This is a genomic window from Bacillus sp. AFS098217, from assembly GCF_002551815.1.
In the GTDB taxonomy this organism is placed as follows: Bacteria; Bacillota; Bacilli; order Bacillales; family Bacillaceae_G; genus Bacillus_A.
Window position 1 is genome coordinate 1 of record NZ_NVPR01000167.1, and the last position, 57671, is coordinate 57671.

At 33.3% G+C, this 57671-nt stretch carries 56 protein-coding genes and 8 pseudogenes (1 of these 64 running past the window's edge); 60 read left to right on the top strand and 4 right to left on the bottom strand.

Going from position 1 to position 57671, the window contains the following annotated elements; all coding sequences use genetic code 11:
• The first annotated feature begins 531 nt into the window (after window positions 1–531).
• The 3 genes from COO03_RS27950 to COO03_RS25600 all read left to right on the top strand — a co-directional run bounded on the left by COO03_RS27950 (window position 532) and on the right by COO03_RS25600 (window position 4383).
• The gene (locus tag COO03_RS27950) at window positions 532–2469 is read left to right on the top strand and encodes an S-layer homology domain-containing protein (protein WP_097899766.1); all 1938 of its coding nucleotides are present in this window, start codon (window positions 532–534) and stop codon (window positions 2467–2469) included.
• 541 nt (window positions 2470–3010) lie between these two features.
• Entirely contained in the window at window positions 3011–3796 is a 786-nt protein-coding gene (locus tag COO03_RS25595; RefSeq protein ID WP_097899767.1) for an enoyl-CoA hydratase/isomerase family protein, read from the top strand.
• Between the two features lie 281 nt (window positions 3797–4077).
• Complete coding sequence (locus COO03_RS25600; RefSeq protein WP_141523124.1) at window positions 4078–4383, top strand: DUF3892 domain-containing protein; 306 nt, start codon at window positions 4078–4080, stop codon at window positions 4381–4383.
• Between the two features lie 1085 nt (window positions 4384–5468).
• Here the strand turns inward: COO03_RS25600 and COO03_RS25610 are convergent.
• The gene (locus COO03_RS25610; RefSeq protein ID WP_097899769.1) at window positions 5469–6422 is read right to left on the bottom strand and encodes an NAD(P)H-dependent flavin oxidoreductase; all 954 of its coding nucleotides are present in this window, start codon (window positions 6420–6422) and stop codon (window positions 5469–5471) included.
• 597 nt (window positions 6423–7019) lie between these two features.
• Between COO03_RS25610 and COO03_RS25615 the strand changes: the two genes are divergently transcribed.
• The 4 genes from COO03_RS25615 to rfbG all read left to right on the top strand — a co-directional run bounded on the left by COO03_RS25615 (window position 7020) and on the right by rfbG (window position 12054).
• Entirely contained in the window at window positions 7020–7769 is a 750-nt protein-coding gene (locus COO03_RS25615; RefSeq protein ID WP_097899770.1) for a sugar phosphate nucleotidyltransferase, read from the top strand.
• Between the two features lie 20 nt (window positions 7770–7789).
• Window positions 7790–9856: a glycosyl transferase gene (locus COO03_RS25620; RefSeq protein ID WP_097899771.1), complete on the top strand. Its 2067-nt coding sequence runs from the start codon at window positions 7790–7792 to the stop codon at window positions 9854–9856.
• 123 nt (window positions 9857–9979) lie between these two features.
• Complete coding sequence (locus COO03_RS25625; RefSeq protein ID WP_097899824.1) at window positions 9980–10939, top strand: NAD-dependent epimerase/dehydratase family protein; 960 nt, start codon at window positions 9980–9982, stop codon at window positions 10937–10939.
• A 26-nt stretch (window positions 10940–10965) separates the two neighbouring features.
• Window positions 10966–12054 carry a CDP-glucose 4,6-dehydratase gene (rfbG, locus tag COO03_RS25630; protein WP_097899772.1) on the top strand — a complete coding sequence of 363 codons (1089 nt, stop codon included), beginning with the start codon at window positions 10966–10968 and terminating at the stop codon, window positions 12052–12054.
• 181 nt (window positions 12055–12235) lie between these two features.
• On the opposite strand, the gene COO03_RS25635 is transcribed toward rfbG, so the two are convergent.
• The gene (locus tag COO03_RS25635) at window positions 12236–12892 is read right to left on the bottom strand and encodes a L,D-transpeptidase family protein (protein WP_097899773.1); all 657 of its coding nucleotides are present in this window, start codon (window positions 12890–12892) and stop codon (window positions 12236–12238) included.
• 150 nt (window positions 12893–13042) lie between these two features.
• Window positions 13043–13195 carry a hypothetical protein gene (locus COO03_RS27285; RefSeq protein ID WP_154724622.1) on the bottom strand — a complete coding sequence of 51 codons (153 nt, stop codon included), beginning with the start codon at window positions 13193–13195 and terminating at the stop codon, window positions 13043–13045.
• Between the two features lie 212 nt (window positions 13196–13407).
• Between COO03_RS27285 and COO03_RS25640 the strand changes: the two genes are divergently transcribed.
• From COO03_RS25640 to COO03_RS25795, 32 genes and pseudogenes are all read left to right on the top strand, one after another.
• Complete coding sequence (locus tag COO03_RS25640) at window positions 13408–14577, top strand: MFS transporter (protein ID WP_097899774.1); 1170 nt, start codon at window positions 13408–13410, stop codon at window positions 14575–14577.
• Between the two features lie 77 nt (window positions 14578–14654).
• Window positions 14655–14783, top strand: a pseudogene (locus COO03_RS25645) (phosphotransferase family protein); the annotation flags it as partial.
• A gap of 12 nt (window positions 14784–14795) precedes the next feature.
• The gene (locus tag COO03_RS27290) at window positions 14796–14933 is read left to right on the top strand and encodes a hypothetical protein (protein WP_154724621.1); all 138 of its coding nucleotides are present in this window, start codon (window positions 14796–14798) and stop codon (window positions 14931–14933) included.
• The gene (locus COO03_RS25650; RefSeq protein WP_097899775.1) at window positions 14918–15406 is read left to right on the top strand and encodes an Imm6 family immunity protein; all 489 of its coding nucleotides are present in this window, start codon (window positions 14918–14920) and stop codon (window positions 15404–15406) included. Before COO03_RS27290 ends, COO03_RS25650 begins: the two co-directional genes overlap by 16 nt.
• An 11-nt stretch (window positions 15407–15417) precedes the next feature.
• Window positions 15418–15765, top strand: a complete 348-nt coding sequence (locus COO03_RS25655; protein WP_230322477.1) for a hypothetical protein — start codon at window positions 15418–15420, stop codon at window positions 15763–15765.
• 543 nt (window positions 15766–16308) lie between these two features.
• Window positions 16309–16497, top strand: coding sequence for a hypothetical protein (locus COO03_RS28070; protein WP_097899777.1), 189 nt, complete (start codon window positions 16309–16311; stop codon window positions 16495–16497).
• 511 nt (window positions 16498–17008) lie between these two features.
• Window positions 17009–17872: a serine/threonine protein kinase gene (locus tag COO03_RS25670; protein WP_097899778.1), complete on the top strand. Its 864-nt coding sequence runs from the start codon at window positions 17009–17011 to the stop codon at window positions 17870–17872.
• Window positions 17873–18265: 393 nt separating this feature from the next.
• Window positions 18266–18895, top strand: coding sequence for a type 1 glutamine amidotransferase family protein (locus tag COO03_RS25675; protein ID WP_097899779.1), 630 nt, complete (start codon window positions 18266–18268; stop codon window positions 18893–18895).
• The gene (locus tag COO03_RS25680) at window positions 18892–19419 is read left to right on the top strand and encodes a DUF4352 domain-containing protein (RefSeq protein WP_097899780.1); all 528 of its coding nucleotides are present in this window, start codon (window positions 18892–18894) and stop codon (window positions 19417–19419) included. The genes COO03_RS25675 and COO03_RS25680 overlap by 4 nt, the downstream gene beginning before the upstream one ends.
• Before the next feature lie 212 nt (window positions 19420–19631).
• Window positions 19632–20183 (top strand): annotated as a pseudogene (locus tag COO03_RS25685) (siderophore biosynthesis protein); the annotation flags it as partial.
• A gap of 226 nt (window positions 20184–20409) precedes the next feature.
• Window positions 20410–20589, top strand: a complete 180-nt coding sequence (locus COO03_RS25690; RefSeq protein WP_097899781.1) for an antitoxin VbhA family protein — start codon at window positions 20410–20412, stop codon at window positions 20587–20589.
• Window positions 20590–21281: 692 nt separating this feature from the next.
• Entirely contained in the window at window positions 21282–22112 is an 831-nt protein-coding gene (locus tag COO03_RS25700; RefSeq protein WP_097899782.1) for a GNAT family N-acetyltransferase, read from the top strand.
• Window positions 22113–22391: 279 nt separating this feature from the next.
• Complete coding sequence (locus COO03_RS25705) at window positions 22392–23348, top strand: phosphotransferase enzyme family protein (protein ID WP_097899783.1); 957 nt, start codon at window positions 22392–22394, stop codon at window positions 23346–23348.
• Window positions 23349–23737: 389 nt separating this feature from the next.
• Window positions 23738–24080: pseudogene (locus COO03_RS25710) on the top strand (transposase); the annotation flags it as partial.
• Window positions 24081–24511: 431 nt separating this feature from the next.
• Entirely contained in the window at window positions 24512–26107 is a 1596-nt protein-coding gene (locus COO03_RS25715; protein WP_097899825.1) for an S-layer homology domain-containing protein, read from the top strand.
• A gap of 470 nt (window positions 26108–26577) precedes the next feature.
• Complete coding sequence (locus tag COO03_RS25720; RefSeq protein ID WP_097899784.1) at window positions 26578–27027, top strand: MarR family winged helix-turn-helix transcriptional regulator; 450 nt, start codon at window positions 26578–26580, stop codon at window positions 27025–27027.
• 78 nt (window positions 27028–27105) lie between these two features.
• Window positions 27106–28320 carry an MFS transporter gene (locus tag COO03_RS25725; RefSeq protein WP_097899785.1) on the top strand — a complete coding sequence of 405 codons (1215 nt, stop codon included), beginning with the start codon at window positions 27106–27108 and terminating at the stop codon, window positions 28318–28320.
• A 270-nt stretch (window positions 28321–28590) separates the two neighbouring features.
• On the top strand, window positions 28591–29379 hold the full coding sequence (locus COO03_RS25730; RefSeq protein ID WP_097899786.1) for an FAD-dependent oxidoreductase: 789 nt from the start codon (window positions 28591–28593) through the stop codon (window positions 29377–29379).
• Window positions 29380–29437: 58 nt separating this feature from the next.
• Window positions 29438–29640: pseudogene (locus tag COO03_RS25735) on the top strand (transposase); the annotation flags it as partial.
• Window positions 29607–30500, top strand: a pseudogene (locus COO03_RS25740) (DUF4026 domain-containing protein); the annotation flags it as partial. The pseudogenes COO03_RS25735 and COO03_RS25740, both read left to right, overlap by 34 nt.
• A gap of 110 nt (window positions 30501–30610) precedes the next feature.
• A complete protein-coding gene (locus tag COO03_RS25745; RefSeq protein ID WP_097899787.1) occupies window positions 30611–32068 on the top strand; it encodes an RNA-guided endonuclease InsQ/TnpB family protein in 1458 nt (485 codons plus the stop codon).
• Between the two features lie 539 nt (window positions 32069–32607).
• On the top strand, window positions 32608–33429 hold the full coding sequence (locus COO03_RS25750) for a YwqG family protein (protein WP_097899826.1): 822 nt from the start codon (window positions 32608–32610) through the stop codon (window positions 33427–33429).
• 332 nt (window positions 33430–33761) lie between these two features.
• A pseudogene (locus COO03_RS25755) lies at window positions 33762–33941 on the top strand (hypothetical protein); the annotation flags it as partial.
• Between the two features lie 78 nt (window positions 33942–34019).
• On the top strand, window positions 34020–34385 hold the full coding sequence (locus COO03_RS25760) for a hypothetical protein (protein WP_097899788.1): 366 nt from the start codon (window positions 34020–34022) through the stop codon (window positions 34383–34385).
• 182 nt (window positions 34386–34567) lie between these two features.
• Window positions 34568–35041: an Imm30 family immunity protein gene (locus COO03_RS25765; RefSeq protein ID WP_097899789.1), complete on the top strand. Its 474-nt coding sequence runs from the start codon at window positions 34568–34570 to the stop codon at window positions 35039–35041.
• Window positions 35028–35300, top strand: a complete 273-nt coding sequence (locus tag COO03_RS25770) for an SUKH-4 family immunity protein (protein WP_255257305.1) — start codon at window positions 35028–35030, stop codon at window positions 35298–35300. The genes COO03_RS25765 and COO03_RS25770 overlap by 14 nt, the downstream gene beginning before the upstream one ends.
• A 102-nt stretch (window positions 35301–35402) precedes the next feature.
• Window positions 35403–35909, top strand: a complete 507-nt coding sequence (locus COO03_RS25775) for a cytoplasmic protein (RefSeq protein ID WP_097899790.1) — start codon at window positions 35403–35405, stop codon at window positions 35907–35909.
• Between the two features lie 75 nt (window positions 35910–35984).
• On the top strand, window positions 35985–36119 hold the full coding sequence (locus COO03_RS27955; protein WP_255257303.1) for a hypothetical protein: 135 nt from the start codon (window positions 35985–35987) through the stop codon (window positions 36117–36119).
• Window positions 36120–36181: 62 nt separating this feature from the next.
• Window positions 36182–36361, top strand: a pseudogene (locus tag COO03_RS28220) (immunity 22 family protein); the annotation flags it as partial.
• 165 nt (window positions 36362–36526) lie between these two features.
• Window positions 36527–37978, top strand: a complete 1452-nt coding sequence (locus COO03_RS25785) for an RNA-guided endonuclease InsQ/TnpB family protein (RefSeq protein ID WP_097899791.1) — start codon at window positions 36527–36529, stop codon at window positions 37976–37978.
• A gap of 300 nt (window positions 37979–38278) precedes the next feature.
• The gene (locus COO03_RS25790; RefSeq protein ID WP_097899792.1) at window positions 38279–39121 is read left to right on the top strand and encodes an SDR family oxidoreductase; all 843 of its coding nucleotides are present in this window, start codon (window positions 38279–38281) and stop codon (window positions 39119–39121) included.
• Between the two features lie 368 nt (window positions 39122–39489).
• Window positions 39490–40248, top strand: coding sequence for a GNAT family N-acetyltransferase (locus COO03_RS25795; protein ID WP_097899793.1), 759 nt, complete (start codon window positions 39490–39492; stop codon window positions 40246–40248).
• 55 nt (window positions 40249–40303) lie between these two features.
• Here COO03_RS25795 and COO03_RS28225 read toward each other — a convergent pair.
• Window positions 40304–40417 (bottom strand): annotated as a pseudogene (locus COO03_RS28225) (IS3 family transposase); the annotation flags it as partial.
• A gap of 46 nt (window positions 40418–40463) precedes the next feature.
• Here COO03_RS28225 and COO03_RS25805 point away from each other — a divergent pair.
• From COO03_RS25805 to COO03_RS25905, 21 genes are all read left to right on the top strand, one after another.
• Window positions 40464–41264, top strand: coding sequence for an ABC transporter ATP-binding protein (locus COO03_RS25805; RefSeq protein WP_097899795.1), 801 nt, complete (start codon window positions 40464–40466; stop codon window positions 41262–41264).
• Window positions 41249–43132 carry a hypothetical protein gene (locus COO03_RS25810; protein ID WP_097899796.1) on the top strand — a complete coding sequence of 628 codons (1884 nt, stop codon included), beginning with the start codon at window positions 41249–41251 and terminating at the stop codon, window positions 43130–43132. Before COO03_RS25805 ends, COO03_RS25810 begins: the two co-directional genes overlap by 16 nt.
• Before the next feature lie 385 nt (window positions 43133–43517).
• Window positions 43518–44030, top strand: coding sequence for a DUF6609 family protein (locus COO03_RS25815; protein WP_097899797.1), 513 nt, complete (start codon window positions 43518–43520; stop codon window positions 44028–44030).
• Between the two features lie 328 nt (window positions 44031–44358).
• The gene (locus tag COO03_RS25820) at window positions 44359–44721 is read left to right on the top strand and encodes a VOC family protein (protein ID WP_097899798.1); all 363 of its coding nucleotides are present in this window, start codon (window positions 44359–44361) and stop codon (window positions 44719–44721) included.
• A gap of 141 nt (window positions 44722–44862) precedes the next feature.
• Window positions 44863–45333: a SecY-interacting protein Syd gene (locus COO03_RS25825; RefSeq protein ID WP_097899799.1), complete on the top strand. Its 471-nt coding sequence runs from the start codon at window positions 44863–44865 to the stop codon at window positions 45331–45333.
• 37 nt (window positions 45334–45370) lie between these two features.
• Complete coding sequence (locus COO03_RS27965; RefSeq protein ID WP_255257302.1) at window positions 45371–45514, top strand: hypothetical protein; 144 nt, start codon at window positions 45371–45373, stop codon at window positions 45512–45514.
• A 108-nt stretch (window positions 45515–45622) separates the two neighbouring features.
• Window positions 45623–46045 carry a hypothetical protein gene (locus tag COO03_RS27970; protein ID WP_230322475.1) on the top strand — a complete coding sequence of 141 codons (423 nt, stop codon included), beginning with the start codon at window positions 45623–45625 and terminating at the stop codon, window positions 46043–46045.
• A 333-nt stretch (window positions 46046–46378) separates the two neighbouring features.
• Window positions 46379–46942: a DUF1444 family protein gene (locus COO03_RS25835; protein ID WP_097899800.1), complete on the top strand. Its 564-nt coding sequence runs from the start codon at window positions 46379–46381 to the stop codon at window positions 46940–46942.
• A gap of 487 nt (window positions 46943–47429) precedes the next feature.
• Window positions 47430–47774: a hypothetical protein gene (locus COO03_RS27295; protein ID WP_230322473.1), complete on the top strand. Its 345-nt coding sequence runs from the start codon at window positions 47430–47432 to the stop codon at window positions 47772–47774.
• Window positions 47775–47808: 34 nt separating this feature from the next.
• The gene (locus COO03_RS27975; RefSeq protein ID WP_230322472.1) at window positions 47809–48066 is read left to right on the top strand and encodes a hypothetical protein; all 258 of its coding nucleotides are present in this window, start codon (window positions 47809–47811) and stop codon (window positions 48064–48066) included.
• Between the two features lie 131 nt (window positions 48067–48197).
• Complete coding sequence (locus COO03_RS27980) at window positions 48198–48626, top strand: hypothetical protein (protein ID WP_230322471.1); 429 nt, start codon at window positions 48198–48200, stop codon at window positions 48624–48626.
• Between the two features lie 112 nt (window positions 48627–48738).
• Window positions 48739–51639, top strand: a complete 2901-nt coding sequence (gene colA / locus COO03_RS25855; RefSeq protein WP_097899802.1) for a collagenase ColA — start codon at window positions 48739–48741, stop codon at window positions 51637–51639.
• A 738-nt stretch (window positions 51640–52377) separates the two neighbouring features.
• Window positions 52378–52821 (top strand): hypothetical protein, encoded by a 444-nt coding sequence (locus tag COO03_RS27985; protein WP_097899803.1) that lies wholly within the window; start codon window positions 52378–52380, stop codon window positions 52819–52821.
• 34 nt (window positions 52822–52855) lie between these two features.
• The gene (locus COO03_RS25865; RefSeq protein ID WP_097899804.1) at window positions 52856–53374 is read left to right on the top strand and encodes a SecY-interacting protein Syd; all 519 of its coding nucleotides are present in this window, start codon (window positions 52856–52858) and stop codon (window positions 53372–53374) included.
• A gap of 27 nt (window positions 53375–53401) precedes the next feature.
• Entirely contained in the window at window positions 53402–54091 is a 690-nt protein-coding gene (locus COO03_RS25870; RefSeq protein ID WP_097899805.1) for an SMI1/KNR4 family protein, read from the top strand.
• Between the two features lie 65 nt (window positions 54092–54156).
• Window positions 54157–54549: an immunity 22 family protein gene (locus COO03_RS25875; RefSeq protein WP_097899806.1), complete on the top strand. Its 393-nt coding sequence runs from the start codon at window positions 54157–54159 to the stop codon at window positions 54547–54549.
• A gap of 21 nt (window positions 54550–54570) precedes the next feature.
• Window positions 54571–55281, top strand: a complete 711-nt coding sequence (locus COO03_RS25880) for an endonuclease V (RefSeq protein WP_097899807.1) — start codon at window positions 54571–54573, stop codon at window positions 55279–55281.
• 328 nt (window positions 55282–55609) lie between these two features.
• Window positions 55610–55957 (top strand): hypothetical protein, encoded by a 348-nt coding sequence (locus COO03_RS25890; RefSeq protein WP_097899809.1) that lies wholly within the window; start codon window positions 55610–55612, stop codon window positions 55955–55957.
• Between the two features lie 176 nt (window positions 55958–56133).
• Window positions 56134–56325: a DUF378 domain-containing protein gene (locus COO03_RS25895; RefSeq protein ID WP_097899810.1), complete on the top strand. Its 192-nt coding sequence runs from the start codon at window positions 56134–56136 to the stop codon at window positions 56323–56325.
• A 205-nt stretch (window positions 56326–56530) separates the two neighbouring features.
• Window positions 56531–57613 carry a 3-phosphoserine/phosphohydroxythreonine transaminase gene (serC, locus tag COO03_RS25900; protein ID WP_097899811.1) on the top strand — a complete coding sequence of 361 codons (1083 nt, stop codon included), beginning with the start codon at window positions 56531–56533 and terminating at the stop codon, window positions 57611–57613.
• A 12-nt stretch (window positions 57614–57625) separates the two neighbouring features.
• Window positions 57626–57671 carry the beginning of a 3-phosphoglycerate dehydrogenase family protein gene (locus COO03_RS25905; RefSeq protein WP_097899812.1) on the top strand. Its footprint extends 1127 nt past the window's final position, so the window shows 46 of its 1173 coding nt (coding positions 1–46); its start codon is at window positions 57626–57628; the stop codon falls past the right edge of the window.

Sequence of the window (57671 nt, forward strand, 5' to 3'; positions counted from 1 at the left end):
TTATGAAATTGATTCAAATATATATATTTTATTCTTGACTGTATCTATCTTATAAACTAAAATTGCGGTGAAAAAATAATTAAGATTCAGTTAGAGGAAGGACATAAATTACCGATAGCTCGCTAAATTATATTCTTTTTTCTATTTTTACTATATAATATCCCTCAGCTTTCCGACATTCCAGATAGTTGAACATCTTTTAGCATATCGTTCAGTCGTCACCTCGACTCATTAGAAGATGAAAAAAGGTGAAGTTTTCATGCTGAATATTATATATTTAATATATAAAAACAAAACAGTATAAATAAGGGGCGGAACAGATATATGAACAATACTAAAATTACCGTAGCTGGTATTGTAGCATTTACCACATTAACACTACCTACATCATCATTCGCAGAACTTGAAAAACAAAAACTAGATACAATTGAAATATAACAATACTAACTCGTTTAAGGACTCTTCAGCTCAAAAGCCATCTAAATTACATATTTTTCAATAAAATGAAAATATAAGGGGAATATAAAGATTATGAAAAGCACTAAAATAACTATCGCAGGAATCGTAGCATTAACTTCATTAGTACTACCTACTAGTTCATTTGCTGAACTCGAAAACCAAACTCAAGAAAAAATTGCACAAAACGAAACTAAATATACTCCTAATTTTAACGATGTTCCAGAATGGGCAAAGGAGTCTGTTAACTATCTAGTAAATAAAAATGTACTTACGGGAATGCCGGATGGAACATTTTCACCAAATTTAGAAATAGATAGAGGTTCAGCTGTAACTATGATGGCTAAAATACTAAATCTAAATATTGAGCCATCAGCAAAACCTTCTTTTACAGACTCTCAAAATCATTGGGCGACTCCATATATTGCAGCCGCAGAAAAAGCCGGAGTTATTAAGGGAGACGGGAGTGGAAAGTTTAATCCTTCTGGAAAACTAACTAGAGCATCTATGGCATCAATGCTTGTACATGCGTATAAGTTAGAAGGGAAAATACATGGGAATGTACCTACTGTATTTGGTGATTTAAAAGGACACTGGGGAGAAAAACAAGTAAATATCTTGGTAGGCTTAGGTATATCAAAAGGTTATGGTGATAATAGTTGGAAACCTGACCAAACTGTAACTCGTGTAGAGGCATCAAGCTTAATTGCTCGAACAGATATGTCTAAAGACAAAGAAGTGCAGTTAAAACAAATAGAAATGCCTAAAAATTTCTTTACATATAATGAGTCATCGTTATCATCAGGAATTGCGTATGAATATGAACCACAACCAGTGACAGTATTTGAAGAAAGAGAAGACGGCTGGATTAAAATTCAAACAGGATTAGGCTTTAAATGGGTTTGCTTAAATGAAAAGAAAATTGACATAGATAAAAACTTCTTTACGTATAATGCACCATCGTTATCATCGGGAATTGCATACGGATACGAACCACAGCCAGTGACAGTAATTGAAGAAAGAGAAGGTGGTTGGATTAGAATTAGTACAGGTTTGGGTCTTAAATGGGTTTGTTTAAATGAAAAGAAAATAGATATAAATAGAAGTTTTATCACATATAACGAACCATCGTTATCATCAGGAATTGCGTATGAGTATGAACCACAACCAGTAACAGTAATTGAAGAAAGAGAAGGTGGTTGGATTAGAATCCCTACAGGATTAGGATATAAATGGGTATTGTTAAACGAGAAAAGAGTAGATATTGATAGAGATTTTACAACGTATGATGATGCATCATTTTCAGCTAATGTATTAGGAGGGTATTCTCCTCAAACTGTAACGGTTGTAGAGGAAAGAGGGACTTGGCTACGTATTCGTACACAGGGAGGATTCCAATGGATGAATACACAAGAGCCTAGAACCGTAGTTGATAATTTTAAAACTATTCAAAACAACCAACAAGTGATTCTTGTGACAACAAACGGATACGGTACTAATAATGCTCAAATTAGAACATTTGACAAAAATTATGGTAAATGGAAAGAGATTAAAAACATCAATGGTAAAATTGGTAGAGACGGTTTTGCTAATCAAATGAGCGAAACGGTAACACAATCACCACGTGGAAAATATGGTATTGGTATGGCATTTGGTCGTCAAGGAAACCCTGGAACGAAATTACCCTGGCATGATATTCAGTCTAATGACGTTTGGGTAGACGATTCAAACTCTGAACTCTATAATACATTACAGAAAAAACCTGCTTATGGTCGTTGGAACTCCGCTGAAAATATGAACGTATCCGCATATGATTATGGATTTGTAATTAATTATAATACTGAACGAACACCGGGGAACGGAAGTGCAATCTTCTTCCACGTATCGAATACTTGGACTGCCGGATGCACTGGCGCATCTAAACAAGATGTTATCGACATTTTACGTTGGATTGACCCAGACAAAAACCCTGTTATTATCCAAGCGCCTGAAAGTGAATTAAGTAATTATTGATTTAATATTTGTAACTACTGGGGCATAAAGGTTATACACTTCACCAAGTGAAACATCTAGGTCTACCTCATCTCGAACTTAAAAAGGTGAGGTAGTGCTTCGTAGCGATTATCTCTATTTGTCTTGTGCTTTTAACTATGGGTTGAGTAATTAAAAGTATCAATTCCAATCAAACATACACTCTGTACAAATATCGTTAGCAACAACGCCTCCACATATTTTGCATCTATAGGACTGACTGTAAGAAGGGATTTCAGTTTTTCTTCTTGTATTAACGGTCAGTTTAATTCAAGAAGGAGATATCCGAAAATTAAGGCTGAATAGAGGACATGAACAAAAAAGAGATTATAAGAATTTCATAAAAACGAATAATGGTGGTTCTCCAGAAAAGAACTCTTTTATTTGTAATCTATGGATGAATAAAAAACATTGTTTTTGTATTAGTTGTTATATTCTCAATATATATGCTTATGAGTGAGTAATTAGCGGGAACAAGATTGGTAGGCTTTTGTTGGTACACTGAACTATAGGAGGGAATAAGATGTTAAATAAAGATGTCGTTCTCTACACTGAAGAAAATGGAATCGCAAGAATTACTCTAAACAGACCAGAAGCACTAAATGCATTAAACAAAGATGTACTTGAACAACTTTCATCCATTTTGGACAGGGTTAAAACTGATTCAAGTGTAAAGGCAGTGATAATTACTGGTGCCGGGAAAAAGGCATTTTCCGCAGGAGCGGACATTCAGTTTCTCAATAAAGTCACTCCTCTGGAAGTAAGAGATTTAGCTCAGCTGGCTGTTACGGTTACTAATAAAGTCGAGTCATTGGGAAAAGTGGTTGTTGCTGCTATTAACGGCTTCGCACTAGGAGGCGGGCTAGAATTAGCTGAATCCTGTGCGCTCCGTGTTGTTGCTAATCATGCTAGATTAGGACATCCTGAAGTCCGTATTGGAGCTGTTGCCGGTTTTGGGGGAACTACAAGACTCCCCAGACTTATTGGTAAAGGACGTGCTGCAGAACTGTTGCTCACTGGAAACGCGATAAGCGCAGATGAAGCTTATAGAATAGGACTGGTTAATAGAATTGTTGAACCTGATAAGTTACTATCAGAAGCAGAAACTCTTATCCTAGAAATTCTGTCTCAGGCTCCTATCGCAGTAAAAATGACTTGGGAGGCAATTCATCGGGGGTGTAATCTAACTTTAGAAGAGTCCGCGCTTCTCGGTGCAGATTATTTCGGTTTGATAGCGTCCACAGAGGACTTCAGGGAAGGAACTAAATCATTTTTAGAAAAGACTCAACCATCATTTAGAGGAAGATAGTTAATCGAACCCATCGTTTGTACCAACCTAGAGGGTGCTTATCTCGAATAAGATTTAGTCAATGATCTTCAACAATAGGGCGCAATTCTGTCGCAAGAATTGTGCTCGATCTTTATGTATTGAGCAACTATGTTGAATAAGAGCTGAAAAGCTGGATTAGGTTCGCATTTATGAAATGGAAGTATGAAAAACTGTAAAGACAATACATTTTGTTAAGGATCATGGTACATAAAACTAATAGCTTCCGAACATACTAATAAAATATTTTGGAGGTGGGTTTTATGGATAAAAAGGACTTTCAAAAAATTTATAATGAATACTTACAGCATGGGGAAGACCAAGCTCAATTGAAAGTAGTTGAGGAAGTCGATTCAGGAGTAGAACAAATTGTTGCAGTTCGTAAAAATGATGAGGATGATATCATTGCTTTTAAAACAAGTAGTGGAAGAGAATTGGATTATATTACTGCTCTTGATGAAGTAAAATCAGGGAAGTTAGCTCATGTGGACGTATTTCATAAGTATGGCAGGGATAGGGGCATACATAACAGTGCAGAAACAGTTGCCTTCATCACTTTGAGTTTATAACTCTAGAAAAATAGAGCAAATAAAAAGCCCTAGAGGGGGACTCTAGAGCTAATAACAGGGTAATAATAAAGACAAATGGTAGGGAATGACTTCCTTAGATATAAAAAGTTTAACATATAACTCGTAAAAATTTTATATACAGATGTTACGAAAATATGAACATATGATAGGCTGATGTGCTTATCATTTAAGGACAAAAAGAGCCCTGAGGGAGTCGGGGTTCAGGGCTCTAAAGTAAGGGTATTGTCGAATTGTCGAATCGACATCGTAATAATATCATGAATTTATTGGTAAAGGACCTGGTAAATGTGTCCAAATAAAAAGCTCTAGAGCTGGACGGGCTCTAGAGCAACTAACAAGGTGTTGCAAAAAGACAAACTATAATGAATGACTTCTTGGAATGTAATCAGTTTAACATAAAAATTAATAAAATTCTATATTTAGATTTAATGAAATTATACATATATGACAAGCTACTGTGCCTGTCATCATGATCGGGAGCATACATATACACCCACTCCACCGCGTTCTCATATCATCAAAACAAAATAAAAAGAGCTGATTATCCCTAATCAGCTCTGGGAGAAACAAATTTTACGCAGTGTTGTGAAAAGAGGAAGAAGTAAAAAATTAAATCATTTTAGAAATTATGTGTGAGTTTCTACCACCAAAAGAACTTTTAATTCGTTTCTTTGAAACATCTTTTAAAACCATAGAACAAAATCCATTTTTACAAAGTCTTTATCGAAGAGGTGAATATGATCGAATATTTATCAGAGGGTCTAACAAAACATAAAGGGTAAATTTCATTTATTATAAAATTGCTGCTTCAGTTTTCACTTACATAAAAATTATGATTCAGAGATGAGGTTCCGCCACATCGCTATCAAGTTAAGAAATACATTCTTCCCCAAAACGAAAAAACGAACTAAATTCCTATGGACAACGATGAAAGGATGAAATTTTCGTTTTAGGGATACTTCAAAATCTTAGGTTGATGGGTATAAGGTGGAACCTCAACATAGAATCATTCAGTATCCATATCTTCTTCAGATGAATATAAGAGGATCGACATTAATTCTTGCTTAAATACAGGCTTTATATTCTGTCATGATATTGTTGATGATTGTTTTGACTGGTAGAATTTCCTTGATTTCATGCACTCTTGCGCCAGCAAAAACAAGACCATTCTCACAATCACCATTCATTGATGTTATCAAAGAATCTAGCGTACAAAAACGATAAGAACAATTTTTTAGGCAATTCATGCACTTCTTTATTTTTATCTTTTTATCATCAGCTATCAGTTCAGTGAAGTTATTCTTAATTGCACGACCTTGGAGACCTACAGTTGTTTTGAGCAGCATAGTATCTTTCGTTCGAGCATTTACATATTTTTCTTTAAATGATAAGGGTGCGTCACACTCATCACTTGCAACAAATCTCGTCCCCATCTGTACTCCAGAGGCCCCCATACTTAAGGCACGAGCAAGATCTTTTCCGGTCATAATTCCTCCAGCAGCAATTACGGGAATTTTAACCGCTGCAACTACTTCAGGTAATATATCGAATAAAGGTCTTTCGGTTCCGAGGTGTCCCCCGGCTTCATGACCTTCTACAACAACTGCAGCTGCACCCAGGCGTTCAGATAATTTAGCAAGCTTCGCTGAAGAAACAATTGAAATAACTGGTATGCCGGCCTTTTTGCCCCAAGTATACATATCTCTTGAAATCCCAGCACCTGATATGATGAAATCAACTTTTTCTTCAATGGCCGCTTTCATTTTTTCAGCAAAATCATTCATCGCAAAAAGAACGTTTACTCCAATATAGCCGGCATTCTGTACCTTTTCTTTCGCCGCCCTTATATGTAGTCTCATTTCGTCGATGGAAATTCCAGTTCCTGATATAATTCCAATTCCTCCAGCATTTGCAACAGCAGATGCAAGTTTGCTTAATGAAATACCTACGCCCATGCCTCCCTGCATAATTGGAACCTTTGGCATCATATGACCGATTTTTAACTGTGGAAAGTTCAATTAAATACCCCATTTCATTACTGTTTTTAGAATGGACCGTTAAAGCTCCCTTAGTGTAACATAGCGTTTTGAATGGAAACCAGGAAATTAATACCTACTCCTAATAGTTTGTGGTGTTTTTTTGTTGTTTTTCACAAAATGTTCGAATAATATTCTATAAATCTTGAATTTTAAAAAGACACCCGTACGAGTTCCTTTCACCTGGTTATGGTGCGAAAATTTCAAAACAATGCAAGTAGGGGGAAAAGGAGCATCTGTGGGGGTCTGTATAGTGACCACTATCAGCATAACAAGGATATTTATTAGTTGATGAAGCTATTTGGCCATATGACCCAACAACAAACATTACGATACATTTGGATTGAGGTTGAAGAAGTTTTCGAAACTATGGAAGACTTTGTACTGTAAAAATTCGAGAGTGTTTTGGAGAGGCGATAGATAATTGATTTATAATATATGCCTATGAAGCAATAATAACGATTTAAATTTCACATTACTCTCTTATAACTGACTTTATGGTACATGCGTGTATACCAATTACATAATAACTACATAAACTACATTAGTTGAATATACTAAGGGATAGGAGAGTAGACTGTGAAAGTCATAATTTTATGTGGTGGAAAAGGACTCAGGATGCAAGGGGTTTTGGAAAATATACCCAAACCTTTAGTTCGTGTTCAGGGAAAACCTCTTATTTTGCATATAATGAACTGGTATAGGAAATATGGGCATTATGAATTTATTCTCCCATTAGGATATAAAGGTGATCAAATTAAAGAATATTTTATGAATTATAACTGGAGAGAACATGATTTTAGTTTAGATTTTAAAAATAATCAGTATCAATTACTTCAGGAACCAGAAGAGTGGAATATAAAGTTTATAGATACAGGAATTGAGACGTTGACCGGAGCAAGATTGAAAAAAATCGAAAAGTATATACAAGATGAAACATTTTTACTAACTTATAGTGACGGTTTAGCAAATATAGATATTAATGACCTTATAAAATTCCATAAAGAAAAAGGAAAAATCGCAACATTAACAGGTATTAAAAAGAATAGTCAATATGGTCTATTACAGGTCGAAAATGGGATAGCTGTAGATTTTAAGGAAAAGCCCTTGCTTGATGCGTTAATAAATGGAGGCTTTTTTGTATTTAACAGGGGGATATTTGATTATTTGAATTCCGAGAATGATTGCATTCTTGAAGAAGAACCACTACGTAATTTAATACAGAATCATGAACTTGCAGTTTATGAGTACAATGATTTTTGGATTAGTGTAGATACCCCAAAAGACCTAAAAGATGCAAATGAAACTTGGAATCCAAACAAAAAATAGTTGAGAGGAATGAATAAACATTGAACTTTAATGATGAAAAGAAAAATTTACCCCGCCTATATATTTCAACTAAAGTAGAAGAAGATGTTCAGATACCCCCAGATATAAATTCACCTCAAAAAACTACTATTAAGAAAATGAATCCTCTTTTCTATAATAAACAGACTGCTGAATCTAGAAACCACTTTTGTACCATAGTAGGGACAGAATATGTAGTCAAAATAATTGCATTACAAAAGTCTTTATTAAAGAGTGCCCAAAAATTCACACTGTGGATTTGCTGCATAGATTCAGTTGCGTATTCGATATTAAAAGGAATGAATTTGATTAATGTAAACCTTTTACCAGTAGATGATGTAGAAGATGAAAATCTAAAAGAAATAAAGAAAAAAAGGAAAGTTAACGAGTATTGTTGGACGTTAAAGTCCATATTAATTGAATATTTATTGGTAAATTATGATTTACCATCTGTTCTTTATTGTGATGGTGATTTATGTTTCTTCTCTGATCCTAACACTATATTTGAAGAGTGGGGGGAGAATTCTATCTTTCTTTGTCCACAGAGAGATCGTGATTGGGTAGAAGAAAAATATGGGAAGTATCAGGCAGGACTAATTGGATTTAAAAATGATTTGTACGGATTAAAAGGTGTGAGATGGTGGAAGGAAAAATGCTTAAATTGGTGTAGTGCTGAACCTGATAATGGAAGGTTTGGTGATCAAAAATATTTAGATTTCATTCCTATTTATTTTCCAAAAGTAAAAATATCACAGAATTTAGGTATAAATGCCGCACCTTGGAATTGTATTTATAATAATGATTATAAAATTTATAAAAATCAAGGTGATGTATATATTGAAACAGATAAACTGATTGTATATCATTTTGCCTGCATAACTATTTTCAGTGAGAAGGATTTCGATTTATGGTCGTTAGGTGAAATTTCGATACCAAATAATATATTAAATCATATTTATACCCCTTATTTAGAATTAATTCAGTTTATACTCAAAGGATTAAAAGAAAAATTCGGTGGAAATATAAAGCAACTATTAAGTGCTAAAGATATAAATAAAGCGCAAACTTTATATAAAGATTCACAATTAAGAAGAAAAATGAACCAATCAAATTATTCTATGAATTATGCAATGATTATAAGTCGAGAACGTTTAATTCAAGGACTAACTTGCTATTATTCATTGGAAAGTCATAGCGAAAATTTTACAATATGGATCTGCTGTATGGATGATGTAACTTATCGAATGCTAACAAACTTAAAATTGAAACATGCAATACTAATTCATGTGAAAGACATTGAAAATCAAGAACTTTTAAGCATGAAAAATGAAAGAAGTTTGCAGGAGTATTGTTGGACATTAAAAGCTCCTCTTTGCCTCCATATTCTTAATTATTATTCTGAAGTTGATCATATTGTATATTGTGATGCAGATATGTACTTCTTTACAAAACCTAATATAATTCTAGATGAATGGTGGAAGTATTCCGTATTTCTTTGTCCACAGAGAGGCACCACGGAGCTTGAAAATGTACATGGCATATATCAGGCAGGGCTAATTGGATTTAAAAATGATTCAAACAGTAAAGATATTTTAAGATGGTGGAAAGATAAGTGCCTAGAATATTGTAAAAATGTATATGATATTGAGATGAATAGATGGGGAGATCAAAAATATTTAGATTACATCCCTAATATATTTTCTAATATCAAAGTTATGACTCATAAGGGTATTGACGCAGCACCTTGGAATGTAATTTTAAACAACAGCCCTTCTATAACAAAAGTAGAAGATAAGATTTTTATAGATCAAGATGAATTAATTGCTTTCCATTTTGGAAGTATGCAAATTATTAATACAAATAAATTTGATTTATGGAAACAAGAAAGTATAGAAATGGATCAATCCATTTTAAAGTATATATATATTCCTTATATTGAAAAGATAAGAAAAACATGTCTTTTACTTTATAATGCTTTTGGAGACTCTCTTACGCCTTTATTTACTAGACCGGTAGATGAATCTTCAATAAAAAATTATTTACAATACTCCTCTTTGCAGCTCAGATGAAATCCATTTCCACTTTTCATGTAAGTGACATTATCCCTTGAAGTATATATAAACTAATAAATGTAACTATTTATCTCCTTTAATTGAAAATTACTTGAAAGGAGAGGTTGAGATTCAATGTATATGATTAATGATTTTAAAAATAAAACTTTTCTTATAACTGGTGGATTTGGATTTATTGGCTCTCATTTAGTAAGAAGGTTGTTAAACTTACAAGCAAACGTTGTTGTTTTCGCAAGAAAATCATCGAGTTCTTGGCGTCTTAAAGATGTACTAAGAAATATCAAAGTTTATGAGATAGATATACGAGATAAAATGCAAGTTCAAGATATGATAAAACAGATTCACCCAGATTATATTTTTCATCTTGCTGCTTATGGAGTAAATTCAGCCAATACAGATTACATGAGTGCTATTGAAACGAATGTTTTAGGTACAATTAATATTATTCAAGCAACAAAATTTATAGAGTGTCGTAAAATTATTAATATTGGAAGCAGTTCTGAATATGGGAATAAGACAGAACCTATTCAGGAAGACATGGTACTCACACCAGTAGACATTTATGGAAGTAGCAAAGCCGCAGCTACCATACTTGCTCATCAAATTGCTACTGATCAAAATATAAATCTTATAACTTTAAGGCCCTTTGGAATATTCGGAGAAGGTGAAGAATCACATAAAATTTTTAGTTATATTATTTTACAAGTATTGCAGGGTAAAAATGTAGACTTAACTTTATGTAACCAACTAAGAGATTACTGTTATATAGATAATATTATAGATGCATGTATATTAGCAATTGAACATAATTCTATACAAAATGAAATTTTTAATATTGGAAGTGGTGAAATCCATCCTTTAAAACATTATGTAGAATTACTCTTTAAACACTTACAGACAAATAAAAGCCCTAATTATGGTGCATTACCCTATAGAACTAATGAACGATGGATTCCTGAACCAAACATTAACAAAATTAAAACCATGCTTTCCTGGGAGCCAAGAATAAGTATTGAAGAGGGTATTATTAAGACTGTTAATTGGTATAAGCATAATGCACATTTATATCTGAATGCATGAAAATATATTGGTAGGGTGTGAATGAATTGTTAAGGGATGGCTTTAATAATGTATTTCGTGGAAAGAAAGTATTAATTACGGGACACACAGGTTTTAAAGGTTCTTGGCTGTCCATTTGGTTAAAAGAGTTAGGTGCGACTGTAATTGGATATTCTTTAGATCCTAAAAATAAAAAAGATAATTTTATAGTAACAAATCTTCAAAACGACATAATTGATATTCGTGGGGATATTAGAGACTTTAATAAATTAAATAAGGTCTTTGAAGAACATAAGCCTGAAATTGTATTTCATTTAGCCGCACAGCCACTTGTGAAATATTCTTATGATTTTCCTAAAGAAACGTATGATATAAATGTTATGGGAACAATGAATATATTGGAAGCAATTCGTTTACACGAATCAACTAAGGTAGGAATTATAGTGACGAGTGACAAGTGTTATGAAAATAGTGAATGGGTTTGGGGATATCGTGAAAATGATCCAATGGGGGGATATGATCTATATAGCTCTAGTAAGGGATGCTGCGAGCTTTTAATTTCATCTTATCGTAACTCATACTTTCCAGAAAAAAATTATGACCAGCATAAAAAAATAATTGTAAGTGTTCGAGCCGGAAATGTAATTGGTGGGGGAGATTGGTCTGTAGACAGGATTATACCGGATTGTATACGAGCATTGGAATCAAATCGTGAAATCGTTATAAGAAACCCTAATGCAATAAGACCTTGGCAACATGTTTTAGAACCTTTAAGTGGATACTTACTTTTAACTGAAAAAATTTTAACGGAGGGTGTTCGTTTTTCCGGTGCTTGGAACTTTGGTCCACCCCTAAATAATATGGTTTCAGTAAAACAACTTGTTACCGGTATTATAAAAATTTGGGGATATGGAGATTGGGTGTTATCAAATGAAAAGCAAGACGAATTTCATGAAGCAACATTCTTAAATCTTGATATAAGTAAAGCGAAATTTAAATTAAATTGGGAACCAAAATGGTCTCTCCAACAGACTTTAAAACATACAGTAGACTGGTATAAAAGTTATCATACTTATTCCCATACAAGGCTACGAAATTTATGTATTAGCCAAATTAAGCAATATTGTCAGTCTTAAGAAAAAAGACTTATAGTTTGCAGAAGACTGCTGGAAAAATGTCTACTTAGAATAAATAACAGGACTTTTATTAATATGCAGAAACCTAAAAGAGGATAAACTCTATATACAGTAGGTAGTTATCTTCCCAAAAATGTATTGAAATTGGTTTTATATCGTGTTGTTGGCGATATCACATAAACTATTCTAATAACCCAAGAAAAATGTACTCTTTATGAGTTATTAAACCTGTTATTTTAAGGTTCTGTTCCTTCTGAAATTGTTTCACTGCTAACTCCGTATATATGTCATAAATTCCGTGACATTTTCCTTTATAATATCCTGCTGTTTTTAATCTGCATTGAACAATTTGCACTAAATTCCCTCGTGAATTACTAGATAAAGTTTTAAATTCATGTTTTCCTATACCAGTGATGGGCCCATCAACATAAACTTCAGTACCAACTGGGATTTTATCAAATAGTTTTTCAACATCTCTATTGTGCATACGAATACATCCACTACTAACCCTTTCGCCAATTAACCAAGCTTTATTGGTCCCATGTATGCCATATTTTCCCCATGGGACATCTAATCCAAGCCAACATGATCCAAATCCACTTCCCCATCCCTTTGATTTATTTGTAATATGAAATTTACCAATTGGAGTAGGGGACTGGTCTTTTCCAGGAGAAATAGGATATTCCTCAATTACTTTATTGTTTTGAATGAAATACAATTTGCTAGTCCATAAATTAATGTAGATTTTGTATTCGTTGGTTTTCGCACAAACAATATTTGTTGCAAAACAAAGAAAAGCAAGGAGCAAAATTAAAATTTTACAATACCATTTCTTCATACACTACTCACCTAGTTAACGTTTTAAAATTGGGGTCATGAATCCCTTAATGATGGAGGCTTTATCTGGTTTAGTATGCGAAGTTTAGGAGAGAATAGTCATGGATTTTCATTTGAGGGGGAATTTTGTTTTGTTAGCTTGATAGTGATGTTATGCTGTCCCTTCTTCATCAGTTAGTAACGAAGTAAACAGTTGATTTTTAATCCACGCCTGGGCTTTCGGTGTAACGATAGGACGTGATACTTTCACCTTCTCTTCCATTATGTTTCTTATACCGACGAATTTATCCGGTATACTTGCCATTTGTTATCAAAACCTAAATTGTAAAAAGTCATAAAAAATTAAGGATATTACATATTAGCCACTTATAATATGTAATATCCTTTTATTTTGATTGAGATATTAAATCATTACCTTATAAGAATAAATTATAAATATAGATAATTAAGTTGTAATTTACTCTGTTGAAGTGATGCACCTAAAATGAAAGTAACTATTATATAAGGGGTAATTTTATGAGTAATAAATTGAAATATTTATTAGGGATTAGCATTACCGGATTTGGGGATGGAATTCAACAAATTGCTTTGTTATGGTATATTTTTCATTTAACAGGACAATCAACTTCCATCGGATTAATGATTGCTATTTATTATATACCAAGTGTCATTTTAACACCTTTTGTGTCTGTTTATGTAGATCATCATGATTCTAAAAATATTGTTGTTCTAACAGATAGTATTCGATTTGTACTTGTTTTAATCATGGCAATTCTTGTTTTCATAAAATGTGAATCAGTAGTTGTTTTCTACATTATGCAATTCTTATTAGCAGTTTGCTATACCGTTTACAAACCCGCATCTTCTGCATTTATTAAGGAAGCATTCTGTAATCAGGATATACCATTTGTCATATCAAAAGCATCTTCATTAAATGAAGCAGCATTAATAGTGGGAACTGGTATTTCTGGGTTACTTCTAGTCAAATTTTCTTTAGCTACTAGTTTCTTTATTAATTCTGTAACATTTTTAGTTGCGGCTATTTTCTTTTCTTCTTTAAAAAGAATGAACCCTAAAAAAATAAAGAATACAAGAATATCCTACCTTGCAGAATTAATATCGGGATGGCATTTTATTAATCAAACAGAAGGAATGAAATACTTACTGTTTTTATCCATTTTGAATAGCATTAGTATACAAATGACAACAACTTTATTATTACCTCTTGCAGAACAGTTTGAAGGAGGTAGCGGACTCTACTCAATATTTGAGATAGCATTTTCAGTAGGAGGAATTATAGCAGGTTTTATTGCTATCTATTTTTTAAAAAGGTTTAAACATAAAGTTATTTTTATTACGATGGTGGGTATGGCAACATCTTCTTTTTTATTATATTTGAATGACTATAAAACAACGGCCGTTATTTGTATATTTATAATGGGGTTATTTACCATGTCGCACTTGATTATTGTGCAAACGTTAATACAGTTGAATACTACAACAGAATATATTGGCAGGGTAATAGGCTTAAGAACAATTCTAGCATCATTTGTTAAGATATCATCGGCTCTATTAACTGGTATTTTAATAACTCATATGGGAGTAAATAATATTTTGCTTTTATTTTCTATCTTAATATTGGCTAGCTTTACTACGATTGGAAATATGAAAAAGCAAATGTATTAAAGTGAAGGGAAATACACATGGAAGATTAGCCATAGATGCTATTACGATTGTAAATAACTTGCGAATCGGGGGATAAAATGGTTAATATACGTTCGAAAACAGAAGAACTAAGGGCAAAATTAAAAACTATATTGAGTCGAGAATATAAAGAATTGGCTGTTCAAGAGTTAAAAGTAGTAGGAAATGGAGTACAAAATATTGTGTTTTGAGGGGATTAGATGAGTTGTGTGAAATGGAGATCAGTAGATGAACCTGTTTCTACAAAAGATGTATATGAAGCTGCAAAAGAAATAGGTGTAAAGTTTCCACGAATAAATAGTTGTTACATCAGAGGTGACATATGGACTGTAATTTAATCTATCCTTTAGAGGATGATGTAAAGGTTGCATTTATTTTGACTATTGCTGAAAAAATCTTTCAAACTATAAAAAAAGACGATGAGAGATATCTAGCAGGAAGAGATGCTTTAGATAAATGTTGGATTTGGGTTGAAAGTAAAGGAGTATCTGGTGATGATTTGTATGAGTTGATAGATAATGCAGATTGTACAAGTATATTTGAGTTTGCTGAAGATGAAGAAGATTTAAGAATTGCGAGATTATGGTCTTCATTAGTTGATATAGTTGCTTATACGGCATGGAAAGCGTATATAAGGGAAAAAACAAAATATTTACCACAAACATTAGAGGGCATCAAAGAAGAGCATTTAGAAATTGTAATAGAAAGTGCTATCGAGACTACCTTTATTACGAAGGAAGAAATCCAATCTATGCAACAAAGTCTTTTGTCTACTTTTCAAGTAACAAGTGATGGAATAATAGAATTTTAATTAGGGGAGGGATGATAGCTGTGGTTACTGTGAATTTAGTGGTGCTTAATGATTCGAATTCTAATAAGTATCTTCCTTTGATTAGAAAGAAAACATCTAAATCGATAAGTGAGGTAAAACAAAATATGAAAACAGAAAAACCTGTAATGGAATGCAATTATGATGATGCAGATCAATTGAAATCTTTAGTGAAATCTGCTGAGGAATTAATTGCAATGGGAGCAAGTATAAAAATGTATGAAGATGAAGCATTGATTACACTTGAAATGGTAAGAAATTCAATTGAGACAATAGAAGGGATTGCAAAATACAGGGAAGAAATCGATAATCTAATGTTTGGGGAGGATTATATAAATTAAGTGGGATTATAAAATGGGTATTTCCATCTACTACATGTACACGCTGCGAGATCGTGTCAGTATCTAGATTGGTACGGTTTTCCGAGTCGTTGATAGCTATTTTCCATTTTTCTAATCCAGATTGAAAGTTGTCTTCTAACATAATAGGATCGTTTGTTTCCTTAAACATAGACTTCTTTTCTTTTTTGGAGACATCCGATTGAGGAACTGTCTTTTTTATATCAATCAATACGATACCACCTACAAGTAAACTGACAGATAGGACAAATATAGCAAGAATTTTTTTCATCGTTCATCGCACTCCATCTAGTTTGTTTTTCTTTAGTAACTCCACCTTATAACGCTGTAAATGTCGCATCCCATTTGGTTGGAATTTGATAGTCTCGTATTTAAAAGCCTAATGCTGATAAACTGGAGTTTTTTCTATAAGAGGTCACTGCATCGATTTTAAAGGATTATTAGAAAGTATAACGCTTTTTTACACTTGGAGGTAGTTAATATTTTTAAGTTGATGGATGTGTAGCGAGACCCAAAAATACAAATATGAATTATTGCATATTAAAATGTGTTGATGAATTTGCAAGTGCTTACTATAATAGGGGTATAAAGATTTATTACATCTTACTACTCAAGAAAAAAGGAGGACATAATATGGAAATCGCAATGGCAATTTTAAAATTTGTAGGTGGAGTACTTCCATTAGTTCAAGAACTTTTAAAAGCATTTATGTAAGTTTATCATTCAGCAATTATTTATAAGAATTATCATACAAATGATCTGTATATCAACAATGAATTGATATGCAGATCATTTGCGTGAACAATGCACAAAAAATCCCCAGACAAAGTGCAGGGATCAAAAGTAAACCTTTCATTTAGATGAACAACTTCATAGTAATACATTCATTCTCCACCAATTTGATCTGTCTGTAGGGATTAACCGAGACACATGTAAAATTAGGTCACAGGAATACATAATTTATTTCAGTTACTAAGATAGAAAATTTTAATATAGTTGTTTAAAAAAGATGGTGTGATTTGGAATTTTACACCATCTTTTTTTTGTTATCCTGTATAATAAAAAAAGAATATTTCGATAGTTTTCGAGTGTGAATAAGGACGGTTATTTGAAAGGAGTGATGTTTGATGAAAAAACAGAAGAAAATAAAATATGAGGTAAAAACAATTTGAGTATGCGTATCATGCCTCTATAAACTACGTTCGCTCAAAGTTAGGAGCAGCGCGTGATAAATATCGCAATAGGAAAAAATCAATACCCTATAACAATAGCTGAGTATCATAATTTTAATTGGTTAAAGGATGTAGAAGTGTTTACTGTTTTTGATCAGCACGATTCAGGTAATATTAACTTTGGTATTATTGAAAATGGGCAGCGTTACTTTTTGAAGTATGCTGGTGCACGCAATTTAGAATACAAGGGCAATGTAGAGGATGCAATCCAACGATTAATGAAGGCAAAAGAAGTGTATGAACAAATTCAACATCCTTTGCTAGTCCCATATATTAATTCCATTCAAATGGAAAATGGATTTTGCTTAAGGTTTCATTGGGTTGATGGGGAATGCATGCACAATCATTGGGATTTTACACCGTATGAAAAGTACCATGCACTACATTCACCGTTTGTGAAGCTAAGACAACTATGTGTGACTAAACGACTCAGCATATTGACACAAATTTTTGAATTTGCAGCGTATGTCGAGTCATTAGGATACGTCATGGTTGATTTTTATGACGGTAGCATTTTATATAATTTTGAGCAATCAAAGCTTACGATTTGTGATATTGATTTCTTTCAAAAAGCACCTGTATTCAATAAAATCGGGGAGGATTTTTGGGGATCAAGTCGCTTCAAAGCACCTGAGGAATACGAACTACATGCACAAATTACAAGTGAAACGAATGTGTATGTATTAGCAGGAATTGCTTTTGCCTTTATAGGTGGAAAAAGTGATAAAGGCTATGAAAAATGGGAAAGTACACAAGACTTATATAATGTATGTCAAAAAGCTCTACATAAAGAAAAAGCTAAAAGATATCCTACTATTCAAGCATTTTATGAAGCGTGGCTTGCATATATAGAATAAATAATCAGAGGCTAGTTTTCATTAATACCCTTTAAAATTATAGAACTTTATTATTCTTCAAAATAACAAGTTGCTGCACTATTATTCAAATTTCAAATAATTTTAATGGCCTACTGTTATCCAAGTTGATAGTAGGCTGTTGCATTTTAGAGGATAAAATTAAATGTAGTGTAGTGCTTTGTACATTCAATAGTAATCTTTAAATATAGAAAAATACTTGTTTTCGACCAAAAGACAGGTATTTTTGACATTTACAATAAAAATGTTTAAAAATGCCGGTCATGTTATTCCATTAAAGGAGCAGATTGTGGAATAACGCAGTCTTCCTGACGTTAGCTGTCAGGGAAGTTATATTATAATAGGTTATATCAATTGTGATTGGAGTGTTATTGGATGCAAACAAAAAAAGTTTATCTTTATGTATTTAATACAATGTCAGACTGGGAATATGGATATTTAATTGCTGAATTAAACTCAGGAAGATATTTCAAAAAAGATGTAGCACCTTTAAAAGTAGTTACAGTAGGAGCTAATAAAGAAATTATTACTACGATGGGAGGACTGAGCATAAAACCAGATATTTCCCTTGATGAATGTACTCTTGAGAGTAAAGATCTTTTAGTTTTACCTGGAGGGAATACTTGGAGAGAAGATATTCATCAACCTATCTTGAAAAAAATTAGCGAAGCTTTAAAGCTTGGCACTATTGTTGCTGCAATTTGTGGCGCAACTGAGGCCCTCGCGAATATGGGATACTTAGATTCTAGAAAGCACACAAGCAATGACTTAGAGTATATTAAAATGGTCTGTCCTAATTATAAAGGAGAAAAATTTTATGAGATGGAACCTGCGGTATCTGGTGAGGATTTGGTTACTGCATCAGGAGTAGCACCTCTGGAATTTACGATGGAAGTACTGAAAAAATTAGATGTATTTGCACCAGACACATTACATGCATGGTATAACCTAAATAAGACTCATAAACCTGAATACTTCTTCCAGTTAATGAATTCAATAAAATGAAGAAGTTTTTTAAATTTGGGTGTTTAGGTATTATTGCCCTTGTAGTGATCGGTATCGTAGTAGCTGTTGCCGGTGGAGGAGATTCTGAAGAAACTAAAACAGAAAAAGCCAAAACTTATAAGGTCAATGAAGTTGTAAAAGCTAAAAAGGTTGATGTAACAGTTACAAAAGTAGAAGAAAAAGCATCTGTTGGACCTGGAATTGTTAAAAAAGATGCTAGTAATGGTGGTACTATTGTAGCAGTTCAATACAATATGAAAAACACTTCTGATAAACCAGTAAATTCTTTCTCATTGCCAACTATTCAATTAGTAGATGAGAAGGGAACTAAATATGATGCTGATGTTGAAGCAAGTGCAAGTTACGCAACTGAAACAAATATCGATAACTCAAAAGTTTTAAGTGACCTAAACCCAGATATCCAAGTAACAGGTACTAAAGCGTTTGAAGTAAGTAAAGAAAAATATGGTGCAGGTAAATGGTACTTGCTAATTGATGGAGACTACAAGGTTGAAATCAAGTAAGCATAAACAGACTGTAGACAAACTTGATGAAAATCGAGTTTGCCTACAGTCTGTTTTGTTTTAGAAATAGAAGTAATACAATGCTTGAGGTGATTAGACGTAAATTAACTTCAAAATATACAATAAAAGTGAATTTTAGGGTTATTTTTTGTTTGCGTTTCAGATAAAATGATAAAATTAAACAAAAACCTTGTATAAAGATGGGGGAAAAGATGAACATTTCCAAACAATTTATTAAACCGTTTCCTGCATATGAAGAAGTATTTTATGATAATTTGGAACAGCATAAAAAACACTTTTTACCCATTTGCTCTATAAATTTACAATGCATTGAACCTGAATGGAACGAATGGGTACATATTGTGTCAGCAAAGGAAATTCACGACGGGTGCGTTGGCGATTTTACCCAACCGTTTCACACGAATTTTACAAAAGAAGATACGTTAGGCTTTGATGTCGTTGACGGAAAGTATAAATTTGAAGTAGATTGGAATTACTTTGAAATTGAGCAAAACCCTTCCGACATTATAGAGAAAACCTATGTACGTAATGAAAAAGACTATCAAATCCGTAAAGAATTTTTCCAACGTAATCAGAAAATTTATCCTTATTCTAGCTTTGGAAAAGAATTTACATCCGTAGAAGCATTGGAGCAAGAGTTTGTCGAAAAGCAAACAAATGGCTGGGGATTAGATTATCCCGAGGTAAATGGAATTCTGGATGATATACGTTTTATGACAGAAGAAGGGCAAGAATTAAAGGAAAGTTTGAACAGGGGGATGAAAAATGTCCGATATGGAGTTAATTAGTATACTTATTTCATTGTCTAGTATATTAGGTTTTGGTTTACTCATGAATCATGTTGTAACCACAATAAAAAAGAACATCAAAACTAATGTGTAGCTATTTTCTCAAAATATCTAAATGTAAAATCAATTTTCAGAAATATCAAATTATAATAAAATCTATTTGAAAGGGGTTTACCTAATTATGAAATTTAAAAACGAAAAAGAGCTAAATGAGGCTTTTGAGGCAGCTAAGGCAACTTTAGAAATTGAAGGAATGACCGTTACAAAAGAAATGGAAAGAGTTATTAAAGCAAAGTTAGGAGGGAAGATAACACGGGAACAACTTATTTCATTAGCCGATGTTATCGTAAAACGTGAATGAACAATCCAAATACTGTTAGCCTGGAACCGATGTATTAAAAAATAAAATGAATTATCCAGATCAGGAACAACTTAAAAAAAATTGAAACTAAAAAGAAAAAAACAAAACAAAAAAGTCATGATATGGAGCTATAAGGGGGCGACTATCTATGGATATTTTAAGGTTTATTATTAGGGCAATTTTAAAGATATTGATGTTTACAATTACAATCTCATTCGCAGTTATTAAGTTTGTGGTTGTTATTATTTTATTGATTTTTACACTCGGAGCTTTTGCATCAAAGACTTCAAAATATTAAATACATTTAATTTCTATCCTCATGATTCTATTGGCGACAATTACGAAATTGTTAGTTATACAAAAGATGTAGGGATAGGATTCGCAGAATCTCACACCATTAGTAAAAAAGAATTTGTCGAGATTATCGAAAAATACGCACATTTATTTGCTACAGATAAATCTTTACAAAATTGTTCATACTCTACTTATGAAGTAGTAGGATAAAAAGGAATGTGGGTGGAACCCCACATTCATCAAGCTAAGATTTTAAAGTATCCCCAAAACAAAAATTTTCTCTCTCTACAGTTATTTATGAGAGTAATTACCCTTCTCTACTTCTGAATTTAATAAAGAATATTCTGTTAAATGTGATAAAGTTAGAATAGAAATGTTTAAGGAAGGCGGTATAACGTATGATTTCTGAATTAAATAAGAGTGATTTTTATAAGTGTAAAGGTTTAGTAAATGAAAAAGGACAATTAGAAGTAAAAGCTGTAATTGAAGGAGTTAATCCTGGTCGTATATTTGTAGATAATATTTTTTCTCCTAATTCTGGACTTATTTGGTTAGGTAATAATGATGGATTTTTATTTATTGGAAATGAAGAGAATGAAGAATTTAATAACGAAATTAATGATTTTATTGATAAAGTAATAGAACCTGAAGCAAAGAAGGTCGGGCTAAATTGTTTTGAAGGAATTGGTAATCATCAAAAATGGAATAAGACAATTGAAAGAATGTTTAAACATCGTAAATTAAGTAGCTGGAATCAAAGAGTATATACGCTAAAAAAAGGGGACTATAAAGATAAGCATGAACCTAAAATTGAACAAGGATATACTGTTCTAAAGATCAGTAAAACTCTCTATGAAAATAATAAAAATTCATTTAAGAACATTGAATTTTTACAATCTAAAATTTTAGAGTTTTGGTCTTCACCTGATAGTTTTTTTAATGAGGGAATTGGTTATTGTATTGTTTACGACAATACAATTGTAAGTGTTTGTTTTTTAGGCTTTGTCGTTAAAAATATACACTGTATAGATATTGAAACATTAGAAAATCATCGAGGGGGAAATTTAGCTCAAAAGACAACTCATAGTTTTGTAAAAGATTGTTTGGGGAATGACATAATTCCATATTGGGATTGTATGGAATTGAACAAGCCTTCTATCGCAGTTGCAGAAAATATAGGGTTCACAAATGCATTTAACTATGTAGGCTATTATTTTCCATTTGAATAATTTGTTGTTCACTTATAGGGTGCTAATTTAACAAGACATTATAAATGATCAAACTTTATTTAAATCAATATTACATCGAAGTTAGAATAATCGCGTATTTCGTACGTTAAGAAAGTTCCTTAAACGACCGTTTTCGGTATTTTTTAAGGATACTAGATTGGATATATATGGTAGTATGGGGAGGGGGATGAAGAAATATACTTAAGCTAACTGGCAGGTTAGTGGGAGAAAGAATTTAAGTTAGACAAGTCGAAATTTAGGGTAGGAAAGGAGTTTGAAATGATTAATCTAGAAAAGAAGATACTTAAATTAATGAATGAAATATATCCAGTGGATTTTATTAAGGTTAAATCAGTAACAAATGAAATGTATCAGTGTATTGCGGAACAAGGTGACTACTTCGTTAGAATAACTAACTATAAAACGTATGAAGAACAGTTGGAAGAAGTTAAATATACAGACTTTTTATATAGGGAAGGTTTAGGAGTACCTCCAATAATAACTTCTTTAAATGGTAAATTAGTAGAAAAAATAACATTAGACAGAGAGCTTTTTATTGTATTGTATAAAGCTGCTTCTGGTATACACTTACCAAAAAGTCAATGGAATTCCAGTGTGTTGAAAAAATTGGGTCAGCAAATTGGTAGATTACATCGTTTATCTAAAAAGTTTGAAAATATTGAACCGATAAAACATATAAACGATTGGTATGACAATGAGGAATATTCTTTTCTTACCTATATCCCTAAAGAAGAAGGTATTATTAGAGAATTTGCACATGAGGTTTTGTCTTCGATAAAGAAACTGCCAAAGAGCCCTTCAAATTATGGCTTGATACACGGCGATTTATGGTTAGAAAATATATTAGTAGAAAATGATTTGAATTTGACAATGATTGATTTTCAAGATTGTGAGAAACATTTTTATATATTTGATTTAGCAGTTCCAATTTATAGCGCGATGGAGTATTCGTTTGTAGGGAATGGTAACATAGTTGACTATGGGAATTCTATTACACAAGCAATAGTTGACGGATACCGAGAGGAAAATGAAATATCTAAGGAAATGATAGATAAGCTTCCTTTGTTTATTAAATTAAAGGAAGTATTTGAATATAGCTTAATGCATATGTACTGGAATAAAGAGGAATTAACTGAAGAACAAGTACGAATAATGAACCTTTATAGAATAAGGATTGAGAATAACTATCCTTTTCTTAATATTCAGTTAAAATAATGTTTTAGACTGAACAGCATTGGCTTAATTGGATTTATCCATTCTTATTTTTCAAATTTAATAAAATAAAGATTTAGATTGATGAATAAGTTTTATTTCGTGAAAAAAGTTATTATTTAAAATAAAGTTACGATATTTCTATAATCTTTTAATAATAAATTAGTTGGAAATAAAAGACTACATACTATACGCGAAAGAGTATAAAACAGGGAATTATGTATCAGGGGCTGATTGGTTTTGGAGGAGGACGAGGCCTATAGCGGGGGATGTATCCGCAGATACGAAGCACCGAGGACCATAGAAAATAAGAATTAATTAGCTATCTAGACAGACCGATGAGTTATCGACTCATGCGAATACACCAGTGCATCTTGTTGAGTGATAATAAAGTTGCTGAAGAAGCTTTGAGGCCTGAGGAAAGCATCCAGTTTATCGATGTAGAAATTCATTCTCTCCTCAGAGGAAACCCTGAAAAAGGAGTTAAACCACATCCATATACGAAGTTACTTCTTTCTTTTCTTTTTGTAAGTGAAAATATTGCTTGTACTCTAATCGGTGTTATTGGCGATATAGAGCGCTTTAATACATATAAAGAATCTCGGTGTTTCAGCCGAAAATTCACAATCTGGAACTTCTGTATGCTCGACTAAACAAACATATAGTGGTGTTCGAGATACGCGTCGGATACTTTATCAGATGTCTATGATGATGTTAGCAACTGGAACACGAAAATCTGATTTCCCTTATCTTTCTGGACCAAAAATCTTCAATTGTATAGCTTCATCAACAGGTTGTAAGGATGCTAGCGCGAAAATATATGTGGTTTCACCATTCGGTTCTGTTATTGGTTGAATAAATAAGCGATATTTTTATATTATTTGCATCTTATCTTCATTTATTTCTGTTAATATATCTATTAAGAGATATGCATTAAGGGTTTAGATGTATGATTTGCAATATACTTATTTAAAGGATTTTCCTTTATTACTTGAATAGGCTAAAAAGAAAGGAGGACCTATAGATTTCGGTTGATTATATGAAATGAAAAATCAAGTTGTTATCTTTTGGGTTCAGATTACCATTATTTAAACTATTATTCATACTAAAAGAAGTACAAGGAGGAAGGTATATCCATTAAAATAGTGAGATATACCAAATTAGAAATGAGAATTAAATTTAATAAAAAAGTAGTAGCATTAACAACAGGATTAACGGTTTTAACTTCACCATTAGCATCATTTGCAGAGGAACAACAGGGAGGTAATAATATTAAGCCTGCGGAAGTTCAAGGGCAAGGTAAGACAGATCAACTTAAAGTTTCAGAAGAACAGGCTTTACAAAGTATTGAAGAAGGTTTTAAAGATGTAGATGGAAGGGGTATCAGTAAAGAAGAAGTTACTGACAAGGTAAAACCTTCAGAAGAAGAAACAGGTAGACTAACACCACCTAAAAACAAGTTATCTAACCGTAGTTTGAGCGGTAAATATTTAAGTAGTGGTACTAGTACAATAAACGGTGTTCCATTTACAGAATGGATTGTTCCACCAGGAAACGATAATATCAGACCTCAAAACCGGATGGAACCGAAGTACATTACAATTCATGAAACTGATAATACTAGTGTTGGAGCAGGAGCAAAAAGCCATGCTAAATACCTATATAACCAAGCAGTAGGGGATACAAACCGAGTAGCATCATGGCACTTTACAGTAGACGATAAAGAAATTTATCAACATATTCCTATCAATGAAAACGCATGGCATGCTGGTGACGGTAATGGTTCAGGTAACCGAGAGTCTATTGCAATTGAAATCGCAGTTAACCGAGATGGTAACTATGATAGAGCATTAGAAAACGCTAAGAAATTAGTAGCATATTTAATGAAAGAAACTGGTATTACAGTAGATAATGTAGTAAAACATCAAAAATGGAGCGGTAAGCATTGCCCAGACAATATTATTAATAGAGGACTTTGGAGTTCATTCTTAGGAGGTTCTCAATGGTATTATGATACTAATTATAAACCTCAAGACGATATTACAGGTGGTTGGTATGAATCTAGTATTCGTGAGTTAAATAAAAGGGGTATTATGCAAGGTGAAGGAGACGGAGTATTCTCACCTAACAGAGAGGTAACAAGAGCAGAATTTGCTCAATTAATCTCTAAATCTCTAAATCTACCAAGTGGAGATGCTACATTTAAAGACTTAGATGATGCACATCCATCTTTACAAGACGGTATTCGACGTGTAGCAAGTGCAGGAATCATTCAAGGTAGAGGTGACGGTTACTTTGACCCTAATGCACCGATTACAAGAGAAGAATCAGCAATCATTGTAAACAAGGCTTTACAAACTAAAGACTTATGGGGACCAGTTGCAAACCTACCATTCTCAGACTTAGACCAAATTAACTATAAAGAAGACGTTCAAAGACTATATGGTTTAGGTATTATAAAAGGTAAAGGTAATAACGTATTCGACCCTAGGAGTACAACAACTCGTGGTGAGACAGCAAAAATGATTTTAAGTATGCTCCAAGTAATTGAAACTGGGAGTATTCAAAATGTAATTGGAACGGCTCAAATCAATGGTATTGGGGTAAATATTCGAAGCGGAGCAGGTACAAATTACTCTATTGTTAGAAACGCAAGTAAAGGCGAAAAAGTTACAGTATATGAAGAAAAGAACGGTTGGCTAAGAATTGGAACAGGTCAGTGGGTTTATTATGACTCTAGTTATATCAACTATAACAGATGATATAAAAGTAAATAGTTAAAGGAACAAGTCATGTAGAGATATATGATTTGTTCTCAGGATGTGGAGAAAGTCTTCTCCACATCCTGTTTTTGTGTTTGGACCTTTTTTATCCGTCAACACTGATAAAAAAGAAGAAAAGTTAAGCTACAGTGACAGCGTTATGTCACTCCCTATATTTGTAATAAAGCGCTAAAGGATAATATGTGTAAGTGCGAAACTGACGATCATTGAGGACAAGCCTATTTTTTATTTATGTAAGAAGGAAAATAACATGATAGTATAAATAATTGACATTTAGTTATTTACAGAATATACTTCATATATGAAGTATAAGGTGGTTTTCAGAGAAGTAAGAAAAGTATATGAGGAATAGTTGTAAACTCCATATAAATTATTTGACATAAAAATATGATTATCTATATTTAATTTGTCCAATGTAGGCTTCATTTTCTGAAGAAAGGAGTTTTTCTATGCAAATAGCGGCAAGAGAATTATATGCTTTGATTAGAGATGTATATCATCAATTACAAAGTAATCTCGAAAAGGAATTAGAACAATTTGATATCAGTATAGTGCAATTTGGAGTAATACAAGTGTTATCAGATACAGAAAAAACTTCTATGTCTGATCTAAAACAAAAAATTGGTTGTGCTCCTAGTAATGTTACCACTATGATTCAACGAATGAAGAGAGATGGTTTTGTAACAACCACTAAAAATCCAGCTGATCAAAGAGAAACATTAGTATTTTTAACTGAAAAGGGAAAAGAAACAAAAGAAAAAGTAAATGTTCAATATAATTTATTTCTTAAAGAAAACTTTTCTTACTTTAATGAAGAAAAGTTTATAACGTTATCAGAAATCCTTGAAGATTATAAATGTCATTTACTAAATGTTGAAAAGAGAATAACAAAATTGTAACTAGTGACTAATAGTTACAATTTGCTTATATATATAATTCATATATGAAGTAATTTCTGGAGACAAGGAGAGATTTGAATGAATGACAAAGGCATTAAACCTATGTTATTTCTACTAGCAATTGTAGCATTTTTTATTGGGATGGATTCTTTAGTGGTATCACCTTTAATTCCTGATATCGCCAAATCAACTGCAACACCAATGGAAAAAGGAGGGTGGTTAATTACTTCTTATGCTTTATTTTATGGGTTAACTGCTCCATTTTTCGGACCGATTTCTGACAAATTTGGGCGTAAACAAATGATTGTAACAGGGATGCTAATATTCTCAATAGGAACTTTTTGTACTGGATTAACACAAGACTTTAACACAATTTTAGTTTTTCGTGCATTAACAGGCTTATCAGGAGCAATGATAATGCCAAGTATATTTGCATTAATAGGTGATAAAATACCTTATAAAATGCGTGGAATGGCGATGGGAATGATAATGGGGGCTATGGTTGGATCTACTGTTTTAGGAGTACCAATTGGGGCTTTCTTAACTTCTGTTGGTAACTGGCAATGGACTTTTTATGGCATAGGAATTTTAGCATTGTTAGTTGCGTTTATTGTAATTGGAATGTTGCCTAAAACACCACCAACAAATCAAATTCAAGTTTCTGCACCAGTAGCAATGATTTCTGCAATTAAAACAGCTTTTACAAATTCATCTGTGTTCTTTGCATTATTATCCACTTTCTTGTGGACTGTTAGTTTACAAGGTATGTTCTCTTATATTGGAGTGTATTACAAAGAAAACTTTGATTTTAGTGTTGAAAAAACTGGAATGGTAATCTTTTTTGCAGGAGCTGGTAGTATTATTGGAAACGTCATAGGTGGTAAATTGTCTGATAAAATAGGTAAAAAAGCAGTTGTTTCAATTGCTACTATTATCGCGGCAGTTGGAGTTGTTAGTTTCTCATTGTTAACTGACCATGTAATAGCTGCAATGATTGCACACGTATTATGGAGTACATCAATTGGTTTTGGACAATCTTCATTAACAGCCTTAATCTCAGAATTAAGTCCGAAGGTCAGAGGTACTGTAATGGCTCTTAATAGCTCAGCAATGTATATTGGAATGATGTTTGCATCTGCAGGTGCTTCTTGGCTATTGGTGAGAGGACAGTCATTCTTAGCTATTGGTATACTATGTGCAATTGCTAGTTTTCTAGTACTACCAATTGTTTATTTTTTAGTAAAAGAAGGCTCAGCTACAACAGTAAATGAACAACAAGCCCAACTAAAATAGTAAGAGTAAATAATATCCGTGTACATATTAAAATTATTTATACAAACATTTCTTCTGTGTTAAAGCAACAATTTTTTCTTGTAAAATGAATTATTATAAATGGAATTATTTACAAATGAATCTCCGTATGATATAAGTATTACGTGGGAATTTTAACATGGAATATTTTTTTTGAGAATATACTTCATATATGAATTTCATATATGAAGTATATTCTGAAACCAAATTAAGATTTTTAATTTATACTATGTTGGAAATAGGGAAGTAAAAATGAACACCATTAAAATCGATTATTGTATTATTGGCGGAAGTCCAGTTGGTTTAACACTTGCTCTGTTACTCAGCAAACAAGGAGGAAAAGTAGCTGTTTTAGAGCGTAATAAAGATTTTAACAATAAAAATGGTGGAGTAATATTGCAACCTAAGACATTAGAATTATTTGATCAACTAGGAGTTCTTGAGGAACTTGAAAAGGTTTCAGAAAAAATATTAAGTGTGGGAGAATATATTTACCAAGAAACTCTTTTTGAAAAAGATTATAACTCGTATCCAAATTTAAAATATCCTTTTGCATTAAGTATTTCAAATGCTAATCTACAAGAAATTATTTTATCACTTGTAAAAGTAGAAAAGAATATTACTTTGTACCCCAATACATCTATTCAAGATTTAATTGAGGATTTTTCAGATAAATATGAGGTAATTACTAAAACTGATGAAGAATCGAATCTCTTTAAACCACAACTTATTTTCGCTTGCGATGGGAAGTTTTCTGAAACTATAAAGAAAGCTAATATTCATGCTGAGATTGAGGAATTTAAACAAGTAAGTGTGATTATGAAAGTTGAAAGACCCAAAGGCTGGCCCTCAAAATTGAAATTATATCATGGAAAAAACAGTTTATTTATTATCCCGCTTAAAGAGAATTTTGTATATCTTATTTATCTGAAGAATAAGGATGAGTTAACTAACTTAAAAGGTTCTCCAATTAATACGTTATTAAACGAATTAATCAGTATTGAGCCCGAACTTAAAGAAACATTATTGGAGTTAGTATAGTCATATGGACACAACTTAGTTAAATCCTTACAATGGGTTTCAAGGAGGAAGTACCCATATGACAAACAAGAAATTTAATGAAGAGTTTAAAAAATGGTTGTTGAATTATATCGTTCTGGACAACCTGTCAAACAATTAAGCAGTGAGTATGGCGTATCAGAGGTAACCGTTTATAAATGGATTAAACTATATTCTCCTATCACATCAGTTGATGAAGATGAAATAACACTAGAAGAGATATTGAATATCACGTTAAAAATGAATTATTACCCGACATCCCTGACTTATATGTCATTCATTCAGTTTATGAAGATGGTGAACCTACGCAATATCGGCTTCATACACATGGGCTTTTAAGAGCGGGAGTAACGGAAGTGGAATTAATCATTCCAAACCGTCTTTCTTCTTACTACGGTATTCCCGACCTCTTTCAAACATTTGCTAATAACGCAATTGAAAATGGATATGTCCCGATTAACGAGCCTGTAATTATAGCACAAAGTCAGCAAGGTACGATACATACCGTAGCCGTTCCGTGGGAAAAAGGCCTATCTTATATTGGGCATAAAACGAGTATTACGCAATTAACCTCGATTGAAGAGGAAGAAGTATCCATTCAACCAACGGATGCAAATAAATTATTTCTTGGAGGTATGGACGCTCGAGACGAATACCATCAGCTTCCGTCTGTCGTATTGTTTTATTTTAATGCTGAAGAAGGATATATTGAAAGCTTTTTCAACGAACAAGAAGAGAATACAGGATTGATGTTCTACAAAACTAATGCTGAAACAGATCGAATGGCTTACAATGCGAAAAATAGCTTTGGGTATTTCGCCAACATTTTTAACATTGAACAAAACAATGAGGACTTTCGTTTCCTTGCCAAATTTGGTATTCATTATGAAGAAGGCAAAAGTGAACACATGTGGTTTGAAATGAAGAACATTACAGAAGACAACATCAACGGAGTACTCATTAATCATCCATATTTTATTGAGCATATGACTGAAGGAATTTCATACAATCTAGATTTCGAAAACTTAACGGAATGGGTCATTTATCGGAAAATTGGAAAGAAAACTCCATCTTCAAAACGTGCAGGGCATAGCCCAGTTTAAGGTGGAGATGAATTGCCATCGAATTTGTAAAAATATTTTTGTAGAACGGCGAATATATGTTCTTTTTGGCTGTTTTGTAGTATCATGAAGAAAAGAAGGTGGTGAACAGGATGACAAAAGGAAAAGAATATGCAACCTATCAAATTTGGATCAAGAAAGGTCATAAGTTATACTCTTACTTCCTAGAAATGTGTCAAAACGCAAAAAATCTCTACAATACAACAAACTTCTATATTCGCCAAGTGTATACGGCCTTACGAACAGAGAAACCATTACAGCCACTTCAACAAGAAGTTCTCCATACATTACAAGCATATATTGAAATCATGAATGAAAATCAACTTCGTGCATATCAAAAACGTGTGCAAAAGCAGAAAGAAAAACCGGCAGAAGAACGGAAAGAAATCAAATGTAATCTGTTTACATTACCGACAAAAGAGAGATCATTCCTATCCTATAACTTCCTAGATTGTTTGTTTAAAACAATGAAGCAACAAGACTATATAACCCTACCATCACAAGTGAATCAAGCAGTTATGAAGAAATTATATCAAAATTGGAAATCATTCTTCGCTTCCATGAAAGCATATCAGAAACATCATTCCACTTTTACGGGCAGACCTCGTATTCCCAAATATATCAAATCATCTATGAAAGAAGTTGTCTTCACGAATCAAGTATGTAAACTCCAAGATAAGTATATTCGTTTTCCAAAAACAAGCATAAAATTAAATATAGGTAAATTGTTTGGACGGATTGACAATCTCAAAGAGGTACGTGTTTCTCCTGCTTATGGGAAGTTTAAGATTGAAATTGTGACAGAACAATCTGAGCCAGTACTTAAGCATGTGGACAATAATCGTTATATGAGTATTGATTTAGGGATTCATAACATTGCAACTATCACAACGAATACAGGGGCTACTCCTGTGTTGGTAAAGGGCAATGTGATCAAAAGTATCAATCAATACTACAACAAACAAAAGGCGCGTTTACTGGGTATTCTTCGTCATGGAAAAGAACCCAAAGAAGGACCACACACATCCAAGCGTTTAGAGAGGCTTCATGAAAAACGGTTTCTCAAAATAAAAGATTTCTTTCACAAAATGAGTTACCAGATTGTTCAGTTTGCGATTCAACATGAGATTTCTATGATTGTCATTGGGAAAAATATATCATGGAAACAAAACAGTGATATGGGAAAACGACAGAATCAATCCTTCTGCCATATCCCGCATAATCTACTCATTGAAATGATCACATATAAGGCGAAGCGACATGGCATAATGGTACAAGTCATGGAAGAATCGTATACAAGCAAGGCATCCTTTCTAGACAATGATGATATCTCCACTTACGGTGAGGAATACATCCCTGTATTCAGTGGAAGACGTATCAAACGTGGCTTGTATCGTACGAAAGAGAACAAACTACTGAACGCTGATGTGAATGGCTCCTATAATATCTTAAAAAAAGCAGTTCCAAAGGCATTTGCCAATGGAATAGAGGGGTTGTGCCATCAGGCAGCTGTGTCAACTCCACTCGTGTTAAGCATCTCTTGCAGGTGATACACGAGAAACCCCCACTTCAAGATCCGAAGGAGATAAGTGGCGGGAGTTTTCATGCAGGGGATGAAGTCATAAAACCTAGCAACTTATATTTGTTTTTTGAATAAACAGCTTTCCAAAGCACTGGCGCTTTGGGGCCTTCAATGATTAGAAAATTTTTTGCTCAAGCTATGTCTTTTGTTACTCCATTGCAGGATCTAAATAAGCTTTAGAACTTCGCAACGAAAAGGAGTTGGTCCAGTATTCGAAGCATCGACTAGGCACCATTATATCCGTATAAGGGGAAGTTGAAGCCATTTCATCCCGTATTAACGGGCAGTAATACTCCCACCTCAAAATGCTAAGATCGTTCCATTTGAAAATAGTGGCCACGGTTTATTTATAGAAGAAAGAGTGAAGATGAATAGGGAGCTTTTGCAATTTGTTATGTCATGAGAAATTGTGTTTTTCCTTGCAATTAATTTAGTGAATATTATACAATTTATAAAAGGAACGTACGTTCTTTTTCTCGTGTGAGAAAACATATTGAAAGGGGATGGATTTATTTGAAAACTCATTTTGAATTTCCGTTGATTTTACAGCCATATAAAGATGTATTAGAAAACACAATACGATCGTATATACAGGTTACTGCGCATAAGGGGAATACCTCTTTGTCTCAAAGTAAATTTGGAGGTTATCCGTATCTGCCATTAACAGCGGAACATCCAAAAGATGAGAATGGGAAAGTCATGATGCTATTAGCACAGCTGAATTTTACAGATATTCCAAAACTAGAAAATATGCCTGAAAAGGGAATTTTACAGTTTTTCATTTCATATGAAGATGATGTTTATGGCATTGACTTTGATGAACAAACGAATCAGAAAAATTTCCGAACAGTATACTATGAAAACGTTATTACAGATGAGTCCTTGCTTGTGACGGATTTTGCTTATATGGATGAGATTGATAAAGATATGCTTCCATTTATAGAAGAGTACAAGCTGTCCTTTCAATTAAAATACGAAGCAATGAGTATGACTGATTATCGTTTCGAAGAGCTAATTGAGGGAGTCATAGACTTAGATGAAGAAGTGGAAGTTGATGGAGAAACTTTTGATATGTGGGATGTGTGTGGTGAGTATTTAAGTGGAGCTGGGCATAAAGTAGGAGGATATCCGTGCTTCACACAAACTGATCCGAGAGAACGAGAAACAAACTATTCTGGTTACGATATTCTTCTTTTACAAATTGATACGGATGATGGGGAAAATGATATTATGTGGGGAGACTCAGGTGTTGCAAATTTCTTTATTAAAGAAGAAGATTTGCGAAACTTAAACTTCTCTAATGTTTTGTATAACTGGGATTGTTGTTAAAACGATTATTTATCAAATACAACCCCGACCATGATAACAGGTCGGGGTTACGTTATTATTTTCAATTTCTCCTAAGATATCTTCTTTTTTTCTTTTTTAATACCACTAGTAATTGTTTCGTCTAAATTCTCAAATCACTTTAAATCATTACTTGCTCGCGAAGAACATTCAGTAATAATACACAAAATACTTGTAGTTATGTTGATCGTGAAATGGCGTATCGTATAGTACAAGAGTTTATCAAAGCTAGGACAGTACCGGAATTTATAGAATGGATTGATTTATATCATATAGATTTTGATCATGGATTTTAAGTGATTAATATTTATGAATTTTTTAATGAGGTTGTTGCTGACCTCATTAATTGTGCTTTTAGCCGTGCTATCAATGGGAAAAAGAACGATTTCTTTGAAACTATTTTTGAAATCTATAAAGCAGGTGGCTTTCCTTGTGGTTGGGATGGAGAGTACCCTGGCGATGGAAGAATTATCGCTTATTTTGAAAAAAGATGAAGAATTGTAGAAAATATACTAGACTGAAAAATGGGAAGGTTTTTATTAGACGAACAAAAGTTTAGGGGGAGTTTAAAAATGGCTATAAAAATAATAAGGGCAACAGGAATGATGGGCGGAGCTACAAGAGTGGCTTTAAAGGTGGATAATGAAGCTGTAATGAAATTAGAAAATAATGAAGAGTACATGCTCCCTTCTGATGTAGAAGAAGCGAAGATAAAAGCAAATCAATTGTTTTTTGGAAGTAAAGAAAAACAAGTAAAAAGTGGCGATATAGTCGAAATTAAGATTAATGGTATAGCGATGCTATTGTGTATGGTATCGTTAATAGCGGTGTTATTTGGTTCAATGATTGATCCTAATCTTATCTGGTTTGGTGTAAGCGGCTGTTTGATAACGATGATATATTCAATAAATAATTGGTTCAAGTTAGAAGTTAAATAACAGGGAACAGCAGAGATTTTAAAAACTCTGCTGTTTTTTACATCATAATCATTTACACAGTATTTCGTATATTAGGTAACCAGTAAGTGTCAGTAAAATAGATGGAAAATGGATTGGAAATTAAGTAGAACAAGATTAAACTGTTAAAAAATAACGTTGCGAATGAAATCAGGAGGTACATCATGAGTTATAAAGAACAACTTGCTATTTTATATAAAATGCGCTTTATGGAAAATGAAGGCGATGATATTGAAGAATTTGAAGAAATATTAAATGAATTATCATTTCATGCAGGAAATGAAGTGATTCCAGAACTTTGTAAAGTATTTGAAGACGAGGTAGCGGAACCTTCTGCAGACAGCGATGTAATGGAAACTATTTTTTATATTGCAAGCCGGAATGGATTAGAGGATGGACTTGTACAGTTAGCGAATGGAATACCAAATATGTTACCCCAGGCAGAATTTTGGGCAGATAGAATTCATCGAACACTTTTAAATTCAGAAGAGTTAATTTTACCATATATTAAAGCTTTACAACGAGTTGATGAGTATACGAAACAAATAGTGAAAGAGATTTTGTGTAATGTAAGGAGTGAGATGCCCGAGTTATTTGCGGAAAAGGTTGATTTTATGTTAAATCATTTGGCGAAATAAGGTAGTCTATTCACATCACGACAACAACTATGAAGAAATCTTCATTAATTCTTCCATTCATCAATTTGCAGAAAGCCTTCTATTGTTTTCGAAGTTAATTGACGAAGCGATTCACTTAAATGGTGAATTTGCTTTTTTAGATAATGAAATTCCTGAATCAGTGTGTATCTGGTTTGAAAATGAATTAAAGCGTATCGATCCAAAGGCTGTAGAAAAGAATACATTTTGGTCTGAAGAACTTGAAAATCTTATTGAATAAAGGCGTGCATTTTATGAATAGTTAAGAAAAGAATTTGTAATAATACGAGTCAGTGAATGAGGAGTATTATGTTTAGATGTTAAAGGAAAGAGGCGGAGATAAATGAAGTATGGGGAACACACAAAATTAGTAGAAGAAGTAATCGAGTTTATACAAAAACAGAATTTATTCGATATAAGAAATACTGAGATATATTCTTTGTTAAATGATATAGAAGTTATTCATGATTTTAATATTGCGCAAGAATTAGCTTGGTCTCAAGATTTAGATATGATTCAGGTAGTCTGGGATGATATTAAATCTGAAGAAAGTGCAAATGTATTAGAAGGGACTTATAATACAAGCATGGAAACTCAAAAAGATATGTTATATGAAGTTTTTTCTAATGTACAGAACTATTCTCAGGATTTCATTTCTATAAGTTATATAGATATTTTTGAAGAAGTAGAAAGAGACTTTGAGATGTGTGCACTAAATCGTTTAGTAAATGGAAAAACGGATAATTTTTATGAGAGGATTTTTAATGTATATAAACTTGGTGGTTGGCCTTGTGGGTGGAAAGGTGAGTATCCAAAAGGAAAAATGATAGTTTATATACCTGAAACATAATGAATATGAAATAATCTATTTTGACGAACGGTGAGTAATTAGATTTAGAAGTAAAGCTTTAAAGGAGCGATCTCATTGTTAAATCGTTTTAAAAATTTAAGTGCTGATAAACAAGCAGGTTTTCTACTAGGGTTAAGTGAAATAGTGATTGATGTATTGTCACACTCTTCTGGATATGAAGAAGCTAAAGAAGCGATGATTAATAGATGAGTTATCTAGCATTGGGTGAATACTCCTAATAAACAGGTAAGAATGAATAAAGGATGATTAATATCGAAAATCCAGGTGTGATGTCTCTATGGCTAGGGAATTTCAAAAGTAAAGAAATGTTGCAAAAGTATGTAGAAATAAAATTTGATGAAAAGGGAGATAGAATCCCATCACAATTTATGAGAGATTTTCAAATTAATTTTATAGATTACAATGAAGACCTATTGGAAATCACATTTATCGGAAATTTGGCAAGAAAACTCCATTTTCAAAACGTGCAGGGCATAGCCCAGTTTAAGGTGGAGATGAATTGCCATCGAATGTGTAAAAATATTTTTTGATATGGCGAATGTATGTTCTTTTTGGCTGTTTTGTAGTATCATGAAGAAAAGAAGGTGGTGAACATGATGACAAAAGAAAAAGAATATGCAACCTATCAAATTTGGATCAAGAAAGGTCATAAATTGTACGCCTACTTTATGGAAATGTGTAAGAATGCAAAAAATCTCTACAATACAACAAACTTCTACATTCGCCAAGTGTATACGGCTTTACGTACAGAGAAAACTCTACAGCCCCTTCAACAAGAAGTTCTCCATACATTACAAGCATATATTGAAATCATAAATGAAAATCAACTTCATGCGTATCAAAAACGTGTGCAAAAGCAGAAAGAAAAGCCGGCAGAAGAACGGAAAGAAATCAAGTGTAATCTGTTTACGTTACCGACAAAAGAGAAATCATTCCTATCCTATAACTTCCTAGATTGTTTGTTTAAAACAATGAAGCAGCAAGACTATATAAATCTACCATCACAAGTGAATCAAGCAGTTATGAAGAAGTTACATCAAAATTGGAAATCATTCTTCGCTTCCATGAAAGCATATCAGAAACATCATTCCACTTTTACGGGCAGACCTCGCATTCCCAAATATATCAAATCATCTATGAAAGAAATTGTATTCACGAATCAAGTATGTAAACTCCAAGATAAGTACATTCGTTTTCCAAAAACAAGCATAAAATTAAATATAGGTAAATTGTTTGGACGGATTGGCAATCTCAGAGAGGTACGTGTTTCTCCTGCTTATGGGAAGTTTAAGATTGAAATTGTGACAGAACAATCTGGGCCAGCACTTAAGCATGTGGACAATAATCGTTATATGAGTATTGATTTAGGGATTCATAACATTGCAACCATCGTAACGAATACAGGGGCTACTCCTGTGTTAGTAAAGGGCAATGTCATCAAAAGTATCAATCAATACTACAACAAACAAAAGGCGCATTTGCTGAGTATTCTTCGACATGGAAAAGAACCCAAAGAAGGACCACATACATCCAAGCGTTTAGAGAGGCTTCATGAAAAACGGTTTCTCAAAATAAAAGATCTCTTTCACAAAATGAGTTACCATATTGTTCATTTCGCAGTTCAACATGAGATCTCTATAATTGTCATTGGGAAAAATACATCATGGAAACAAAACAGTGATATGGGAAAACGACAGAATCAATCCTTCTGCCATATCCCGCATAATCTACTCATTGAAATGATTAACTACAAGGCGAAGCGACATGGCATAATGGTACAAGTCGTAGAAGAATCGTATACAAGCAAGGCATCCTTTTTAGACGCTGATGATATTCCAACCTATGGTGAGCAAGACATTTCTGTATTCAGTGGAAAACGTATCAAACGTGGCTTGTATCGTACGAAAGAAAACAAACTACTGAACGCAGATGTGAATGGTTCCTATAATATCTTAAAAAAAGCAGTTCCAAAGGCATTTGCCGATGGAATAGAGGGGTTGTGCCATCAGGCAGCTGTGTCAACTCCACTCGTGTTAAGCATCTCTTGAAGGTGATACATGAGAAACCCCCACTTCAAGATCCGAAGGAGATAAGTGGCGGGAGTTTTCATGAAGAGTGGGACGAATAATATTGGTGAAGATATTTATGGTCAAAGTATCTGCTGCTTATAATGTGATGAAACGTTCAAAGCATAATACGTGTGTTTTAAATTTTTCATTTAATCTTTAATGAGAAATATTCGGAGAGTATGAACGCATGAAAACTTCCTCTATTCAATTTTTTGAAAATGATATATTTTCCTGAATATCATAATACATTATAGAAAAATGCCGAGAGGGGTGTATGTGATGGGCTTCCCGCCTCAACAACAAAGTAAACCTGGCATTGAATCATTAATGATACCCAGACCTATATTTGATAACCCCAACTACAAACCAGCAGGTAAGCTTATAAATAAGGTAGCGCTTATAACTGGTGGGGATAGTGGAATTGGGAGAGCTGTCGCTGTAGCCTTCGCGAAAGAGGGGGCAGACATAGCAATCTCATACCTAAATGAACACAGCGATGCAAAAGAAACGGAGTTCTATGTCAAAAAGTATGGACGTAGTTGCATTACTATTCCAGGTGATATTGGGTATGAGCAGCATTGCCAACAAGCAGTAATGCAAACAATTTGCCAATTTGGCCGTATTGACATTTTGGTGAATAATGCCGGTGTACTATACATAAGGAACAGTCTACTTGATGTAGATTCGAATCAACGGGCAAGTACCTTTCACACAAATGTTTTTTCGCAGTTTATTCTTACGAAAGCCGCTTTGCCATACATGAATTCAGGAAGCTCCATAATAAATACAACATCCCTTAGTGCCTATGATGGAGATCAAGATGCAATTGACTACGCAGCATCTAAAGGGGCTATTGTTTCATTTACACGTTCACTATCATTGTCACTGGCATCGCAAGGGATTCGAGTTAATGGTGTGGCCCCAGGACCAATTTGGACCCCATTAATTCCATCTTCCTTACCTCCAGAATGGCTTGCCACATTTGGAGATCATGTTCCTATGAAGCGAGCCGGTCAACCGTTTGAAGTGGCACCTGCTTATGTATTCTTGGCTTCCGATGATGCATCTTACATATCAGGACAAATTCTGCACGTGAATGGTGGGGAAATTTTAAATGGATAAATACTTATAAAATTGATATTAATTGTTATTATTCAAAATAATTCATAGTTTTTTAGATGTTTAATGATATATTTGTAGATTTGAAAGAAAGTCGAGATATTTATAAAAAGATGCGAAGTGTCACCCCTTTTGGATATAGTTTGTCTAAAGGGGGCTTTTTATGGTTAAAGGGAAATGAACATCTGATGTTGAGAAGCAGGTTAATATACTGTTGACTGAATATAAAGTTGTTCCGTTAAAGGACCATATTGCTCAGTAAGATAAAAGTATATTTATGTTAAAATAAAGGGAGATTCTGAATAAATGCACTTAAGCTGAAATATACAGATTATTTGAACATGAATATTTAAAATGTAGGGGGAAATAAATTGGAAACAATTGAAATGGTAGACTTAGACGAAGGGAATTTAGATGATGAGGGATGTTATTGCCTTCGTAGTAAGCCAAATTCAGCAGGTTACATAAATAAAAACAAATGGCTTATGGGAAGGTTCAATGAAGGTTTGAAGTATATAAAAATAATGGAGAATAGCAAACCGGCAGGGTTTATTGAATATACACCTATTGAATATTCTTCAAGAGTTGTCTATGGTGAAAATTATTTAGTTATTCATTGCTTATGGGTAAATATTACAGGAAAAGGGTATGCCTCAAAATTGATTAATAAATGTATTCAAGATGCTAAGGAACAAAATAAAGATGGCGTTATTGTGATTACAAATCCAGACACTTCTTGGACACCTAGTAAGGATATTTTTATAAAAAACAATTTCATTGAAGTAGATTATGCACCTTATGGTTTTGAATTACTTGTTAATAAATTTGGAAATTCACCCAATCCTTATTTTCCAAATGATTGGGATGAGCGACTTAAACCTTTTAAAAAATTAACAATCCTTCGCACACAGCAGTGCCCATTTGTAGATATATCAACCGATAATGTTGTTAAGGGAGCAAACAAATTGGGTATAAACGCAGAAATTATTTACATAAAAAACAGGGAAGAATTGTTGCGATTTTCACCTACCCCATATGGTATCTATGGCGTCATCTACAAGAATAAATTAATTTCTTTTCATAGACTTACGGTACACTCTGTAATGAAGCGATTAAAAGAGTTAGTTTAATTAACTATAATGTGTTTGGATTTGAGTCAATATTTTGGACACAAGAAAGTTAAGTCTATGCTACTTTTTTAGCTAGATCTTCTATTGCTTGAGGAGTTTTATAGCCAATGCTACTATGGATCCTCTTACGGTTATACCATCCCTCGATGTATTGAAAAAGCGCTGGATTGTTATCCATCGAAAAGAAATAAAATCCTGAAGGAGGAACGAAGGTTATGAAAATCTTTGAATCAAAATCATTGGAAATCACATTTGATGAATCTTCTCCAGCGCTACAGCTTCTCAATCTGTATAAACGATTCGGCGAGTCTATTGCAGTTAATCATATTGACTTAATGGTACCAAGTGGTTCATTCTACGGAGTGGTTGGACCAAACGGAGCAGGTAAGACTACTTCATTGTCAATGGCTGTAGGATTACTAAGACCGGATGGTGGGGATGCTAAAATTTTTGGGATCGATGTCTGGAGAAATCCAACACATGCTAAAATGCTGGTTGGAGTACTGCCAGACGGGCTATCTATGCCAGAAAGGCTTACTGGACGCGAACTATTAACATATATAGGGCTATTGAGAGGGATGGATGCTAAGAAAGTCGCTCATCGTACAGAGGAACTACTTACAGTACTAGAATTGAACAATGCTGAACAAACGCTAGTTATCAATTACTCTACTGGAATGCGTAAAAAAATCGGGCTAGCTCTTGCACTTCTTCATGCTCCAAAGTTGCTTGTTCTCGACGAGCCGTTTGAGGCCGTAGACCCCATTTCTGCAGCTACTATTAAAAAGATTTTACAGAGATTTGTTGCTTCAGGTGGTTCTGTAGTATTTTCTAGTCACGTTATGGCGTTGGTTGAACAACTGTGTGACTACGTTGCTGTTATCACCAAAGGGCGTGTGGCTGCGTCAGGAACAATGGATTATGTTTGTGGTGAACAAAGTCTTGAAGAAGCGTTCGTTCGGTTAGTAGGCAGTCGTACCGCTCAGGGAGGGGAATTGCCTTGGTTAATGTATTAGTCCGAATGAAGTTAGCAATACTTAGGCATTCGATGAATGGAGGGAGAGCCGTCCTTTTAATTATGGGTGGATTATTTGGCCTATTACTAGCGATTGGAACTGTCCTGCTTTTTGTCTTTTATCCTACTAATCCTACCGTATCGAAGGATATTCTTTACATTGTCTTTGCAGTGTGGACTATCGGTTGGATAATGGGACCGATGCTCACTGGTGGAGATGGGCTATTACGTCCGGAATATTTCATGTTGCTCCCACTCAACTCATATAAACTGGCTAGGGCATTACTTGTTGTAGCTTTTATAGGATTGGGACCACTGATTAGTCTAGTAGCCTTTATGGGTCTCTTGTTGTACGCAGCACGGCTTAATCTAGGGGCAATTATAGTTGCTGTTCCGGCAATTATTTTACAATTAGTCTTTGTAGTGCTGCTATCAAAAGTAGTGATTAGTATCATGGGCGAGACGATGAAATCTCGAATCGGCATGGAGATTGGAGCGATGCTCATTGGTTTTATTATAGCGTTTTTAAACGTAGGTTGGTATGCACTTTCTGCCATCAACTGGATAACAACAAAAAATTCTACTGTACTGTACATCTTCCCATCGAGCTGGGCGATACTTGCTGTAGATCAGGCTAGTCAATCAAATTGGTTATTAGCTTCTGTTTCTTTAATTGTTCTAACAATACTTTGCGGACTTCTGTTATACATATGGGCGAAATTATTGACAAGAAGTACAACGACAAATTTTACAAAAATAAAAGGTTGGACTACTGCAAAAAATCATAGGAATGTTCTCCGAATCCTTCCTGAAACTAAAACAGGAGCAATAATGACTAAGGAACTACAATGTTGGATAAGAGATCCACAGCGTGGTCGTTTTCTCCGGATGGGTCTATGGACAGGGCTGTTCTATGGCTTCCTAGTTACGATTGCTGGTATACCTGGCTTAATGCCGTGGGCAGGAGTAATTATGATTGTTTTCACAAGTATGTTTGCCTGTAATTTATATGGTTTTGATGGGAGTGCATTGTGGCTGACATTGGTGACTCCTGGTGCAGAACGGATCGATGTACGCGGTCGACAAGGAGCTTGGTTACTGGTTGTCGGTCCAGTTGCCATTGTAGTGACAGTTATTTTTACCACTTCTAGCGGACTTACTTGGGTTTATCCATGGGTATTCGCATTAATTCCTGCATTACTGGGTGGAGCTGCAGGTCTTATTGTATTGTTCTCGGTATTTAACTTAATCCCTATAACAGATCCTCAAAGGCGAGGGCGTGGTACTATTGTATCCGGTGACGATATGAATGCTGGGAAAATGTTTATAACAACTTGGCTTATGATGGTGATGGTACTAGCAACTGCTATACCTGCTTTGGCAGTTGTATGGATTGGGACATTGCTTCATTTAAATTTCTTACAATGGATGGGTGTACCTACTGGCATTTGTACTGGAGTGTTTTTTGCCTGGTGGTTTGGCCGCATTGCTTATGTAAAGCTTGAATTAAGTGGCCCCGAATTACTAGCTAAAATGAAAAATGGCATGAAAACTCGGCGAAAGGATAGTGAAAAGAAAGTACAAAATAAAGCGACTGAATTACCTAAGAAAAAACTTGCTGTTGTTGTACTTCTTGTATTTATCGGTATCTTTTCTTTGATTCATCAAAGTATAGTACCACTCGTTTTTGAAATACTTAGTATAGACGAAAAAGTGCGTCTTTTCTTTCTTCCACGTTATCTTCCACATACAGTTCGAATTCCTGTAATCATTGTATTTGCTGTATTAGGTCTAGCTTCTTTGTATAAGGCTATATTAATCAAGAAAAAACATGTAAACGAACATCAGAAAGTAAACGATGGCATATAAATGGAAATGGTGATTTTTATAAATTCATTCAAGTCAATGTAATCACAAGCGAATCCAGACAAAATTAAAAGGCATAAGTCAGTACAATACCGAGCTCATCCTCAACAAGCTGCCTAACGGAATACCTGTCTAACTTTATGGGGGCACTTCATTGAGGGTGTCTTTTTTACGACAAAAGCCGACTTGTATTTTTCTATTCGACGAATTGTGACAAAAAAGTTACAACTCTATTTGTTATGATGTTCCAGAAATCTTATATTTTATTATTCGAAGCGAGGTAGAAGAATGATGGTATGAATTTAGCCAAATTAGCTCATAGAGGCTCTGACAAAAAGAAGTATATTTAATACAAAGACTTGAAACGTTCGAAGAAGGGGAATAAGACATGGAAACACAAGCCTATAAATATCCTAGACAAAAGATTAATGGGATTTGGTTAATAATTTCTGGAATAGCAACGTTTTTACTTTTAATAAAACATAACGGCTATCCAGATATTCGGCCTTTTATTATTGTTTATGCATTAGGTATGATTTGGCAACTAAACCCTAGAACCAGGAAGAAATTAGCAGTTGGTTCTGGAACAAAGGGGCAAAAAAAATGGTCTAATTTTTCAATGATTCTATTGACTATTTTAGTTGTTCCCATTTTTAATTTTTTTTCGGATGATTATAGAATTTGCTGGTTATTAATTCTTTTAGCTGTAGGCATTCATTTTTTAACTTTCATTCCAGTACATGGGAAATTAATGCTTTTTCTAGCAATCAGTTTAACGATTAATGCAATCATAGGATTATACATTACTAACGTAAGTCTAGATGTCTTTTTTGTAATAGATGGCCTAATAAAAATTTTATTTGGTGGTATTTTTATTAGGTTAAGTCCTGTTAATTTTTAAAAAATATGAGCTAGAAGGTGCAAAATTCACTTTTGCTAAGATGACTGGAAGTAATGTAAAGGGCTTGGAACTCCAAGCTCTTTTATTGAGAATTGATATGTGAATTAACTAAGAAAAGATAGATTCATACGGTAGGGATTATATTGAGAAAAAAATCTTTCTTTTTGAAATTAAAGATACATAAGTAATGCTTATCGAAAATCATAATTTATCAATATTTCACTTATTGTATTTGGCGATATAAAATGAAAGAGGATTTAGAAAGTGTTAAAAAAATTATTTGGTTATAGAAGAATTCAAATTTCAATTGATAATGGGAGTGGATTTTATGATTCTTGGTTTGCATCACGCTCAGATAACTATTCCAAAAGGTGCTGAAGAAGAAGGGGAAAAATTTTATTGTGGAATTCTTGGTCTACCTAAGAAAGAAAAGCCCGAATCACTAAAGGGGCGTGGAGGATTTTGGTTAAAAGTCGGAGATAGAGATGTGCATATAGGTACAGAAGATGGTTTTGATCGATTAACAACAAAAGCTCATTTAGCTTATCAAGTGGAGGATGTATCATACTGGAGAAAGGTGTTAGAGCAAAATAACATTCAGATAATTGAAGGAGTACCAATATCAGGATTTGAACGTTTCGAGTTCAGAGACCCATTCGGAAACAGAGTGGAAATGATTCAAGAAATTTAGTTACTCCATTAATTAAATTTGGTATTGATGAAGATAAATATAATTAAAAATAGACAAAGAGCTTAGGGGGAATTTCTAAGCTCTTTGTTGTGATTTATACTGAGAATTCGTTTGATATTTAATTGCGATTTACGATGAGAAGTGGTACGTTTTTTATCGTTTTGCACCGCAAAAGTGAACCCGTTAAAATTTTTTCAAAATGGTTTCTTTTTTTCGATTGTCAAATACGAAATTGAAGGGCATTTTTTAATCAATTTTTATTTTAAAGCTACAGAAAAAGAACGGAATGTTATCCTTCATTCTGATATAAGAGAATATTTTAATTCATATTGGTTTCTTGAGATGATTGGCTGGATTGGCAATTACAATATTAGCTTATTTCCTGTAACACCAGGTATTGAACCTCATTTATTTACAAATTGTGTCCGAGATTATTTATCTCTTAAAAAGAGAGAAGAAATATATATCCCAATAGGATTTGAAAGTAGCGGGATGTTAATCCTTATGAACAATCGTACTGGAGAAATTGTTATTGAGGATTTTGAAACTGAAGAGTGTCGGTATCTCAGTACAAATTTAAAGGAACTCATTTCGGAAATAAGCTTCAAATGAACTTGGTATTAGTATATCTGTTAAGGGATGCGTGTTAATGAAAGAGCTTTATCACTCTAAAAAGAAGAAAATTCGAGGTTGGAAACGACATAAGAGAAAGGTAGAAAGATGGAAGCAAAATGTAATCAACATACATATGAATTACATTCGTGAGCATCAAAGAGATTACGCAAAATTGTGAATTCATCTCTTTTATTCTTTAGTCCGTAGAAACCCTCCTAATTGGTATAACCGTTTATTATTAAACGAAATGATAGATGTGTATCTAAACTGGTATGAAAAAATGACAATGGAAAATGAAAACTTTTACCTGGAAATTTGGTTATATGAACCAGACTTTATAAGTTCTCAAATTGTCGTTTCTTACAAAGATTGTATAAATACTTACAATGATATCTTTGACAAAAAACTTACCACAAAGAAATTTCCATTTCATAAATATGAATCATTAAAGGATAAATTAGCTTTGTTTGATTGGGAAGCTCACATTGATGCCGAAATGTATTGGGATGAGGAACTAAAAGAAGATATAGTAACAGGCTTTAGAACAAAAAACGAGGTAAATGAAATAATAAATAAATCTTATAAAACCGAGAAGGTTAAACTCAGTTATGGAGATGACGTTCTTTATAAGGTTAATGTTGGGGAAGTTTGGTTGGGAACACAAAAAAAGGGAATCTCTCACAATAAAGGTGTTTGCCTATTTTTTTGACCCAATTATCAACATTAAAAATTAATAGAGCCGTCTTTTTTGAAAGCTTTATACAAGAATGTATCCATACATATTTTATTAAGTGTGCTTTCTCAAAATTGGTCTTATTTACCGTATAAAGATCGCATATCTGCTATTTAGTCTAATACTTTATTTTGATAAAAACTTTCTTCACGAAATGAAACTTAGTCATTAGTCTAAATCTTTATTGTACTTAAAATAGAAAAATAAGAGTGGGAGAATCTAATTAGGTCAACGATGTTTGATCTAAAACATTTTCATAACAGGACAGAAGGCATAAATACAATGGTCTAGGATGGCGGGAGGATTTATATAACGAAACAATTTTGTAAAGAAGCGATTGCATACTTAAAACCAGTAGTAAAAGAGAATCTTGATGAAGAGTGCCTTACTTTATCTGAAGAAGATAGTATGGTCCATACATTTTTCAATGAAGATTTAATGAGTACATTTTTAGTTGAAGATTACAAAAATGAACTTTTTCAATATGTTCAAAATAGGCATGTAACAGTAGAAGGATTAGATAAGGAGCAATTATTAGAAATCGGGATAAATAATCTTTATAAATTAACAGATGAAAAAGAGCTTCGGGTTCACACATTAATGGAAGAGTGTTTTGCTTTAATTCTTGACGGAAATTTCGAAGCTAGTTTAATTGTTTTAGATGACTTATGGGAACATTCATTAAAACAATTCGTATCAAATGGCTATGCTGTTGCGATACCGGCAAGAGATATTCTTGTCTTTTGTGATTGTAACGCTAGTAACGGAATTGAAAAAATGAAAAGTATAATAGAAAAGGTTTGGGAAGACGGTGATCATTTACTCGTTGATAAAATTTTAGTGAGAAGTGAGGGAAAATGGAAATATTTATAAGTGATTCCAAACGCTTATAAATATAAGAGCTTTTCTTGATAAAAGAGAAGATGGATATCATATTATTGTACATGATTATACAAAGAATCCATTTAAGAAGTGACTGGCATCATGATCGAATAAAAGACTAGGTAAATGGAAGTTATCATGTTACTGGGCTTAGTACAGAAGGAATAGACCGAAAAGGATTAACTTTAACACCTAAATAATGTGTGTAAGACTCTTACTCTTGTAGGAGTTTTTTTAATTTTTATACAAAACTTAATAAAAATGATTTTCTTATAAAACGACAGTATACCATAATCGAATTATGGAATGTTATAATTTAGGGAAATATAGTTTCATGGTCTTACTATATGAGTGAGAATTCAAATAGAGAGGTAAATACATGACAAATTGCTATTTTGAGTTTCTAATACACAAAGAAGCTCACTTTCATAAACTAAGAGAATTTTTTTACAAGCTTAAGGAAGAGAAAGAAAAGGAGATGATAAATTCCAGTGATTCTATGTGGCTAGATTATTTTGAAGAAGATATATTAAAACAGTTTTGGTGGCCGACTGAAGAAGAATTATATAACTACTGGATTTTATGGGAACAAACCCCTGTTGAAGAACGTTTAAGGGAGCCTAAGCTTGTAACCCCATGGGATTTTGAATCTATGATTGATGCGTTTGCTTGCGGAGAATATGAACTGATATCTTGTGAAAAGGCATCAAACAATATTGGAAGAATTGAATTTCATCCCTATGCATGGCCATATGGGGGCAGCGATGTGTTTAGAGCGTTGATTGCGTATAGTGGATTCAAAATTATCGATGAGAGCGTATAAGTAGAGAATAAATAATAGTTTGGGAGAAGTGAAAATGAAAGAAGAAATGAAGCAGTATTTTCACAAATTACTTAAGGCGTGGAAAGACTATAATCATTCATTACCAAAATATTTGTGGATAGAAGAAGCTGTTTTAATCATGGCAATTCTCGTTTTCATAAGATGTGAACCAGTATTTGTTTTTTACATTATGCAATTCTTATTAGCAGCTTGCTACACTGTTCTACATTTATTAAGGAAGCATTCTGTAATCAGGATATACCATTTGTCATATCAAAAGCATCTTCATTAAATGAAGCAGTATCAATGGTAGGAACTGGTATTTCTAGGTTATTTCTAGTTAAATTTTCTTGAGCTACTAGTTTCTTTATTAATTCTGTAACATTTTTAGTTGCGGCTATTTTCTTTTCTTCCTTAAAAAGAATGAACCCTAAAAAAATAAAAAATACAAGAATATCCCACCTTGCAGAATTAATATCGGGATGGCATTTTATTAATCAAACAGAAGGAATAAAATACTTACTGTTTTTATTTATTTTGAATAGCATTAGTATACAAATGAAAACAACTTTATTATTACCTCTTGCAGAACAGTTTGAAGGAGGGAGCGGACTCTACTCAATATTTGAGATGGCATTTTCAGTAGGAGGGATTATAGCAGGTTTTATTGCTATCTATTTTGTAAAAAAGTTTAAACATAAAGTTATTTTTATTACGATGATGGGTACAGTTCACTTAGCGTATGGAAATCAGGATTTTAACTTCAAAAAAATGTTTTATTATATAAGATCAGCATTTTATCGGCAGAATCTGTTTCATTTTTGTACATTTCTAGGAGATTTAACTAAATGACACAAACTGCATGTTTAGAAAGGTAAACAGAAATGCAATATTGCATAATACATTATTTTATCTTAATATAGTGTTATTATTTTGGATGGATTAGATAAACGGAGGAAATGGTATGAAAAAGAAATCAAAATTTACTCAAATGATGCTCGGTATTAGTACAATGGCCTTATCATTTGGAGGTATTCAAACACAAGTGTCAGCGGAAGAAAACACACCTTATAATGTGTTGCAAAAGAAACCAATTGGGATAGAAACTTCAACAGATGAAATTGCACATTCTACAATAGCAGACGAAATGTTGTCTTATGAAGAACGTTTAAAAGTAGGCAATTTTTCACAACGTCCAGCTAAGGCCGTGAAACGAGCAGCGGCAAAACAATATCAGCAAAAGTATTCTGTGGCAGAGCTGAATAGAATGAGTAATGACGAATTAATCAATACATTGGCAAATGTTAGTTGGGATCAAATCATAGATTTAGGTCAATTTAATCAAGAAACAAAAGCGTTTTATCAAAATAAAGGGCGAATACAGGTTATTATTGATGAATTAGGTCGCCGCGGAAGCACATTTACAAAAGATGATACAAAAGGGATTGAGACGTTTGTTGAAGTATTATATTGCGGTTTTTATTTAGGCTTTAATAATAAAGAATTAGACTATTTAAATGAGCGAAGCTTCCATGATAAATGTTTACCGGCATTAAAAGCAATTGCAAAAAATCCGAATTTTAAACTTGGTACAGATAAACAGGATACAGTGGTATCTGCATACGGTAAATTAATTAGAAGTGCTTCTTGTGATGCTGAAACAGTTCAATATGCAGGGAATATATTAAAGCAGTATAACGATAATATTTCTGCATATATAAATGACAAGAATAAAGGAGATGCTTTGTATAATCTTCTCCAAGCGATTGATGATGATATACAGTCTTACGTGAATGGTACAAGAAAAAAAGCGGATGAAACAATATGGTATGGGAAAATTGATGGTTTTATAAATGAAATTAGTCGAATGGCTCTTCTAAATCATGTAACACCAGAAAATACCTGGTTAATTAATAATGGTGTTTATTATACTGGTCGTTTCGGGAAATTCCATAGTAATCCAAATAAACCTTTAGAAGTACTTACACAAGCAATGCGTATGTATCCTCGTTTTAGTGAAGCTTATTTTCATGCTGTACAAGAAATTGCAACAAACTATGGTGGAAAAGATTATTATGGAAATACAGTAGATTTAAAGAAAATCCGTGAAGAAGGCCAAAAGCAGTACTTACCAAAAACGTATACATTCGATGACGGTGCTATTGTATTTAAAACAGGAGATAAAGTAACGGAAGAAAAGGTTAAGAGATTATATTGGGCTGCTAAAGAAGTAAAAGCGCAATATCATCGCGTAATTGGAAACGATGCAGCGTTAGAATCAGGGAAAGCTGATGATGTACTGACAATCGTTATTTATAATAATCCAGATGAATATAAAAAAAATAGCCAACTATATGGATATGATACGAATAATGGTGGAATTTACATTGAAAGCATTGGAACGTTCTTTACATTTGAACGTACACCGCAGCAAAGTATTTATAGTTTAGAAGAATTGTTCCGTCATGAGTTTACACACTATTTACAGGGAAGATACGAAGTTTCAGGATCATGGGGACAAGGAGAAATGTATCAAGATCAACGTTTGACTTGGTTTGAAGAAGGAAATGCAGAATTTTTTGCGGGATCTACTCGTACGAATAATGTTGTTCCGCGCAAAAGTATAATTAGCGGATTATCATCTGATCCTGCACAGCGTTATACAGCAGAACGAACATTATTTTCGAAATATGGAGACGGACCAGATAAATGGGACTTTTATAATTATTCTTTTGCATTGCAGTCTTATTTATATACTCATCAATTTGAAACTTTCAATAGGATTCAAGATTTAATTCGTGCAAATGATGTGAATGGTTATGATGCATATCGTGAAGCTTTAAGTAAGGATCCAAATTTAAATAAAGGATACCAAGACTATATGAAGCAGTTAGTTGATAATCAGGGTACATATAATACCCCGCAAGTATCAGATGATTATTTAGCTGACCATGCACCAAAGCCACTAGCTGAGGTAAAGAAAGACATTACAGATGTAGCAAAGATAAAAGATGCAACAATTACAAAGCATAAGTCTCAATTCTTTGACACGTTTACATTAGAAGGAACATATACGGGCGGCGTAACAAAAGGAGAATCTGAGGATTGGAAAACGATGAGCAAGAAAATCAATCAATCTTTAGAACAGTTAACGCAGAAAGAATGGAGCGGCTACAAAACAGTTACAGCGTATTTTGTCAATTATCGTGTGAATGCGAACAATCAATTTGAATACGATATTGTATTCCATGGCGTTGCAACGGGAGAAGAAGAAAAACAGACGATTAAAGTAAATATGAATGGACCGTACAATGAGATAGTAAATGAAAAAGTTGAGTTTCATAGCGATGGTACAGAAAGCACAAGTGGAAAAATTGTTTCTTACCTCTGGGATTTTGGCGATGGTGCAACAAGTACAGAAGCAAATCCTACTCATGTATATGGAAAAGAAGGAACATATAATGCAAAGCTAACAGTGAAAGATAATAAAGGAAAAGTAGGCCGAGCACAAACAACGGTTACCGTAAAAAAGGATGAGCCAGCAGGTCATAACTATCAAGAGGCAAAGGTACTTAGTTTTAATAAGCTTTCAAAAGGAAATATGGATCGACCTAATATGGCGTATATGTACACATTCAATGTCACATCTCCAAAAGAAGTAGATATTTCTTTTATAGATGAACAGGGAATTGGGATACAATGGGATGTGTATCACGAATCAGATCTAGGAAATCCTGTCATTACGGGTCGAGCGGATGGAAATAATATAAAAGGGAAATTTGAAGCGAAACCTGGGAAGTATTACTTAGTTTCATTTTTTGAAGAGGAAAATAGAAATGGAACATATTCATTATTAGTAAAATAAATCTATTTCCAATTTATAACTTTAATTTTTGGGAGGAGCCTGTCACTATGGCTCCTTCTGTTCTTTTTTTGAGGGTCTATCTAAGAGTTTTTTCCTAAGATGAAATGAATAAAAATTGCGGAAAATTAATCCTTGAAAGAGATGAAGCACACATATAAAGAGCCTGCCACATTGCCATCAAACTCAGAAATCTATTGTTCTCCAAAACGAAAAAAATAAACTGAATTCCCATGGATACCTATGAAAAAAAGAAGTTTTCGTTTTGGAGGCACTTCAAAATGTTAGCTTGATAGCGATGGGGTACCGCCAACCAAATGACATAAACCTCACGCTAATACATGTTATGGAAGTGGAAAATTAAATTTTCCCTCGCTAGAGGTTTAGCCGAGATACGTGTAAAAGGAGTTTGTGTAGCAATGGAACAAACCCCTTTCTACGCTCTTAGATACCAGAAAATTCAAATTTGTTCAAATGGTGTTCGAGGGATATTAGTGTGACATTCTTGAATCGCTACATCTAACCTTTAAAGGGTGCAAATAATTTTATAAATTTACAATTTCTTAATGATTAAAAAACTAAACATTTACAAGTTTTTTATTTTTATACAAAACTTAATAAAAATGCTTTTCTTATAAAACGACAGTATACCATAATCAAATTATGGAATGTTATAATTTAGGGAAATATAGTTTCATGGTCTTACTATATGAATGAGAATTCAAATAGAGAGGTGAGTACATGACGAATTGCTATTTTGAGTTTCTAATACACAAAGAAGCTTACTTTCATAAACTAAGAGAATGTTTTTATAAACTGAAGGAAGAGAAAGAAAAGGAGATGATAGATTCCAGTGATTCTATGTGGTTAGAGTATTTTGATGAAGATGTATTAAAACAGTTTTGGTGGCCGACTGAAGAAGAATTACATAACCACTGGATTTTATGGGAACAAACCCCTGTTGAAGAACGTTTAAGGGAACCTAAGCTTGAAACCCCATGGGATTTTGAATCTATGATTGATACATTTGCTTGTGGGGAATATGAACTAGTCTTTTGTGAAAAGGTATCGAACAATATTGGAAGAATTGAATTTTATCCCAATGCATGGCCATATGGAGGCAGCGATGTGTTTAGAGCGTTGATTGAGTATAGTGGATTCAAAATTATTGATGAGAGTGCATAAGTAGAGAATAAATAATGGTTTGGGAGAAGTAAAAATGAAAGAAGAAATGAAGCAGTATTTTCATAAATTACTTAAGGAATGGAAAGACTATAATCATTCATTACCAAAATCTGTGTGGATAGAAGAAGCAGAGTCCTTTATATATGAAGGGGAACCAGATACAGAGGGATATATCTTTTGGAAGCCTGTAGAAAAAGATGTAATTCATGATTTTTCTGATACAGAAAAGAAATTAGCAGTACAATTACATCATTCGATTAAAGAATACTATAATTCTTACTGGTTTTTTGATTTAGCTGGTAGTTATTTAGAGTATGGAATTGAGCTAAACCCTGTTATACCAGGAATTGAAGTTCGAGACTTTTATACCTCTTTACAAGGTTATAAAGAAGCGCACCATAATGAGTTAAAGAATATTCCTATAGGTATAGAGTCTAATGGGCTTTTGGTAGTTGTAGATAATGAAAATGGACAAGTGAAGATAGAAGATTATGAAAGAGGGAGCTTTGAAGTTATTAGTAAGAGTTTAGCAGAACTCATTTCAATGCTTTAAATGTAGAAATGAAAGGGGGATGGTTATATGGAACAAAAACTTGCATTTCTAAGAAAATATAAAAGAAATGTAAAGCTTCAATTAATAGATAAAATACATAATAAAGCCATACCTAGTATTTGGTATGGAATTTTTAAAGAACACGATAGAAATAAGAGAATAAAAATGGTTTTAGAGATTTGGAGAACATACGTAGGGAAAGAATTAAGAAACACAATCTCATATTTGGAAGCGCACCTTTTCAATGTGGAGTTAATAGAAAATAACGGTATGTATTCGATGTTATATACACTGGAGACGCCGGATGGTGAGATAGCATATTATGAAGCAGGAAATCCTATGGATAGATTTCATAATAAAGTGCTAGAAGTTTCATGGGGTAGAATTCCCATTTCAGTTCGAGAATTTTATGAAAAAGTTCATAATGGATTTTATTATTATGCGAGCGGTGCTATGGGATTAGTGTCTTTGGAATGTGTTACTTATTTTGATGATGATGAGTGGGGAATTATTGAAGAGTTAGAGGAGCCCTTACAAATTGATTTGAAAACAACTTTTGGATTTTTTAAAAGTGGAATGGGCGGTTATGTAGCCATTGACTATAGCAATTGCAAATATGATAAAGCTACATTATGGTTTACAAACGATCAGCCAGAATATAATGTTGATTTCTGGAATGTAGTAGATGAATGGATCGTGATTGGTTTTGAAGTATAGTATGTAAAAGGTTTAAGAATAATTTTTGTGTGCTGAAAAATTATAGATGAATGGAGTTTGTATGCATGGAAAAAGAAGGTGTGGTCTCATTATGGCTAGGAAATATGGAGTCTCAAGATTTTTTAGAAGATTATTTCAGCATAAAATATACAGATGATGGTGATTCCATACCATCACCATTTATAAAAGAATTTTATATTTGTATGTATGATATTGATGAGGACTTTATTGAAAAAGAGTTTTATTTAGAACGAAGTGATAATCTAGAAGCCTTACTAGCAGGGTGTTCTTATGAAGAAGTTGTGATACCACAGATGAAAAGATTGGCTTCGAATATACTAGAGATGAAATACAATACAATTATTATGATATATAACTATGAATATAGTGGTGAAATAACAAATAAAAATGAAAATCTTTATACAATGAGATACATAGGAACAGTTTCATATAAATGATAATAAAAAGAGGATGAGAACATGGAAGTTAGAGAAGTACATCCGTTTCATTTAAAAACAGAAGAGGAATTTTCTGAAGTTCAAGATAGCTTAGTGAGTCAAATTGAATTGAAAAATAACTTTCACTTAGAAGATGTGAGATTAATAGCTGGAGTAGATTTAGCTTATTGGGAAAAAGAAGATAAGCACTATGGGGCTTGTTGTATCGTGGTTATTCATTATCATACGAAGGAAGTAGTGGAGAAAGTCTATAGTTATGGTGAAGTAACGGTGCCGTATATACCAGGTTTTTTAGCGTTTCGTGAGTTACCTTTAGTAATAGAGGCAACCAAAAAGCTTACTTCTGATCCAGATATATTTATGTTCGATGGAAATGGTTATTTACACTATAAACATATGGGGATCGCGACACATGCTTCTTTTTTCTTACATAAGCCTACAATCGGTGTAGCGAAAAGTTATCTTAAGATTAAAGATGTTGATTTTAATATGCCAGAGAATAAGGCGTTTGCTTTTAGCGATATTATTATCGATGAAGAGGTATATGGAAGAGCTCTAAGAACGAAAGAGAATGTAAAACCGATTTTTGTCTCTTGCGGAAACAATATAGTTTTAGATACGAGTATTCAAATTGTATCGGATTTAATTGGAAAGGAAAGTAGATTACCAATTCCAGTTAGATTAGCAGATTTAGAAACACATAAGGTAAGAAGAGACAAGAGCGAAAAATGAAGGATTATATTCATCAGTATACATATAAACTGAAAACCTCATTTCTGTTTAGATGGACAAGAGCATCTGGCCATGCATAGAAGCGGTCAGGGATTTTTTCTGCCACATGCAAGGGTGAAAACAAAGGGAGAAAGCGAGTGCAGGTCATGTTTTCTTTTGTATAGCAGCCACTTATATGTTGAAAAATTAAAATGGATTATCAATATAAAAAAGGATAGGGGAACTATCCTTTTTTGTTTTCGTTCGACAAAAAAAGACAATGTAGAGGAGCCTTGTTTGTTATGATGTTTTTTGGAATCGTACACTTTTTATAGGGGGAACTAACAGCATGAAGAAACGAAGACCGGAACTCATTACGGGACTAATCGGTTCTATAATAGGAACAGTAATGGGGGGAGCAATATTTGTTATATATGGTTTTATTATGGCCATTCATAATGCGATAACATGGTCACTTATAATACCGTTCCTCATTTTTATTCTCCAAATTGTAGCTATTGTTTTAAGCTGCAGTGTCAATAAAATGAATCATAAGCTATACGGAGGATTGATGATTGCTATTGGTGTTATTACGATAGTTGGATCGGTTTTATTTTTATATATACCGGCCATTTTATATATAGTTTCTGGCGGGATGGCTTTTAGAAAATTAAGAGATCCTTCACAAACAACATGATAGTACGAATTATAACTTACACATGCGTATCAATTTTACAGTAAAGAAGCTGAGGCAGTGATTAAGGACTGATATAAAAAAATAAATTTAATTAAAAAATAAGCAAGTTTTGGAATTCGTTACATATATTTTAGTGAAAGGCCTTTCACCATTTTATCACCTAGGGGGCAATCATAATGAAATTTTTGTCTTACCTTACAATAATTTTGGTGATTCTTGGCGGTTTGAATTGGTTGTTTGTGGCGTTTGATTATAATGTGGTCGAAAAGCTATTTGGTTCTACACCAGCTCTCGTTGATACTGTTTATTGGCTTTTTGGTCTTTCTGCTCTTTATCAAATTTATGATCGGTTCTTTGCGAACAGTTAATTCCTATATATATGATTAGGGTGTTAAGCGAGATAAAATGCTTAACACTCTTTTTGCATGTTTATAAATAAAACTGTATTTGCAAACGGTTCCATTGCGTCTTACACCGTAATAAAGCGAAACAAATTGACCGTATATTTTATATGGTGTATAATTCAGAAAGTTTAAAAATTAATAAATATAGAAATAGGGGGTCATACGGGTGATGGAGAGAGTTTATAATTTTTCAGCGGGACCATCTATACTCCCTTTGCCAGTTTTAGAAAAAGTGCAAAAGGAGCTTTTGAATTATAATGGGACAGGCATGTCCATAATGGAAATGAGTCACCGATCTTCGCATTTTCAAAATATTATAGAAGAAGCAAGTAGTTTGCTTCGTGAATTGATGCACATTCCTGATAACTATGATGTTTTATTTTTACAAGGAGGAGCATCCTTACAGTTTTCAATGGTTCCACTGAATGTAATGAATGAACATAAAAGGGCTGGATATGTACTTACGGGCTCATGGTCTAAGAAGGCATTGCAAGAGGCAGAGAAAGTAGGAGAAATCAAAGTCATTGCTTCTTCTGAGCAAGAAAAATTTACAACCATTCCCCGTATAGATACTTCAATGATTCATCCGGAGCTAGATTATATACATATTACAACGAATAATACAATTGAAGGAACAAAATATGTGGAACTGCCGCAATTAGAAACAATTCCACTTGTCGCTGACATGTCATCGAATATTTTATCGGAAGAATATGATGTTGAGAAGTTTGGTTTAATCTATGCGGGAGCGCAAAAGAATTTAGGACCAGCAGGATTAACAATTGCGATTATCAAAAAGGATTTAATAGGTAAAGCGAATGCTTCTTGTCCGGTTATGCTAAACTATGAAACTTATAGTAAAAACAATTCCTTATATAATACACCGCCATCTTTTAGTATTTATGTGACGAAGCTTGTGTTAGAGTGGCTGAAAGAGCAAGGCGGAGTACCTGCAATTGAAGAACAAAATAGAAAGAAAGCATCACTTCTTTATCGTTTCTTGGATGAATCGGAATTATTTACTTCACCAGTGGATCCTAAGTATCGTTCCCTTATGAATATTCCATTTACAACACCATCAGAAGAGCTAAATGAACAATTTTTACAAAGGGCTAAGGCACTTGGGCTTGTCACATTAAAAGGGCATCGTTCAGTCGGCGGTATGCGCGCTAGTATTTATAATGCTATGCCGATAGAAGGCGTTCAAAAATTAGTAGATTATATGAAGGACTTTGAGCTAGAGAATAGATAGGGAGATGGAGCTATGTTTCGCGTTCAAACGTTAAATCAGATTGCTGAAAAAGGGTTAC

Bases quoted from the DNA above. Each gene is read 5' to 3' on its own strand.
- COO03_RS25680 (WP_097899780.1), top strand. From the start codon at position 18,892: ATGAAGAAGTTTTTTAAATTTGGGTGTTTAGGTATTATTGCCCTTGTA.
- COO03_RS27970 (WP_230322475.1), top strand. From the start codon at position 45,623: ATGGAAAATGAAAACTTTTACCTGGAAATTTGGTTATATGAACCAGAC.
- COO03_RS25635 (WP_097899773.1), bottom strand. From the start codon at position 12,892: ATGAAGAAATGGTATTGTAAAATTTTAATTTTGCTCCTTGCTTTTCTT.
- COO03_RS27985 (WP_097899803.1), top strand. From the start codon at position 52,378: ATGACGAATTGCTATTTTGAGTTTCTAATACACAAAGAAGCTTACTTT.
- COO03_RS25600 (WP_141523124.1), top strand. From the start codon at position 4,078: ATGGATAAAAAGGACTTTCAAAAAATTTATAATGAATACTTACAGCAT.
- COO03_RS25805 (WP_097899795.1), top strand. From the start codon at position 40,464: ATGAAAATCTTTGAATCAAAATCATTGGAAATCACATTTGATGAATCT.
- COO03_RS25890 (WP_097899809.1), top strand. From the start codon at position 55,610: ATGAAGAAACGAAGACCGGAACTCATTACGGGACTAATCGGTTCTATA.
- COO03_RS25625 (WP_097899824.1), top strand. From the start codon at position 9,980: ATGATTAATGATTTTAAAAATAAAACTTTTCTTATAACTGGTGGATTT.
- COO03_RS25880 (WP_097899807.1), top strand. From the start codon at position 54,571: ATGGAAGTTAGAGAAGTACATCCGTTTCATTTAAAAACAGAAGAGGAA.
- COO03_RS27295 (WP_230322473.1), top strand. From the start codon at position 47,430: ATGATAAATTCCAGTGATTCTATGTGGCTAGATTATTTTGAAGAAGAT.
- COO03_RS25700 (WP_097899782.1), top strand. From the start codon at position 21,282: ATGATTTCTGAATTAAATAAGAGTGATTTTTATAAGTGTAAAGGTTTA.
- COO03_RS25690 (WP_097899781.1), top strand. From the start codon at position 20,410: ATGAAATTTAAAAACGAAAAAGAGCTAAATGAGGCTTTTGAGGCAGCT.
- COO03_RS27975 (WP_230322472.1), top strand. From the start codon at position 47,809: ATGAAAGAAGAAATGAAGCAGTATTTTCACAAATTACTTAAGGCGTGG.
- COO03_RS28070 (WP_097899777.1), top strand. From the start codon at position 16,309: ATGAATTATTGCATATTAAAATGTGTTGATGAATTTGCAAGTGCTTAC.
- COO03_RS25815 (WP_097899797.1), top strand. From the start codon at position 43,518: ATGGAAACACAAGCCTATAAATATCCTAGACAAAAGATTAATGGGATT.
- COO03_RS25720 (WP_097899784.1), top strand. From the start codon at position 26,578: ATGCAAATAGCGGCAAGAGAATTATATGCTTTGATTAGAGATGTATAT.
- COO03_RS25725 (WP_097899785.1), top strand. From the start codon at position 27,106: ATGAATGACAAAGGCATTAAACCTATGTTATTTCTACTAGCAATTGTA.
- colA (WP_097899802.1), top strand. From the start codon at position 48,739: ATGAAAAAGAAATCAAAATTTACTCAAATGATGCTCGGTATTAGTACA.
- COO03_RS25775 (WP_097899790.1), top strand. From the start codon at position 35,403: ATGAAGTATGGGGAACACACAAAATTAGTAGAAGAAGTAATCGAGTTT.
- COO03_RS25715 (WP_097899825.1), top strand. From the start codon at position 24,512: ATGAGAATTAAATTTAATAAAAAAGTAGTAGCATTAACAACAGGATTA.
- COO03_RS25705 (WP_097899783.1), top strand. From the start codon at position 22,392: ATGATTAATCTAGAAAAGAAGATACTTAAATTAATGAATGAAATATAT.
- COO03_RS25730 (WP_097899786.1), top strand. From the start codon at position 28,591: ATGAACACCATTAAAATCGATTATTGTATTATTGGCGGAAGTCCAGTT.
- COO03_RS25760 (WP_097899788.1), top strand. From the start codon at position 34,020: ATGGCTATAAAAATAATAAGGGCAACAGGAATGATGGGCGGAGCTACA.
- COO03_RS27285 (WP_154724622.1), bottom strand. From the start codon at position 13,195: ATGGCAAGTATACCGGATAAATTCGTCGGTATAAGAAACATAATGGAA.
- COO03_RS25650 (WP_097899775.1), top strand. From the start codon at position 14,918: ATGGACTGTAATTTAATCTATCCTTTAGAGGATGATGTAAAGGTTGCA.
- COO03_RS25785 (WP_097899791.1), top strand. From the start codon at position 36,527: ATGACAAAAGAAAAAGAATATGCAACCTATCAAATTTGGATCAAGAAA.
- COO03_RS25870 (WP_097899805.1), top strand. From the start codon at position 53,402: ATGGAACAAAAACTTGCATTTCTAAGAAAATATAAAAGAAATGTAAAG.
- COO03_RS27965 (WP_255257302.1), top strand. From the start codon at position 45,371: ATGAAAGAGCTTTATCACTCTAAAAAGAAGAAAATTCGAGGTTGGAAA.
- COO03_RS25640 (WP_097899774.1), top strand. From the start codon at position 13,408: ATGAGTAATAAATTGAAATATTTATTAGGGATTAGCATTACCGGATTT.
- COO03_RS25675 (WP_097899779.1), top strand. From the start codon at position 18,266: ATGCAAACAAAAAAAGTTTATCTTTATGTATTTAATACAATGTCAGAC.
- COO03_RS25875 (WP_097899806.1), top strand. From the start codon at position 54,157: ATGGAAAAAGAAGGTGTGGTCTCATTATGGCTAGGAAATATGGAGTCT.
- COO03_RS25745 (WP_097899787.1), top strand. From the start codon at position 30,611: ATGACAAAAGGAAAAGAATATGCAACCTATCAAATTTGGATCAAGAAA.
- COO03_RS25820 (WP_097899798.1), top strand. From the start codon at position 44,359: ATGATTCTTGGTTTGCATCACGCTCAGATAACTATTCCAAAAGGTGCT.
- COO03_RS25595 (WP_097899767.1), top strand. From the start codon at position 3,011: ATGTTAAATAAAGATGTCGTTCTCTACACTGAAGAAAATGGAATCGCA.
- COO03_RS27950 (WP_097899766.1), top strand. From the start codon at position 532: ATGAAAAGCACTAAAATAACTATCGCAGGAATCGTAGCATTAACTTCA.
- COO03_RS27980 (WP_230322471.1), top strand. From the start codon at position 48,198: ATGAACCCTAAAAAAATAAAAAATACAAGAATATCCCACCTTGCAGAA.
- COO03_RS25765 (WP_097899789.1), top strand. From the start codon at position 34,568: ATGAGTTATAAAGAACAACTTGCTATTTTATATAAAATGCGCTTTATG.
- COO03_RS25895 (WP_097899810.1), top strand. From the start codon at position 56,134: ATGAAATTTTTGTCTTACCTTACAATAATTTTGGTGATTCTTGGCGGT.
- COO03_RS25865 (WP_097899804.1), top strand. From the start codon at position 52,856: ATGAAAGAAGAAATGAAGCAGTATTTTCATAAATTACTTAAGGAATGG.
- COO03_RS25790 (WP_097899792.1), top strand. From the start codon at position 38,279: ATGGGCTTCCCGCCTCAACAACAAAGTAAACCTGGCATTGAATCATTA.
- COO03_RS27290 (WP_154724621.1), top strand. From the start codon at position 14,796: ATGAGTTGTGTGAAATGGAGATCAGTAGATGAACCTGTTTCTACAAAA.
- COO03_RS25655 (WP_230322477.1), top strand. From the start codon at position 15,418: ATGATAGCTGTGGTTACTGTGAATTTAGTGGTGCTTAATGATTCGAAT.
- serC (WP_097899811.1), top strand. From the start codon at position 56,531: ATGGAGAGAGTTTATAATTTTTCAGCGGGACCATCTATACTCCCTTTG.